This is a genomic window from Streptomyces beigongshangae, from assembly GCF_019710745.1.
Lineage (GTDB): Bacteria > Actinomycetota > Actinomycetes > Streptomycetales > Streptomycetaceae > Streptomyces > Streptomyces beigongshangae.
Map to the genome: position 1 here is coordinate 14006 of NZ_JAHKJW010000002.1, position 57671 is coordinate 71676.

45 protein-coding genes and 2 tRNA genes (1 of these 47 cut by a window edge) are annotated in these 57671 nt (G+C 72.1%); 31 read left to right on the top strand and 16 right to left on the bottom strand.

Features of this window, described 5'->3' with window-relative positions; translation table 11 throughout:
* The first annotated feature begins 98 nt into the window (after nt 1-98).
* The 5 genes from KM933_RS01425 to moeZ all read left to right on the top strand — a co-directional run bounded on the left by KM933_RS01425 (nt 99) and on the right by moeZ (nt 6600).
* The gene (locus tag KM933_RS01425) at nt 99-1985 is read left to right on the top strand and encodes a DUF3492 domain-containing protein (protein WP_221347909.1); all 1887 of its coding nucleotides are present in this window, start codon (nt 99-101) and stop codon (nt 1983-1985) included.
* A 284-nt stretch (nt 1986-2269) separates the two neighbouring features.
* Entirely contained in the window at nt 2270-3511 is a 1242-nt protein-coding gene (locus tag KM933_RS01430; RefSeq protein ID WP_430727266.1) for a hypothetical protein, read from the top strand.
* A gap of 150 nt (nt 3512-3661) precedes the next feature.
* The gene (locus KM933_RS01435; protein ID WP_221347910.1) at nt 3662-4621 is read left to right on the top strand and encodes an NAD-dependent epimerase/dehydratase family protein; all 960 of its coding nucleotides are present in this window, start codon (nt 3662-3664) and stop codon (nt 4619-4621) included.
* Nucleotides 4609-5358, top strand: coding sequence for a spherulation-specific family 4 protein (locus tag KM933_RS01440; RefSeq protein WP_221347911.1), 750 nt, complete (start codon nt 4609-4611; stop codon nt 5356-5358). The genes KM933_RS01435 and KM933_RS01440 overlap by 13 nt, the downstream gene beginning before the upstream one ends.
* 63 nt (nt 5359-5421) lie before the next feature.
* On the top strand, nt 5422-6600 hold the full coding sequence (gene moeZ, locus KM933_RS01445; protein WP_221347912.1) for an adenylyltransferase/sulfurtransferase MoeZ: 1179 nt from the start codon (nt 5422-5424) through the stop codon (nt 6598-6600).
* Between the two features lie 125 nt (nt 6601-6725).
* On the opposite strand, the gene KM933_RS01450 is transcribed toward moeZ, so the two are convergent.
* The 3 genes from KM933_RS01450 to KM933_RS01460 form a co-directional block, all read right to left on the bottom strand.
* Nucleotides 6726-8294 (bottom strand): alpha/beta hydrolase, encoded by a 1569-nt coding sequence (locus KM933_RS01450; RefSeq protein WP_221347913.1) that lies wholly within the window; start codon nt 8292-8294, stop codon nt 6726-6728.
* A 246-nt stretch (nt 8295-8540) separates the two neighbouring features.
* Nucleotides 8541-10103: an alpha/beta hydrolase gene (locus KM933_RS01455; RefSeq protein WP_221347914.1), complete on the bottom strand. Its 1563-nt coding sequence runs from the start codon at nt 10101-10103 to the stop codon at nt 8541-8543.
* Between the two features lie 77 nt (nt 10104-10180).
* The gene (locus KM933_RS01460; RefSeq protein WP_430727263.1) at nt 10181-13012 is read right to left on the bottom strand and encodes a lysylphosphatidylglycerol synthase transmembrane domain-containing protein; all 2832 of its coding nucleotides are present in this window, start codon (nt 13010-13012) and stop codon (nt 10181-10183) included.
* Between the two features lie 161 nt (nt 13013-13173).
* On the opposite strand from KM933_RS01460, the gene KM933_RS01465 reads away from it, so the two are divergent.
* From KM933_RS01465 to nudC, 5 genes are all read left to right on the top strand, one after another.
* The gene (locus tag KM933_RS01465) at nt 13174-13539 is read left to right on the top strand and encodes an MGMT family protein (RefSeq protein ID WP_308013207.1); all 366 of its coding nucleotides are present in this window, start codon (nt 13174-13176) and stop codon (nt 13537-13539) included.
* A gap of 428 nt (nt 13540-13967) precedes the next feature.
* Nucleotides 13968-17510, top strand: a complete 3543-nt coding sequence (locus tag KM933_RS01470) for an ATP-dependent helicase (RefSeq protein ID WP_221347917.1) — start codon at nt 13968-13970, stop codon at nt 17508-17510.
* A gap of 242 nt (nt 17511-17752) precedes the next feature.
* Nucleotides 17753-21421 carry an ATP-dependent helicase gene (locus KM933_RS01475; RefSeq protein WP_221347918.1) on the top strand — a complete coding sequence of 1223 codons (3669 nt, stop codon included), beginning with the start codon at nt 17753-17755 and terminating at the stop codon, nt 21419-21421.
* Nucleotides 21422-21431: 10 nt separating this feature from the next.
* Nucleotides 21432-22835 (top strand): dipeptidase, encoded by a 1404-nt coding sequence (locus KM933_RS01480; RefSeq protein WP_221347919.1) that lies wholly within the window; start codon nt 21432-21434, stop codon nt 22833-22835.
* Between the two features lie 114 nt (nt 22836-22949).
* Entirely contained in the window at nt 22950-23897 is a 948-nt protein-coding gene (gene nudC / locus KM933_RS01485; protein ID WP_221347920.1) for an NAD(+) diphosphatase, read from the top strand.
* A 64-nt stretch (nt 23898-23961) separates the two neighbouring features.
* Here the strand turns inward: nudC and KM933_RS01490 are convergent, their stop codons facing one another.
* Nucleotides 23962-24204, bottom strand: coding sequence for a mycoredoxin (locus tag KM933_RS01490; protein ID WP_221347921.1), 243 nt, complete (start codon nt 24202-24204; stop codon nt 23962-23964).
* A 181-nt stretch (nt 24205-24385) separates the two neighbouring features.
* Here KM933_RS01490 and KM933_RS01495 point away from each other — a divergent pair, with 181 nt between their 5' ends.
* The 4 genes from KM933_RS01495 (at nt 24386) to KM933_RS01510 (ending at nt 27957) form a co-directional block, all read left to right on the top strand.
* A complete protein-coding gene (locus tag KM933_RS01495) occupies nt 24386-26617 on the top strand; it encodes an ATP-dependent DNA helicase UvrD2 (RefSeq protein WP_221347922.1) in 2232 nt (743 codons plus the stop codon).
* A 162-nt stretch (nt 26618-26779) separates the two neighbouring features.
* Nucleotides 26780-27094 carry a hypothetical protein gene (locus KM933_RS01500; protein WP_221347923.1) on the top strand — a complete coding sequence of 105 codons (315 nt, stop codon included), beginning with the start codon at nt 26780-26782 and terminating at the stop codon, nt 27092-27094.
* Between the two features lie 174 nt (nt 27095-27268).
* Nucleotides 27269-27637 carry a WhiB family transcriptional regulator gene (locus tag KM933_RS01505; protein WP_221347924.1) on the top strand — a complete coding sequence of 123 codons (369 nt, stop codon included), beginning with the start codon at nt 27269-27271 and terminating at the stop codon, nt 27635-27637.
* Nucleotides 27634-27957 carry a hypothetical protein gene (locus tag KM933_RS01510; RefSeq protein ID WP_221347925.1) on the top strand — a complete coding sequence of 108 codons (324 nt, stop codon included), beginning with the start codon at nt 27634-27636 and terminating at the stop codon, nt 27955-27957. The genes KM933_RS01505 and KM933_RS01510 overlap by 4 nt, the downstream gene beginning before the upstream one ends.
* Before the next feature lie 322 nt (nt 27958-28279).
* Here KM933_RS01510 and KM933_RS01515 read toward each other — a convergent pair whose 3' ends face one another.
* Both KM933_RS01515 and KM933_RS01520 read right to left on the bottom strand, forming a co-directional pair.
* Entirely contained in the window at nt 28280-29755 is a 1476-nt protein-coding gene (locus KM933_RS01515; RefSeq protein WP_221347926.1) for an ABC1 kinase family protein, read from the bottom strand.
* A complete protein-coding gene (locus tag KM933_RS01520) occupies nt 29748-30941 on the bottom strand; it encodes a TOMM precursor leader peptide-binding protein (RefSeq protein ID WP_221347927.1) in 1194 nt (397 codons plus the stop codon). The genes KM933_RS01515 and KM933_RS01520 overlap by 8 nt, the downstream gene beginning before the upstream one ends.
* Before the next feature lie 210 nt (nt 30942-31151).
* On the opposite strand from KM933_RS01520, the gene KM933_RS01525 reads away from it, so the two are divergent.
* The 4 genes from KM933_RS01525 to KM933_RS01540 all read left to right on the top strand — a co-directional run bounded on the left by KM933_RS01525 (nt 31152) and on the right by KM933_RS01540 (nt 35095).
* Entirely contained in the window at nt 31152-31748 is a 597-nt protein-coding gene (locus tag KM933_RS01525; protein ID WP_221347928.1) for a M48 metallopeptidase family protein, read from the top strand.
* A 143-nt stretch (nt 31749-31891) separates the two neighbouring features.
* Nucleotides 31892-33628: a TerD family protein gene (locus KM933_RS01530; protein WP_221347929.1), complete on the top strand. Its 1737-nt coding sequence runs from the start codon at nt 31892-31894 to the stop codon at nt 33626-33628.
* Between the two features lie 13 nt (nt 33629-33641).
* Nucleotides 33642-34322 (top strand): AIM24 family protein, encoded by a 681-nt coding sequence (locus tag KM933_RS01535; RefSeq protein ID WP_221347930.1) that lies wholly within the window; start codon nt 33642-33644, stop codon nt 34320-34322.
* A gap of 17 nt (nt 34323-34339) precedes the next feature.
* Entirely contained in the window at nt 34340-35095 is a 756-nt protein-coding gene (locus KM933_RS01540) for an AIM24 family protein (RefSeq protein ID WP_221347931.1), read from the top strand.
* 106 nt (nt 35096-35201) lie between these two features.
* Here the strand turns inward: KM933_RS01540 and KM933_RS01545 are convergent, their stop codons facing one another.
* Nucleotides 35202-35723 (bottom strand): NUDIX hydrolase, encoded by a 522-nt coding sequence (locus KM933_RS01545; protein ID WP_221347932.1) that lies wholly within the window; start codon nt 35721-35723, stop codon nt 35202-35204.
* Nucleotides 35720-37129: a zinc-dependent metalloprotease gene (locus KM933_RS01550; protein WP_221347933.1), complete on the bottom strand. Its 1410-nt coding sequence runs from the start codon at nt 37127-37129 to the stop codon at nt 35720-35722. Before KM933_RS01550 ends, KM933_RS01545 begins: the two co-directional genes overlap by 4 nt.
* A 190-nt stretch (nt 37130-37319) precedes the next feature.
* Between KM933_RS01550 and KM933_RS01555 the strand changes: the two genes are divergently transcribed.
* The 4 genes from KM933_RS01555 (at nt 37320) to KM933_RS01570 (ending at nt 40591) form a co-directional block, all read left to right on the top strand.
* Nucleotides 37320-38483, top strand: coding sequence for an SDR family oxidoreductase (locus tag KM933_RS01555; RefSeq protein WP_221347934.1), 1164 nt, complete (start codon nt 37320-37322; stop codon nt 38481-38483).
* A gap of 207 nt (nt 38484-38690) precedes the next feature.
* Nucleotides 38691-39152 (top strand): molybdenum cofactor biosynthesis protein MoaE, encoded by a 462-nt coding sequence (locus tag KM933_RS01560; RefSeq protein WP_221347935.1) that lies wholly within the window; start codon nt 38691-38693, stop codon nt 39150-39152.
* Nucleotides 39153-39258: 106 nt separating this feature from the next.
* Nucleotides 39259-39423 carry a hypothetical protein gene (locus KM933_RS01565; protein WP_221347936.1) on the top strand — a complete coding sequence of 55 codons (165 nt, stop codon included), beginning with the start codon at nt 39259-39261 and terminating at the stop codon, nt 39421-39423.
* Between the two features lie 73 nt (nt 39424-39496).
* The gene (locus tag KM933_RS01570; RefSeq protein ID WP_221347937.1) at nt 39497-40591 is read left to right on the top strand and encodes a YlbL family protein; all 1095 of its coding nucleotides are present in this window, start codon (nt 39497-39499) and stop codon (nt 40589-40591) included.
* Between the two features lie 27 nt (nt 40592-40618).
* Here the strand turns inward: KM933_RS01570 and KM933_RS01575 are convergent, their stop codons facing one another.
* Nucleotides 40619-41176 (bottom strand): PPA1309 family protein, encoded by a 558-nt coding sequence (locus tag KM933_RS01575; protein ID WP_221347938.1) that lies wholly within the window; start codon nt 41174-41176, stop codon nt 40619-40621.
* 116 nt (nt 41177-41292) lie between these two features.
* On the opposite strand from KM933_RS01575, the gene KM933_RS01580 reads away from it, so the two are divergent.
* From KM933_RS01580 to KM933_RS01595, 4 genes are all read left to right on the top strand, one after another.
* Entirely contained in the window at nt 41293-44313 is a 3021-nt protein-coding gene (locus tag KM933_RS01580; protein ID WP_430727264.1) for a UPF0182 family membrane protein, read from the top strand.
* A 44-nt stretch (nt 44314-44357) separates the two neighbouring features.
* Nucleotides 44358-44431 (top strand) — tRNA-Met (locus KM933_RS01585).
* Between the two features lie 309 nt (nt 44432-44740).
* Nucleotides 44741-46540 (top strand): tetratricopeptide repeat protein, encoded by a 1800-nt coding sequence (locus tag KM933_RS01590; RefSeq protein WP_221347939.1) that lies wholly within the window; start codon nt 44741-44743, stop codon nt 46538-46540.
* A gap of 203 nt (nt 46541-46743) precedes the next feature.
* Nucleotides 46744-46817, top strand: a tRNA-Met gene (locus tag KM933_RS01595).
* 130 nt (nt 46818-46947) lie between these two features.
* On the opposite strand, the gene KM933_RS01600 is transcribed toward KM933_RS01595, so the two are convergent.
* Nucleotides 46948-47364 carry a Fur family transcriptional regulator gene (locus KM933_RS01600; protein ID WP_173894832.1) on the bottom strand — a complete coding sequence of 139 codons (417 nt, stop codon included), beginning with the start codon at nt 47362-47364 and terminating at the stop codon, nt 46948-46950.
* A gap of 125 nt (nt 47365-47489) precedes the next feature.
* Between KM933_RS01600 and KM933_RS01605 the strand changes: the two genes are divergently transcribed.
* The gene (locus tag KM933_RS01605; protein ID WP_221347940.1) at nt 47490-48959 is read left to right on the top strand and encodes a catalase; all 1470 of its coding nucleotides are present in this window, start codon (nt 47490-47492) and stop codon (nt 48957-48959) included.
* A 92-nt stretch (nt 48960-49051) separates the two neighbouring features.
* Here KM933_RS01605 and KM933_RS01610 read toward each other — a convergent pair whose 3' ends face one another.
* Nucleotides 49052-49444 (bottom strand): CBS domain-containing protein, encoded by a 393-nt coding sequence (locus KM933_RS01610; RefSeq protein WP_173894834.1) that lies wholly within the window; start codon nt 49442-49444, stop codon nt 49052-49054.
* 282 nt (nt 49445-49726) lie between these two features.
* Nucleotides 49727-50527 carry a histidinol-phosphatase gene (hisN, locus tag KM933_RS01615; RefSeq protein ID WP_221347941.1) on the bottom strand — a complete coding sequence of 267 codons (801 nt, stop codon included), beginning with the start codon at nt 50525-50527 and terminating at the stop codon, nt 49727-49729.
* A gap of 317 nt (nt 50528-50844) precedes the next feature.
* On the opposite strand from hisN, the gene KM933_RS01620 reads away from it, so the two are divergent.
* Nucleotides 50845-51456, top strand: coding sequence for a TetR/AcrR family transcriptional regulator (locus KM933_RS01620; protein WP_221347942.1), 612 nt, complete (start codon nt 50845-50847; stop codon nt 51454-51456).
* A 52-nt stretch (nt 51457-51508) separates the two neighbouring features.
* Here KM933_RS01620 and KM933_RS01625 read toward each other — a convergent pair whose 3' ends face one another.
* The 4 genes from KM933_RS01625 to KM933_RS01640 all read right to left on the bottom strand — a co-directional run bounded on the left by KM933_RS01625 (nt 51509) and on the right by KM933_RS01640 (nt 55320).
* Complete coding sequence (locus KM933_RS01625) at nt 51509-51832, bottom strand: DMT family transporter (RefSeq protein ID WP_221347943.1); 324 nt, start codon at nt 51830-51832, stop codon at nt 51509-51511.
* A 134-nt stretch (nt 51833-51966) separates the two neighbouring features.
* The gene (gene rsgA, locus KM933_RS01630; protein WP_221347944.1) at nt 51967-52977 is read right to left on the bottom strand and encodes a ribosome small subunit-dependent GTPase A; all 1011 of its coding nucleotides are present in this window, start codon (nt 52975-52977) and stop codon (nt 51967-51969) included.
* Nucleotides 52978-52993: 16 nt separating this feature from the next.
* Nucleotides 52994-54310, bottom strand: a complete 1317-nt coding sequence (aroA, locus tag KM933_RS01635; protein ID WP_221347945.1) for a 3-phosphoshikimate 1-carboxyvinyltransferase — start codon at nt 54308-54310, stop codon at nt 52994-52996.
* Nucleotides 54311-54597: 287 nt separating this feature from the next.
* Nucleotides 54598-55320, bottom strand: coding sequence for a M50 family metallopeptidase (locus KM933_RS01640; RefSeq protein WP_221347946.1), 723 nt, complete (start codon nt 55318-55320; stop codon nt 54598-54600).
* A 168-nt stretch (nt 55321-55488) separates the two neighbouring features.
* Between KM933_RS01640 and KM933_RS01645 the strand changes: the two genes are divergently transcribed.
* The 3 genes from KM933_RS01645 to sigR all read left to right on the top strand — a co-directional run.
* The gene (locus KM933_RS01645; protein WP_221347947.1) at nt 55489-56304 is read left to right on the top strand and encodes an SOS response-associated peptidase; all 816 of its coding nucleotides are present in this window, start codon (nt 55489-55491) and stop codon (nt 56302-56304) included.
* Nucleotides 56305-56308: 4 nt separating this feature from the next.
* Nucleotides 56309-56995 (top strand): alpha/beta hydrolase family protein, encoded by a 687-nt coding sequence (locus KM933_RS01650; protein WP_221348111.1) that lies wholly within the window; start codon nt 56309-56311, stop codon nt 56993-56995.
* Between the two features lie 278 nt (nt 56996-57273).
* Nucleotides 57274-57671: the 5' portion of an RNA polymerase sigma factor SigR gene (gene sigR / locus KM933_RS01655; protein ID WP_221347948.1), read on the top strand. Its footprint extends 283 nt past the window's final position; the window shows 398 of its 681 coding nt (coding positions 1-398); it begins with the start codon at nt 57274-57276; the stop codon falls past the right edge of the window.

Sequence of the window (57671 nt, forward strand, 5' to 3'; positions counted from 1 at the left end):
AACCGTCCGTCGCGCCACCGTCATGTCCGCATACGTTCTTCCCGCTGCGAGCCGCCGGGTCGACGGTGGCTCCCCGTGCGGAAGATCGAGGTGCGTTCGTGCGTATCGGACTGCTTACGGAGGGTGGCTATCCGTATGTGAGCGGTGAGGCCAGGCTCTGGTGCGACCGGCTCGTACGCGGACTCGGGCAGCACGAGTTCGACATCTACGCCCTGAGCCGCAGCGAGGAGCAGGAGGACCAGGGCTGGATCCAGCTCCCCTCCCAGGTCAGCCGGGTACGCACCGCCCCGCTCTGGACGGCGGACGACGACGGCGTCGGGTACGGACGACGGGCGCGGCGGCGGTTCGCCGAGCACTACGGAGAACTGGCGGCGGCCGTGTGCGCGGGTGACGCACTCGGCGGCGCCGCGGAGGACGCTCCCGGACGGAGTCCCGGCGGGCCCGCCGGCGGCGAACGACGGGACGAGGAGGCCCCGGCCGGTGCGGCGGACCGTTTCGGCAGCGCGCTGTACGGGCTCGCCGAACTTGCCCGCGAACAGGGCGGTCTGGTCGGCGCACTCCGCTCCGAGACAGCCGTACGCGCCCTCGAAAGCGCCTGTCGCGCGCCCGGCGCGCTGCGTGCCGCACGCACCGCCCGCGTCCCCGACCTGCTCGCCGCCGCCGCCGAGGTGGAACGCGCGCTGCGGCCGCTCTCCCTGGACTGGTACGAGGACGACGGGCTCGGCTCGGTCGACCTGTGCCATGCCGCGTCCGGTGGCACCGCGGCCCTGCCGGGACTGCTCGCACGCCATTTCGCCGGGGTGCCGCTGCTCGTCACGGAGTACGGGGTGCACCTCCGGACGCACTACCTGGGCCTGCGCGAGGACCCGCGGGGACGGGCGGTGCACGCTCCGGCGCGGGCCCTGCGCGCGGCGTTCCACGGCAGACTCGCCGCGGAGGCGTACCGGCAGGCCGTGGTCATCACGCCCGGCAACGCGCACGCCCGGCGGTGGCAGGAGCGCTGCGGTGCCGACCGGGAGAGAATCCGCACCGTCTACCCCGGCATGGAGGCGTCCCGCTTCTCGGAGGTGGGCGAGAGCGCGGAATGCGCCGACCCGGACACCCTGGTGTGGGTCGGGCGCATCGAGCCCGCCAAGGACCTGACCTCGCTGCTGCACGCCTTCGCGCGGGTTCGCGGGGAGGAGCCGAAGGCGCGGCTGCGGATCGTCGGCGCGCCCGCGGGCGGACCGGAGGGTGCCGGTTACCTGGCGCACTGCAAGGCGCTGGCCGCGCGCCTTTTCCCTGGTGGGGCCGGTGGGGCCATCGGGGTCGCCGGGGCCTGTGGGGCCGCCCGGACCGCCGGCATGCACACCGTCGGGGGCAGTCCCGTGTCCTTCGAGGAGATCGGCGGACCGGAGGTGCCGACCCTCCCGGAGGCGTACGCGGCGGGAACCCTCGTCGTCCTGTCCAGCGCCGTCGAGGGCTTCCCGATCAGCCTCGTCGAAGCGATGTTCTCCGGACGTGCCACGGTGTCCACCGACGTCGGCGCGGTCGTCGAGGTCGTCGGCGGTACGGGACTCGTGGTCCCGCCGGGCGACCCACGGGCGCTCGCCGAGGCGTGCGTCTCCCTGCTGCGCGACCCGGGACGCCGGTCGCGTCTGGGTGCCGCAGCCCGAGCCCGGGCACTCGAACTGTTCACCGTCGAGCAGAACATCACGGCATTTCACAGCATTTACCTCGACATCGTCGCACGTTGCCCGGTCCGGCGGGATGTGGCCGACGCCTCGGGCGGGCCCTTGCCGTTCGCCATACCCGCCGAGGCACATGTGCCTCGGCGGTGGCCAGGGTCCGGGACACGACCGGTGGCGGGGAGGCCGGGACCGGCCTGGGCGGTGGAAGCCCCGGTGCCCGGCACAGCCGCATCCACCACATCCGCCGCACGCGCTGCTTCTGGCGCTTGCGATGCCCCGGGTGAGCCGGTGCCCGCCGGGGAGGGGGCGTGGTGAGCCGACGACGGATCGAGGAGGCAGGGGCAGGGGAGTCGGCCGGCTTCGGGGACCCACGGGACACGGGCGCCGAGGTGGGCGAGACGAAAGTGGTGGACGTCCAGCCGGGAGAGACAAGAGTGGTCGACGTCCAGCTGGGCGAGTCGAGGATCGCGGACGCCCATCCGCACCGGCAGGACCGGCGCGACCGGCGCGACCGGCAGGACGGACCGGCCGAGGACGACGCCGCGCGGATACGGCCGGAGTCGTCGACGACGGCGGACGTCCGGCTCGGATGGGACGCCGTGACGGTCACGGAGGACGCCGAGGGTGCTGCCGGAGGAGTCGAGGGCGCCACCGGGGGAGCCGCGGAGGAAGCTTCCGCCTCGCCTCCCGGCCGGCAAGGCCGCGCCTCCGCGGGCGAAACCGCCACCCCCGACCACCCGCCCCAGGTCCCGCCCGGTGCCGCCGACCCGGTGAAGGCCCTGATGCACCGCCACCGGGAACTGTGCGAACAAGCGGTGGACCCGCTGGAGATCGCGGCGGGTCTGGAGGCGCACGGGGTGACCGACCGGACCGCCCCACGCTTCCGGCACCGGGACGTCTTCTCGCTGGCCGACGAGATGTACGCACGCGTGCCCCGCGTCGGCGACACGGCACCGCCGCCCGGGACGCCCGACGCCCCCGGAGCCCGCGCCGGCTGGGCCGTACTCGCGCTGCTGCCGGGCGCCCTGTGCGCGGCGGCCGTGACCGCCCTGCGGTACACCGAAGGGCGAGCACGCCTCGCCGTGACCGTCGTCGGTGTGCTCGCCGTGGTCCTCGGTCTGCGGGCGGCCTTCAGCCGGGGCCCGCTGCACGTCGGGCGGGCGTGGTCGCCGGCGCCCGCCACCCGCGCGTGGAGCTACTGGCTCGTCGCCTACGCCCTGCTCGGCGACGGCCTGCTCACCGCGAGTGTCGGGGGCGGCCCCGACGGACCGCCCACCGGCAGCCCCGGCAGCTCCTGGCCGATCGCCCTCGCCTCCGTCGTGACCGTCACCGCGGCCTGCGCACCCGCGGCCTGGTGCGCGCACCTCTTCGCCGTACGCGCCCAGCGCCGGCTGGCCACCAGCGACGCCCTGGAGGACTTCGCCGCCTCGGTGCGGCCCCTGCTCCTCGGCGTCCTCGGGCTCTACCTCTGCGCCCTCGCCGGCCTGCTCACCCTGAGCGGCGCGGTACTGCACGAGTCCGCCGCGTACGCCGGAACCGGCGCCCTCGGCGCACTCCTCCTGCTCGCCCGGCTTCTCGCCGCGCACGGATTCACGCACGCCCCCGCCGTCGTCCTCGCGACCGCGGGCGCGGCCGAGGCGGTCGCGCTCCTGAGCGTCTTCGCGGGCCGCCCGCCCGGCTGCGAGCCGCTGGCCGTGCCCGTCACGGCCGTGGTCGACGTCTGGGGGGCGGAGGCGGTCCCGGCTCTCGTGTGCGGAACCGCCGCGCTCGTCCTGCTGATCCACGCCACCAGGACCCTCACCCGGGCCTCGGCGCACGCCGTACGCGGCGACGCGCCGTGAACCCCCACCGACCCTCGGCCGCCGTGCCGAGCGCACCCCTTCCCGCGGGGCCGACACCGCGGGCCTTCCGTACGACCCACGGCACCATCCTGAAGGAGAACGCCAGATGATCACCCTCCGCATCGGAGAGTCCGCCCCGGGAGCCGCCCGATGAGGGTGCTGCTGATCGGAGCCAACGGATACCTGGGCCGGTTCGTCGCCGACCGACTCCTCGCCGACCCGGCCGTGCAGCTCACCGCACTCGGCCGGGGCGACGACGCGGACGTACGGTTCGACCTCGCCAGCGGCAGCCCGGGAGCGCTCACCCGCTTCCTGGACGCGGTGCACCCCGGGGTCGTCGTCAACTGCGCGGGCACCACCCGCGGCGGAGCCCGCGAGCTCACCCGGCACAACACCGTCGCCGTGGCCACCGTCTGCGAGGCCCTGCGGCGCAGCGGCTGCGGGGCACGCCTCGTACAGATCGGCTGCGGCGCGGAGTACGGCCCCAGCCAGCCCGGATCCTCCACGGCCGAGGACGCCGTACCCCGCCCCGGCGGCCCCTACGGTGTCAGCAAGCTCGCCGCCACCGAGCTGGTCCTCGGATCCGGGCTGGACGCCGTCGTCCTGCGGGTGTTCTCGCCCGTCGGCCCCGGCACCCCGGCGGGCTCCCCGCTCGGGCGCCTCGCCGAAGCCATGCGCAGGGCCATACAGTCCGGCGAGGCCGAGTTCAAACTCGCCGGCCTGGGCGTCCAGCGCGACTTCATCGACGTACGCGACGTCGCCCGTGCCGTCCACGCCGCCTCCCTCTCCGCCGCACAGGGCGTCATCAACATCGGATCCGGTCGTGCCGTACGCCTGCGCGACACCGCCTCCGTCCTCGCGCGCGTCGCCGGTTACGGCGGAGCCCTCCACGAACTCGACGCACCTCCCGGCCCCGCGAGGCCGTCCATCGGCCACCCCCGCTCCGAAACAGAGCACACGGCCCCGGCCGCGTACCCCTATCCGGACGGCTGCGGCAGCTGGCAGCAGGCCGACGTGCGCACCGCACGCGACCGGCTCGGCTGGCGGCCCCGGATCAACCTCGAGGAATCCCTCGCCGACATCTGGATGGAGGCCGCGTGCCGTATCTGACCAGCGCCGCGGCGGGCACCGCGAGCACGGACCTGAGAATCGGTTTCGGTGTCCCCGGCTATGCGCACCCCCTGGTCGCCCCGGTCGAATGGAGCGAGCTCACCCGCCCGGGAACCCCCTTGCACTGGGTCGTCCTGAACGTCTGCGACGGCCCCGGCGTCCGTCCCGACCCCCACTGCCTGGAGGCCGCCGGGCGGCTGCGCAACGCGGGCATCCGTGTCCTGGGCCACCTGGACGTGGCGTACGGCGCACGCTCCTTCGGCGAGCTCGTCTCCGACGCGCACCGCCATCTCGACTGGTACCAGGTCGACGGTTTCCTCATGGACCGCTGTCCCACGGAGCGGACAGCGCTTCCGGGGATCCGGCGCGCGACCGGCACGCTGCGGGCACTGCTCGGCGACGGCCACCTCGTCCTCGGCCACGGCACCCACCCGTACCCCGGGTACGCCGAGACCGCCGACCAGTTGGTGACCTTCTCCGGGCCGTGGAGCGATTACCGCTGGTCGCAGGTGGCGGAGTGGACGGCCGAGCACCCGCCCGAGCGCTTCTGCCACTTCGTGCACGGCGTGCCGCGGGGCCATCTCGACGAGGCGCTGCGCATCGCCCGCTGGCAGGGTGCCTCGACGATCTACTTCACCGACCGCACGGACCGCGGGGGTTCGGCCGGCCCCTGGGAGAGCCTGCCCGGTTACTGGGACGAAATCGTCTCGCGTATCGGAACGGGTGTCTCGGAATGAAAAAGGGCGTGGCAGTGTTACGGGAAGAACAACCGTAGTGATCGACCGACCAACGGAGTCCCCGTGTCGCTGCCACCCCTGGTCGAGCCAGCTGCTGAGCTCACCGTAGACGAGGTCCGCAGGTACTCCCGCCACCTGATCATCCCCGACGTGGGCATGGACGGGCAGAAGCGGCTGAAGAACGCCAAGGTGCTCTGTGTCGGCGCCGGCGGCCTGGGCTCGCCGGCGCTGATGTACCTGGCCGCCGCCGGCGTGGGCACGCTCGGCATCGTGGAGTTCGACGAGGTCGACGAGTCGAACCTGCAGCGTCAGATCATCCACAGCCAGGCGGACATCGGCCGTTCCAAGGCCGCGTCGGCCCGGGACAGTGTCCTCGGCATCAACCCGTACGTGAACGTGGTCCTGCACGAAGAGCGGCTCGAGGCCGACAACGTGATGGACATCTTCAGCCAGTACGACCTGATCGTCGACGGCACGGACAACTTCGCGACCCGCTACCTGGTCAACGACGCGTGCGTGCTGCTCAACAAGCCGTACGTGTGGGGATCGATCTACCGCTTCGACGGCCAGGCCTCCGTGTTCTGGTCCGAGCACGGCCCCTGCTACCGCTGCCTCTACCCGGAGCCCCCGCCGCCGGGCATGGTCCCCTCCTGCGCCGAGGGCGGCGTCCTCGGTGTGCTGTGTGCGTCCATCGGCTCCATCCAGGTCAACGAGGCCATCAAGCTCCTGGCCGGCATCGGCGAACCGCTCGTCGGCCGTCTGATGATCTACGACGCCCTGGAGATGCAGTACCGCCAGGTCAAGGTCCGCAAGGACCCGAACTGCGCGGTCTGCGGCGAGAACCCCACCGTCACCGAGCTCATCGACTACGAGGCATTCTGCGGCGTCGTGTCCGAGGAGGCCCAGGAGGCGGCCGCCGGCTCGACGATCACTCCCAAGCAGCTCAAGGAGTGGATCGACGACGGCGAGAACATCGACATCATCGACGTCCGCGAGATCAACGAGTACGAGATCGTCTCGATTCCCGGCGCCAGGCTGATCCCGAAGAACGAGTTCCTCATGGGCACTGCCCTGGAGAACCTCCCGCAGGACAAGAAGATCGTGCTGCACTGCAAGACGGGTGTCCGCAGTGCGGAGGTCCTCGCGGTCCTCAAGTCGGCCGGATTCTCGGACGCCGTGCACGTGGGCGGCGGCGTGATCGGCTGGGTCAACCAGATCGAACCGGCGAAGCCCGTGTACTAGGCGCAGGCCCGGTGGAGAAGGGCTCGGCACCGCGTGTGCCGGGCCCCTCCTGCGTTCCGTACGGTCCTCCCCGGGCGCCGGGGCCGCTGTCGTGACTGCCGTCGTCGTGATCGCCGTCGGGGCGGCTACGAACCGCAGACCTTGCCGTCCTTCGGCACCGATCCGTCCAGCAGGTAGTCGTCCACCGTGCTGTCGACGCAGTCGCTCCCGTTCCCGTACGCCCCGTGCCCCTCGCCCTTCCAGGTGAGCTGCACACCGACGCCCTTGCCCAGCTCGTCCGCCATCTTGCGCGCACCCTCGTACGGAGTCGCCGGGTCGCCGGTGTTGCCCACCACCAGGACGGGATCCGCGCCGGGCGCGCTCACCTCCGGCGTCTCGTGCTGTCCGGCCACCGGCCACTCGTGGCACCAGCCGGCCGTGTCCCAGCCCATCGAATCCCCGAACACGGGGGAGATCCTCCGGAACTCGGAGAGCCGCTTCTTCGCCTCCGCGGGAGTCGGCCGCTCCTTGTCGTCCAAGCACGATATGACTCGTTGGGAATGGGTGGTCGTGCCGTAGCGGCCGGAGGCGTCACGGTCGTTGTAGCTGTCGGCCTGGGCGAGCAGCTCCGTACCGTCACCCTCCTCGGCGGCTTCGAGCGCGCCGGTGAGGGCGGGCCACGACGACTTGCTGTAGAGCGGGTAGATGATGCCCGTGAGGGCCAGCTGCTGGGTGAGGTCGCGGCCGTCGGAGGTCGGCAGCGGCTCGGAGTCGATCCGCTTCAGCAGGGCCGCGATCTTCCGCGTGCCTTCCTCGGGGTCCTGCCCGGTGGATTCGAGGTAGTCCTCCAGGGCGCGCTGGAAGCCCCTGGCCTGGTTCTCCGCGTGGCCCACCGTGCCGGCGCTCGGGTCGACGACCGCGTCCAGGACCAGCCGTCCCACCTTCTGCGGGAACAGGTGGGCGTACACACCGCCCAGCTCCGTGCCGTACGAGATGCCGAAGTAGTGCATCTCGCGGTCACCGAGGACATGCCGCATCAGATCCATGTCCCGGGCCGTGTCGGTCGTCGAGACGTGTCCGAGGAGCTTGCCCGCCGACTTCTGGCAGCCCTTGCCGAAGTCCGCGGCGTCCGCCAGGAAGGAGGCTTCCTCGGCGGAGGTGTCCGGGGTGGTGTCGACCGACTCGGCCGCCTGGATCTCCTTGTCGCTGCGGCAGCGCACGCCCTCACTGGCGGCAACGCCCCGCGGGTCCCAGCTGACCAGGTCGTACCGCTCCTGGAGCTTGGCGAACGTCGGCCCGTACGGCGGCAGGTAGTCGACGCCCGAGCCGCCGGGGCCGCCGAAGTTGAACAGCAGCGAGCCGATGCGGTCCTTCGGCGATCCGCTCGACCCGCCGCGGATCAGGGCCAGACCTATGGTCTCGCCCTTCGGCTCCGCCCAGTCCAACGGCGCCTTGAGCGTGGCGCACCGCCACTCCCCGCCCGGTGCGGGACCGGTCTCCGTGGCCTTGCAGGTCTTCCAGTCGAGCTTCTGCGAGGTGAGGGAGGCGGGCAGCCCCGGCATGGCGCCGGAAGGAGGAGCCGAAGCCGACGGCCCGTTCCCGTCCCCGTCCCGGCCACCGTCCCCGCTTCCGCCGTCGTCCCCCGCCGAGCCGCTGCAGCCGGCCACCAGCAGAGCGGCGGCGACCAGTGCCGTCCATCGTGCGATACGCGCCATGAACTTCCCCCCTCGCGTCGTCGTCCGCCGGATGTCGCGGATGACAGTCAGGCCATGGTAGGCAGATCCCCGCGAGAGCCACCGAGCCCTGTGGATAACTTTCTGACCTGCAGTTTCGTAACGATCGCCCGGCATCCTCGGGCCCTTTCGGGGCCAGACCGCACCGGCCCGGGGCAGACCGTGTCGATCGGGAGCAGACCTGCCGGTAGGGAGCAGACCTGCCGGTCGGGACGCAGGTCGTGCCGGTCAGGAGCAGACCGTGCCGGCCGACGGGACCCTGCCGTCCAGCAGATAGCCGTTCACCGCGTCGCGCACGCACTCGTTCCCGCTGTCGTAGGCACCGTGCCCCTGTCCCTTGTACGTCAGCTCGACACCGACCCCCTTGCCCAGCGATTCCACCATCCTCCGCGCGCCCTCGTACGGGGTGGCCGGGTCGCCGGTGTTGCCGACCACGAGGATCGGCGCCGCGCCGGGCGCGCTCACATCGGGACGGTCGGCGGCGCCCGCCACGGCCCAGTCGGTGCAGCCGACCATGCTCCACGCCAGGTAGTCGCCGAAGACGGAAGATGCCTTGCGGAACTCCGGGAGCTTCGCCCGCACGTCGGCGACGGTGTAGCGCGCCTTGTCGTCGGCGCAGTTGACGGAGGCGTTGGCGGCGCTGATGTTGCTGTACTCGCCGTTCCGGTCGCGCCCGTTCATCGAGTCGGACAGCAGCATCAGCACCGTGCCGTCACCCTCGTACGCCTGCTGGAGTCCTTCGGTGAGGTACTCCCAGAACTCCTGGGAGTACAGGGCCTGCGCGATGCCGCCGATGGCGGCGGTCTGGGTGAGCTCGCGGGGGAAGACACCCGGGATCGGCTTCGCGTCGAGATTCCTGAGCAGTTCGGAGATCCGGTCCTTCACGCCCTGCGCGCCGTCGCCGAGCGGGCACTCCTCGGGCTTCGAGGCGCAGTCCTCGGCGAAGTTGTCGAGCGCGAGCTGGAAGCCCTTCGCCTGTGCGAGGGACCCCTGCACGGGACTCCGCGTCGGGTCCACGACCGCGTCGAAGACGGCCCTGCCCACCTTCCGGGGGAACAGGTGGGCGTACACGCCGCCCAGTTCGGTGCCGTACGAGATGCCGAAGTAGTGCAGCCGGTCGTCGCCGAGGACCTGGCGCATCAGGTCCATGTCGCGGGCGGCGTCGGTGGTGCGCACGTGGGGGAGGATCCTCCCGGAGTTCTTCCCGCACGCCTTGTTGAACTTCTTCAGGCCGGCCAGCAGGGTCCGCTGCTCGGCGCCGTCGTCCGGGGTGGCGTCCTGCTGGAAGTACTCGTCGAGCTGTTCGTCGTCCTCGCACTTCACACCGGCGCTGCGGCCGACGCCGCGTGGGTCGAAGCTGACCAGGTCGTAGCGGGTGCGCAGCTGCTCGTAGTCCTGGCCGAACGCGGGGAGCGCGGTCACCCCCGATCCGCCGGGGCCGCCGAAGTTGAAGAGCAGCGAGCCGATGCGCCGGTCCTCGGCGCCGCTCGCCCGCGCGCGGATCAGCGCGAGGCCGATGGTGTCCCCCGCGGGCTCGTCCCAGTCGAGGGGCGCCTTCAGGGTCGCGCATCTCCAGGTGCCGCCGTCCGGCAGCGGTGACGGGGCGTCCCCGCCGCCCTCGGACCCCGACGGCTGCGGACACGCCTTCCAGTCGAGCTGCTGCGCCGACAGATCCCCGTCTCCGTCCCCGCCCCTGTCCTCGGAGCCGCCGCCGCAGCCGGCGAGGGCCGCCAGCAGCATCAGGGCAGCGGCGGACAGAGCGGTGGCACGCAGCGGGGAAGGGTTCGGCATACCCCCATCCTGGGGCCGCCCGCCGGGGACCGCCCGGGGCGCGAGCCGTGCGGGTGAGGACCCGCGACGCACCGCTCCTAGAGCGCGCCCTTGCGGGTCAGGTGGTTGAAGAACAGCCATCCCGGCAGCACGGGCAGCCACAGGGTGAGCAGGCGGTAGAGGAGCACGGCGGGCGCCGCGACCTCCTTGGGGAGGCCGACCGCGATCAGACCGACCGTCAGGGTGGCCTCGACGGCGCCCACGCCGCCCGGGGTGGGCGCCGCGGAACCGAGCGCGTTTCCGGCGAGGAAGACCACGGCCACACTGGCGATGCTGATCGCGGGCATGTCGTCGTTGCCGAACGCCCGGATCGACGCGTCCAGGCACATCACGAAGCAGGCCGTCAGCAGGAGCATGCCACCGATGCCGGTGATCAGTTTCTGCGGCCGCTGGAGGACGTCCAGCATGCGCGGGACGACCCCCGCGAAGAGCGACCGCACGCGCGTGGCGACGAACTTGCGCAGGAACGGCACCGAGGTCACCACGAGGGCGAGGACCGCGACGGTCAGCAGCCCCGCGATGACCGTCCGGGACGGCGACAGGGAGGGCGTCTTCTCGGTACCGGTCAGATAGCCGAACGACAGCAGCATCAGGATGTGGCAGCCGAGCCCGAACAGCTGCGACGCGCCGACACTGGCCACCGCGAGCCCCGGCCGTACCCCCGCGCGCTGGAGGAACCGCGTGTTGAGGGCGACACCGCCCACCGCCGCGGGCGCCACGATCTTCACGAAGGACCCGGCGACCTGCGCCGCCACGGTCCGCATGAACGGCACCCGCTCCGGTACGAAGCCCAGCAGGCTCATGGCCGCGGCGAAGTAGCTCAGCATCGAGAAGAGCACGGCCGCGGCGACCCAGCCCCACTGGGCGTTGTCGAAGAGCGTGCCGAACTCGATGTGCGTGAGCTGCGACAGCAGGAAGTACGCGCCGAACGCGCCCGCGATGAAGCTGATCAGCGTGCGCGGGCGGATGCGTTCCAGACGGGCCGGCTCGACCGGCGCCTGCGGTCTGATCAGCAGCACCTGGTGGCGGATCTGGGTGAGCAGATCCTCCTCACGGGCCTCGTCCAGCGCCTCGTCGATCGCCCGCTTCTCGGCCCGCTGCTCGGCGCGTACGGACTTCTTGTCGGGTTTCCCGGAAGCGGGTCCGGTGCCCCAGGGGACGTTCCCGTGCTCCTCGGCGCGGGCCAGTTTGTCCTGCCGGGAGGCCTCCAGGACCGCCTCGCGCTCGCGTTCCGCACGCTCCCGGGCCAGTTTGCGCAGCGTCGCGCGGTGGGAGCGCGTGAGCGCGATGGGCTGCAGCATCGGCAGGCAGTCGGCGACGGCGTCCGGACCGAGCACACCGACGGCCGAGGCCACCGCGCGCTCCGCGCCGACCCGCAGGCCGAGCGTGGTCACCAGCTGCGCGACGTCCATGCGCAGCACCAGCTCGCCGGCCGCGATCTCGCCGTTGCGCAGGTCCGTGAGGATCACCGTGCCGGAACGATCCACCAGGATCGCGTCACCCGCCAGCCTGCGGTGCGCGATGCGCCGCGACTGCAGCGCCTGCACCTGGTGCCAGGTGTCGCGCAGCAGGTCGTCGGTGATCTCCTCGTCCGGCAGCGAGTCGAGGGTGCGCCCGCCGCTGTGCTCGTAGACCAGCATCACGGCGTCCGGACCGAGCTCGGAGGTCGCGATCAGCTTGGGCGCGTTGGCCCCGGCCGCGATGGCCGCGTACGCGAGCAGCGCCTCCTGTTCCAGGGCCTGGCGCAGTGACTGGAGGCTGCGGCGCGTGGTGATGCCGCGCAGCGTCATCCGGCGCCACACGCGGTAGAAGAAGCCCTGTGCCTGCTGTTCGCGGTCCACCACCGTGACGTCCAGCGGGGCGCCGTCCTGGAGGGTCACGAAGTACCGGCGGCCGCGGTCGCCGTCCGGGGCCTCGGTGGTCTCGTCCCGGGCCGCGCTCACCGGGTGGAAACCGACGTGCCGCAGGCCCGCCATCAGGGTCCGGCCGGTGGGCCGTACGTTCGGTGAGCCGACCGCGTACAGCGTCCCGTACGCCACGCTCCAGCCGATCAGCACCGTGAGGACGATCGAGAAGGGGGTCGTGTAGCCGGTGACCAGCATGGAGAAGGCGTCGAGCAGCAGCACGACCCACAGGACCGCACGCCAGCGAGGCCGCCGCGACATGCCGACGGCCGTCATGTAGGCGATGACCGGCGCGAGATAGCCGTGCACCGGGTCGGTCAGGGCGTGGATGTCGCCGGGCGAGGGCTGGGTGAGCGCCTTCTGGATCGAGTCGGGGGCGCCCTTGGCGACCCACAGGTCGGTGGCGAGCGTCACTCCGTGGGCGAGGACCGCGGCCAGCACCCCGTCGGCGATCCGCAGCCCGTCCCGCTTGATCAGCCGTTCGATGGCGAAGGCGACCGGCACCAGGAGGATCGCGATGCTCGACGCGAGCCCGGCGATCTTGATCAGCAGGTCGGGTGCCTCGTCGGTGCCCTTGTTGATGTCCTGCGCCAGCCCCGAGGTCGTGCCGTGCGCGAACGCGGCGATCGACAGCAGTACGGCGATCGCGAGGACGCCCACCAGCAGGCGCATCAGGTCGGAGGGGCGGTGCACGCGCGCGGGGAGCAGGGGTTCGTCGCCCTCGACCTCTTCGGCCGGGACGTCGTCGGCGACGACGCCGGTCTCCTCGGCTCCGCTTTCCTTGCGCATGTCCTTCTTCCGGGACGTGTCCGGGTTCCCGGACGCCACGGACGCCTCCGGTGTTCGCGGAAGACTCTCGTCCGTATCGTCGCCCGAGTCCGGCCGCGACGAAACCTCAGAGGTGCCCTCCGCGTCTTCGGGGTACACACCCTGCTGTCTCATCGTCTCTTCTTGGTCTCGTATCACCGGTAACCGCCCGCACGATGGTGGCATGCCCCGCGGACACAGGGGGGCATCAGGGTGCGGTGCGGGGGCGCACAGTCTGCCCGAAGCGGTGTCGTGGGGCGAGGGACATGCACGGGCGCCGCCGCGTCACGTTGTCGGAGGGGTGGGGCAGGATGGACCGGATGAGCGAGCAGAGCCCCCCGGCGGACGTCTTGCCGGAGTACGCGGAGCGGGTCCTCGACGTCGCCGACCGGATTCCGCCCGGGCGCGTCATGACGTACGGCGACGTCGCGGAGTGGCTGGAGGACGGCGGCCCGCGACAGGTCGGCCGGGTGATGGCCCTCTACGGGGGTGCCGTCCCGTGGTGGCGGGTCGTCCGCGCGGACGGGGCGCTGCTCCCCGGCCACGAACTGGGGGCGCTGGACCACTACCGGGCGGAAGGCACGCCGCTCAAGGAGGCCAGCAGGGCCGCCGAGGGGCATCTGCCGCGTATCGACATGAGACGGGCCCGGTGGGACGGCGACGACCGTACGGGGGGTCACACGTGACAGCTCCCGGCACGGGAATGCCGGCAACAGGGGCAGGAACAGGACGGGGAACAGGAGCAGGAAGGGGGCAGATGGCCCGTACGGGTGAATGCGGGCACTCCCGTGACATGCCGTACGTTCGTGATGCGGGGGACGCCCGTGCGGGGAGGGAACACGGTGCCGGGAAGAAGCACAGGTCCGGGAGGGAACACAGGTCCGGGAGGGAACCCTGTGCCGGGAGGGAACACGGGGAAGCGCTGCTTCCACGGCGTTCACCGGCGTAGCGTCGACAGGCGTCCCGTTCACCCCGCGGTCACCGCCAGCCCCGCGCTGCCGTCCTACCACCCGTAGTCCCGACCTACCCCGTAGTCCCGACGCGATCCCCCGGCGACGGCGTTCCGCGCCGCCGGAGACAAGCCCGAGCACACCCACCAGGACCGGCGAACCACGTGAGCACCTCTTCCTCCACCAAGCGCCTGTCGTACCCCAGGGGTCGACAGGGAACCAGTGGCGCTTACCGGCTGGTCCGTACCCCGCCGGCCCGGACGGCTCCCCCCCGGTTGGACGCGGCACAGCGCGCGGCGGTTGACCACGAGAGCGGTCCGCTGCTCGTTCTCGCTGGCCCCGGCACCGGTAAGACGACCACGCTCGTGGAGTCCGTGGCGGCCCGGATCGCGCGCGGCGCGGACCCCGAGCGGGTCCTGGTCCTGACGTTCAGCCGCAAGGCCGCCGTGGAACTGCGTGACCGCATGGCGCTGCGCATGGGAGCGGCACGTGCGCCCCAGGCGACCACTTTCCACTCCTTCTGCTACGCCCTGGTCCGGGCGCACCAGGACAGCGACCTGTTCGTGGAACCGGTGCGGCTGCTCTCCGGTCCCGAACAGGACGTGGCGGTACGGGAACTGCTCGCGGGTCAGCCCGGCCTGGAGCGGCTCGGCCTCGCCCATGTGCGCTGGCCGGACGAGCTGCGCGCGTGCCTGACGACGCGCGGCTTCGCCGACGAGGTCCGCGCGGTCCTCGCCCGCAGCCGTGAACTGGGCCTCGGTCCCGACGCCCTGCGGACCTTCGCGAGGCGCATCGGCCGCCCCGACTGGCTCGCCGCCTCCGCCTTCCTCGCCGAGTACCTCGACGTGCTCGACATGCAGGGGGTGCTCGACTACGCGGAACTGGTGCACCGCGCGGTGCTGCTGGCCCGCCGCCCGGACGTGGCCGGACGGCTCGCCGAGCGGTACGACGCGGTCCTCGTCGACGAGTACCAGGACACGGACCCTGCGCAACTGCGGCTCCTGGACGCGCTCGCGGGCGGCGGCCGCACACTGGTGGCCTTCGGCGACCCCGACCAGTCGATCTACGCGTTCCGCGGTGCCGACGTGAACGGCATCCTGGACTTCCCGGAAGCCTTCCCGCGCGCGGACGGCACACCGGCGCCGGTCGAGGCCCTGAGGACGTCACGCAGGTCGGGCGCGGACCTGCTGGCGGCCACCCGGCTGCTGACCCGGCGCATGCCCCTGACCCGCCTCCCGGCGGAAAAGGTGCGTGCCCACCGGGAGCCGGCTCCCGTACGGGAGGGCGGCCGTGTGGAGGTCTACACGTACCCGACCCCCGGTACGGAGCTGGACAACATCGCGGACATCCTGCGCCGGGCCCATCTGGAGGACGGCGTTCCGTGGAACGAGATGGCCGTCCTGGTGCGCGCCGGGGCCCGCACCGTCCCGATGGTCCGGCGCGCTCTCACCGCGGCCGGTGTTCCCCTCGACATCGACGGCGACGACCTGCCCCTGCGTCACGAACCCGCGGTGGCGCCCCTGCTGACCGCGCTCAGGGCGGTGGCCGCGGCGGAGCTGGGGGAGACGGCACCGGATCCGGTGCCGCCGGGCGGGGAGCCGGAAAATCCCGAGGAGCCGGAAAATCCCGAGGAACCGGCGGAGCCCGAGGAGCCCGGAGCGGCCGTGTCCGGACCTGAGGGCGCCGGACCGCCCGAGTCCGAAGCCGAAGACCCCGGCGCGCCGGTCCTCGAAGCGGCGCCGCCCACGGCGGAGCCGGCTGTGGCGGAGCCGGTCATGGAGGAACCGGTCGTGGAAGAGCCGGTCGTGGAAGAGCCGCCCGTCCGGGAGAGGCCGTGGCTCGACGTCGAGACCGCGCTCACCCTCCTCACGTCCCCGCTCGCCGGTATGGACGCCGCCGATCTGCGCCGCCTGGGCCGGGCCCTGCGCGAGGAGGAGCGGGCCGGTGGCAACCACCTGCCGCCGCCCTCCGACGAGTTGCTGGCACGGGCACTGGCCGAACCGGAGCGACTGGTCGCCCACGACCCGTCGTACGCGCGCGGGGCACAGCGTCTGGGCGCCCTCCTGCGCAAGGCACGGGAGCGCCTTGCCGGGGGCGGCACCGCCGAGGAGGCGCTCTGGGAGTTGTGGGACGGCACTCCCTGGCCGCAGCGCCTGGAGCGGGCCGCCCGGCGCGGCGGCGCGGCCGGGCGCAACGCGGACCGCGATCTCGACGCCGTGTGCGCGCTGTTCGCGACGGCCGCCCGCGCCGAGGAGCGCGTCGGCGGCCGGGGCGCCCTCAACTTCCTGGAGGAGATCGAGGCCCAGGACATCGCCGCCGACACGCTCACCGGAAGGACCGTGCGCCCCGACGCCGTACGGCTGATGACCGCGCACCGCTCCAAGGGCCTGGAGTGGACCCTCGTCGTCGTCGCGGGCGTCCAGGAGGGCCTGTGGCCCGACCTGCGCCGCCGGGGTTCGCTCCTGGAGGCCGACCGCATCGGACGGGACGGCCTCGCGGAGCCGCTCACCCCCGGGGCGCTCCTCTCCGAGGAACGCCGTCTGTTCTACGTGGCCGCCACGCGCGCGCGTGAACGCCTCGTCGTCACCGCCGTGAAGGCCCCCGCCGACGACGGCGACCAGCCTTCCCGCTTCCTCACCGAACTCGGCGTCGAACCGAAGGACATAACGAGCCGCCCCCGCCGCCCCCTGTCCGTCGCGGCGCTCGTCGCCGAACTCCGGGCCACGACGGTCGACCCCCGGGTCTCGGACGCCCTCAGGGAGGCCGCGGCCCGCCGCCTCGGCACGCTCGCCGCGCTCGGCGACGAGGACGGCCGCCCCCTGGTGCCGTCCGCGCACCCCTACCGCTGGTGGGGCATGTACGAACCGACCGAGAGCAAGGTGCCGCTGCGCGACCGCGACCACCCCGTCGTGCTCTCCGGCAGCGCTCTCGACCAGCTCGCCAACACCTGCGCCCTGCAGTGGTTCCTGGGCCGCGAGGTGAAGGCCGACGCCCCGGCCACCGCCGCCCAGGGCTTCGGCAACGTGGTGCACGTCCTGGCCGACGAGGTCGCCTCCGGCCGCACACCCGCCGACCTCGCCGTCCTCATGGAGCGCCTGGACTCCGTGTGGGAGGCGCTCGCCTTCGACGCGCCCTGGAAGTCCTCGCAGGAGAAGGAGCACGCGCGCGTGGCGCTCGAACGCTTCCTGAAGTGGCACGTCATGGACCGCGCCGAACGGACTCCGGTCGCCAGCGAGCACGACTTCGACGTCACCCTCGAAGCCGGCTCCTACGAAGTCCGCATCCGCGGCTCCATGGACCGCGTCGAACGGGACGCCGAAGGCCGCGCCTACGTGGTCGACTTCAAGACCGGCAAACAGGCACCGAGCGCCGCCGAGGTGGCCCACCACCCGCAACTCGCCGTCTACCAGCTCGCGGTCCGCGAGGGCGCCGTCGACGAGGTCTTCGGCGGTGACCGCCCCGACCCGGGCGGCGCCGAACTCGTCCAGCTGCGCCAGGGCGCCCCCAGGAGGGACGGCGGCGAGACCCTGCCCAAGGTGCAGGCCCAGGAGCCGCTGGAAGGGGAATGGGTCGGCGACCTGCTCGCCACCGCCGCGGGCAAGGTCCTCGACGAACGGTTCACGCCGTCGACGGGCCAGCACTGCGCGCACTGCGCGTTCCGGGCCTCGTGCAGCGCCCGCCCGGAAGGACGCCACGTCGTCGAGTGACGGGCCGCGGCGGCTTCGGCGGCCGCCCGGCCCCCCACCGTGGTATGACCTGGAAGTCCGCCACCGCATGACACCGGGGACCCCACCGCCGCATGACACCGGGGACTCCACCGCCGTATGACCCGGAAGTCCGCCGCCGTACGAGAAGTGACATATGGCACCACACGTGCTGACCTGCGTGTCCTCCGTCCCGGCCGCCGAATCGGCGCCGGCTGTCAGTGGACGCGGCTAGCCTCTCTGACGTGCCAGCTCGTATCACCGACCCCGAGCAGCTCAAAGAGCTCCTCGGCATCCCCTTCACCCCGGAGCAGACTGCCTGCATCACCGCCCCGCCCGCCCCGCAGGTGATCGTGGCCGGAGCGGGTTCCGGCAAGACCACCGTGATGGCCGCGCGCGTGGTGTGGCTGGTCGGCACCGGACAGGTCGCGCCCGAACAGGTCCTCGGCCTGACCTTCACCAACAAGGCGGCGGGCGAACTCGCCGAGCGCGTACGCAAGGCCCTGGTCAAGGCCGGGGTCACCGACCCGGACGTGATCGACCCGGACCACCCCCCGGGCGAGCCGGTGATCTCCACCTACCACGCCTTCGCGGGCCGGCTGCTGACCGAGCACGGGCTGCGCATCGGGCTCGAACCCACCGCGCGCCTCCTCGCCGACGCCACGCGCTACCAGCTCGCCGCACGCGTCCTGCGCGAGGCACCGGGCCCCTATCCGGCGCTCACCCGCTCCTTTCCCGACCTGGTCAGCGACCTCCTGACGCTCGACTCCGAGCTCGCCGAACACCTCGTACGCCCGGAGGACCTGCGCGCGTACGACGCCGGGCTGCTGCGCGACCTGGACGGCGCCAAGCTCACCAACGCAGACCTGCGCAAGGTCCCGGAGGCGGCCGCGGCCCGGCGTGAACTGGCCGAGCTGGTGAGCCGCTACAGGACGGCCAAGCGTGAGCGCGACCTCCTCGACTTCGGCGACCAGATCGCCCTCTCGGCGACCCTCGCCCGCTCCCGCCCCGAGGTCGGCGGCATCCTGCGCGACGAGTTCCGGGTGGTCCTCCTCGACGAGTACCAGGACACGTCCGTGGCCCAGCGCATCCTGCTTGCCGGCCTTTTCGGCGGCGGCACGGGCCACCCGGTGACCGCCGTCGGGGACCCCTGCCAGGCCATCTACGGCTGGCGCGGCGCCTCCGTGGCCAACCTCGACGACTTCCCCGAGCACTTCGCGCACGCCGACGGCCGCCCCGCGACCCGCCAGTCGCTCAGCGAGAACCGTCGCAGCGGAGGCCGTCTCCTCGACCTCGCCAACGATCTCGCGCAGCCCCTGCGCGCCATGCACGCGGGCGTGGAGGCCCTGCGCCCGGCACCCGGCGCCGAGCGCGACGGCATCGTGCGCTGCGCCCTGCTGCGTACCCACGCCGAGGAGATGGACTGGCTCGCCGACTCCGTCGCCCACCTCGTCCGCACCGGGAAGGCACCCGGTGAGATCGCCGTCCTGTGCCGCACCGCGGCCGACTTCGCCGCGATCCAGGGCGCCCTCGTCGCCCGGGACGTCCCCGTCGAGGTCGTGGGTCTCTCCGGACTGCTGCACCTGCCCGAGGTCGCCGACCTGGTCGCCGTCTGCGAGGTCCTCCAGGACCCCGGTGCCAACGCCTCGCTGGTCCGCCTGCTCACCGGACCGCGCTGGCGTATCGGCGCCCGCGACCTCGCCCTCCTGGGCCGGCGGGCCCGGCTGCTCGTGTCCCACGCGCACGCACGGGCCGACGACGATCCCGACCGGCGGCTCGCCGCGGCCGTCGAGGGGGTCGACCCGGCCGAGGTGATCTCCCTCGCGGACGCCCTCGACACGTTCCTGGAGACACCGCTCGGCGGCGACGGGGACGACGACGGGCTGCCGTTCTCGGCGGACGCCCGCGTCCGGTTCGCGCGGCTCGCCACCGAACTGCGCGACCTGCGCCGCTCGCTCGCCGACCCCCTCATGGACGTCCTGCACCGGGTCCTGGCCACCACCGGCCTGGAGGTGGAGCTGTCCGCTTCCCCGCACGCCCTGGCCGCCCGCCGCCGTGAGACCCTCTCCAACTTCCTGGACGTCGCCGCCTCCTTCGCCGCCAACGAGGGCGAGGCCAGTCTCCTCGCCTTCCTCGGCTTCCTGCGCACCGCCGCCCAGTACGAGAAGGGCCTCGACAACGCGCTGCCGGGCGGCGAGAACACCGTCAAGGTGCTGACCGCGCACAAGTCCAAGGGCCTGGAGTGGGACGTCGTCGTGGTCCCGGGGCTGGTCACCGGCACCTTCCCCAGCGGTCAGGGCCGCGAGAAGTGGACCACCCAGGGGAAGGTCCTCCCGCACGGACTGCGCGGGGACGCCGACACCCTGCCCGACGTGGACGCCTGGGACTCCCGCGGCATGAAGGCATTCCACGAGGCCATGAAGGACCACCAGCACACCGAGGAACTGCGCCTCGGCTACGTCACGTTCACCCGGCCCCGGTCCTTGCTGCTCGGCTCCGGCCACTGGTGGGGCCCCTCGCAGAAGAAGCCCCGCGGCCCCTCCGACTTCCTGCACGCCCTGTACGCGCACTGCGAGGCCGGGCACGGCGAGATCGAGGTCTGGGTGGACGAGCCCGAGGAGGGGGAGGAGAACCCCGCGCTGCAGCCGGCGGCCGGCGACCACGCCTGGCCGCTCCCGCTCGACGACCTGGCGACGGCCCGCCGCCGCGAGGCCGCGCGGACGGTGCTTGCCCATCTGGAGTCCGTCCACGCCCACGGCCGTCCCCACGGCCACTCCCACGAAGCGGCGCACCCTTCGGCTCCGGACGACTCCGGCCCGTACGACGACTCCGGCCCGTACGACGACTCCGGCCCGTACGACGACTCCGGCCCGTACGGCGAACCGAGTCCGTACGGCGATCCGGGACCCTACGGCGATCCGGGCCCGTACGAAGACCCGGAGTGGCCGCCTCCGCCGGAGGAGGACGAGCCTCCCCACGAAGAGACCGGTCTCAGGGACGGCGCCCCGATCGGCGCGGTCCCGGACGGCGCGGTCCCGGACGCCTGGGACCCGTGGGCCCCGGACCGCCCGAGGATCCCGCGCCCCGCCCCGGCCCCCGACACCCGCCCGCACCCGGCGGGGAGCTCGCGGCCCACCCCTGAGGAAGCACGCACCATCGCCTCCTGGGACCGTGACCTGGACGCCCTCACCGGGGAGCTCCTGCGTGCCCGCGAGAGCGTCACGGACGTCCCCCTGCCGACCACCCTGACCGCGTCCCAGCTGCTGCGCCTGGCCGCGGACCCGGACGGTTTCGCCCAGGAACTGGCACGCCCCATGCCGCGCCCGCCCCAGCCCGCCGCCCGCCGCGGCACCCGCTTCCACGCCTGGGTCGAGGCCCGCTTCGAAGAGCTGACGCTCCCGATGCTGGACCCGGAGGACCTGCCGGGCAGCGAGGCCGAGATCGCCGACGAACGCGACCTGGAAGTCCTCAAGGCCGCCTTCGAACGCACGCCCTACGCACACCGCACGCCCTACCGGGTGGAGGCCCCCTTCCAGCTCTCCATCGCCGGCCGCGTCGTACGGGGCCGTATCGACGCCGTCTACAAGGAAGAGACCGACGGGGGAGGCAAGGAAGGCGGAGAAGGCGAAGAAGGCCGAGAAGGCGGAACGACGACGTACGAGATCGTCGACTGGAAGACCAGCCGCACCCGAACCGCCGACCCGCTCCAGCTCGCGCTCTACCGGCTCGCCTGGGCCGAGCAGCACGGCGTCCCCCTGGAATCCGTACGGGCGGCCTTCCTCTACGTACGCAGCGGAGAGGTCGTACGCCCCGGGAACCTGCCGGACCGGGCCGCGCTGGAACGCCTCCTCCTGGCGGAACCCGACGGGGTCCCCGGTGAACCGCCGGACCTCCATGCGCGCGTGGACGGCTAGGCTCGTGACCATGAGCAAGACTCCGGACAGCGCCGTCCGCGCGTACATCGAGCAGCACCGCGCAGCCTTCCTCGACGACCTCGCCGAATGGCTGCGCATCCCGTCCGTCTCGGCCCAGCCCGAACACGACGCGGACGTACGGCGCAGCGCCGACTGGCTCGCCGCGAAACTGCGGGAGACGGGCTTTCCGACCTGCGAGGTCTGGGCCACCCCCGGCGCACCCGCGGTCTTCGCCGAATGGCCCTCGGACGACCCGCGGGCACCCACGGTCCTCGTCTACGGCCACCACGACGTGCAGCCCGCCGCCCGTGAGGACGGCTGGGACACCGACCCCTTCGAACCCGTCGTCCGCGGGAACCGCCTCCACGCGCGCGGGGCCGCCGACGACAAGGGCCAGGTGTTCTTCCACACACTCGGCGTCCGCGCCCACCTCGCCGCCACGGGCCGCACCGTCCCGGCCGTCCACCTGAAGCTGCTCGTCGAGGGCGAGGAGGAGTCCGGCTCCCCGCACTTCCGCGCCCTCGTGGAGGCGCACGGGGACCGGCTGGCGGCCGACGCCGTGATCGTCTCCGACACCGGTATGTGGTCCGAGGACACCCCCACGGTGTGCACCGGCATGCGCGGCCTCGCCGAATGCGAGATCCGGCTGTACGGCCCCGACCAGGACATCCACTCCGGCTCGTTCGGCGGCGCCGTGCCCAACCCGGCCACCGAGGCCGCCCGGCTCGTCGCCGCCCTGCACGACGAGCACGCGCGCGTGGCAGTGCCCGGCTTCTACGAAGGCGTCACCGAACTCACCGACCGCGAGCGCGAACTCTTCGCCGAACTGCCCTTCGACGAGGAGCAGTGGCTGCGCACCGCCCGGTCCACGGCGACCCACGGCGAGAGCGGCCACACCACCCTGGAACGGATCTGGGCCCGCCCGACCGCCGAGGTCAACGGGATCGGCGGCGGCTACCAGGGACCCGGCAGCAAGACGGTGGTCCCGGCCTCGGCCATGGTCAAGCTGTCCTTCCGGCTGGTCGCCGGACAGGACCCCGATCACATCGAGAAGGCCGTCCGCGCCTGGACCGCCGAGCGGCTGCCCGCGGGGATCCGCCATGAGATCACCTTCGGCGCCGCCACGCGCCCGTGCCTGACACCGCTCGACCACCCGGCCCTGCAGTCCGTCGTACGCGCCATGGGCCGCGCCTTCGAGCAGGAGATCCGCTTCACCCGCGAAGGCGGCTCGGGGCCCGCCGCGGACCTCCAGGACGTCCTCGGCGCCCCGGTGCTGTTCCTGGGCGTCTCGGTCCCGTCCGACGGCTGGCACGCCCCGAACGAGAAGGTCGAGCTGGACCTCCTCCTCAAAGGCGTCGAGACCACCGCCTACCTGTGGGGAGACCTGGCCCGGAGCTGGCGGGACGCACACTGAGGAAGCACCGCCGCGCAGTTCCCGCCGCACACGTCCCCACCGCACACGTCCTGCCGTACACCGGCTGAACAGCCCGCCGAAACAACCGTTTCACCGGGGGAGTTGGAAGCACCCGTGACCACCTGGACCGACCACACCGCCGACCGTCCCATCTCACTCACCGCCCCGAGCGGCATCGACCGGGCCGCCCACCACCGGCTCGACGAGGCATGGCTCGCCGCGGCATGGAGCCACCCCACCACCCGCGCCTTCGTGGTCTCCGGCGGTCAGGTCCTCATCGACGAGGCGCCCGACGGCACCACCGAACTCGTCATGACCCCGTCCTTCGAAGCGCCCCTCACCGAGGCGCACCGCTACTTCCTGGGCACCGACGACGACGGCGTCAGCTATTTCGCCCTCCAGAAGGACACCCTCCCCGGCCGCATGGACCAGTCCGCGCGCGCGGCCGGTCTGCGCGAGGCCGGCCTGCTGCTGTCGCCGCGCGACGCGGGTCTCATGGCGCACGCGGTCGCGCTGGAGAACTGGCAGCGCCTGCACCGCTTCTGCTCCCGCTGCGGCGAGCGCACGGTGATCGCCGCGGCCGGCCACATCCGCCGCTGCCCCGCCTGCGGCGCCGAGCACTACCCCCGCACCGACCCGGCCGTGATCATGGCCGTGACGGACAACGAGGACCGCATCCTGCTCGGCCGCCAGGTGCACTGGCCCGAAGGCCGCTTCTCCACCCTCGCGGGCTTCGTCGAGCCGGGCGAGTCCATCGAGCAGTCGGTCCGCCGCGAGGTCTTCGAGGAGGCCGGCATCACCGTCGGCGAGGTGGAGTACGTCGCCAGCCAGCCCTGGCCCTTCCCGTCCAGTCTCATGCTCGGCTTCATGGCCCGCGCCACGTCGGCGGAGATCAACGTCGACGGCGAGGAGATCCAGGAAGCGCGCTGGTTCTCCCGGGAAGACCTGCGGGCCGCCTTCGAGTCCGGGGAGGTCCTGCCTCCGTACGGCATCTCGATTGCGGCCCGTCTGATCGAGCTCTGGTACGGCAAGCCCCTGCCGACGCGCGGGGCGGCCGGCTGAGGCGGGCGGGTACCGGCTGCCCGGGCGCGTGCCCACCGCCCGGGGCACACACCCCCCGTGTCGGCTAGGCGCCGACCTTCTGCTTGACCTGCGCCAGGGAGGGGTTGGTCAGCGTCGAGCCGTCCGGGAAGAGAACGGTCGGAACCGTCTGGTTCCCGCCGTTCGCCTTCTCCACGAACGCCGCCGACTCCGGGTCCTGCTCGATGTTGACCTCCTCGTACGCGATGCCCTCACGGTCCATCTGGCTCTTCAGCCGACGGCAGTAGCCACACCACGTGGTGCTGTACATCGTCACGGTGCCCGGCATGTCTCTGCTCCTTCGCTGCGGGGAGGCGCGTGTTCGCTGTGGAGGGAACGTACGCGACAGGGTCGCCATTCCCGCAGTACCCGGGCGGGGACCCCTGACGCCTGTCGTATCAGTACGACTGCAGACGTCTCCCTGTGGACAACCGGCACAACCGCCTCGGCCGACCTGGCAGCATGGCAGGGTGACAGCAGCAACACACTCCACCCTTTTCCCGCAGGGCTCCGCCGGTTCGCAGTACCCGGCCGCGCAGGGCGGGGCCGACGCGGTGCTGGAAGGGCTCGACCCCGAGCAGCGCGAGGTCGCCACCGCCCTGCACGGGCCGGTGTGCGTGCTCGCGGGAGCCGGCACGGGCAAGACCCGGGCCATCACCCACCGCATCGCCTACGGGGTACGGGCGGGGATCCTGCAGCCCTCCAGCGTGCTCGCCGTCACCTTCACCAACCGCGCCGCGGGCGAGATGCGCGGCCGTCTGCGCCAGCTCGGCGCCTCCGGGGTCCAGGCCCGCACCTTCCACTCCGCCGCCCTGCGCCAGCTCCAGTACTTCTGGCCGAAGGCGGTCGGCGGCAGCCTGCCCCGCATCGTCGACCGCAAGATCCAGCTCGTCGCCGACGCCGCGGCCGCCTGCCGTGTCCGTCTGGACCGCGGTGAGCTGCGCGACGTCACCGCCGAGATCGAATGGTCCAAGGTCACCCAGACCGTCCCCGCCGACTACACCGCGGCGGCGCTCAAGGCCGGCCGCACGGCGCCCCGCGACCGCGCCGAGATCGCCCAGCTCTACTCGGCGTACGAGGACATCAAACGGGACCGCGGCGTCATCGACTTCGAGGACGTCCTGCTGCTGACCGTCGCCATCCTGCAGGACCAGCACGACATCGCCGAGGCGGTCCGCGCCCAGTACCAGCACTTCGTCGTCGACGAGTACCAGGACGTCAGCCCTCTCCAGCAGCGCCTCCTGGAACTGTGGCTCGGCGAGCGCGACAGCCTCTGCGTCGTCGGCGACGCCAGCCAGACCATCTACTCGTTCACCGGCGCGACCCCCGACCACCTTCTGGACTTCCGCGCCCGCCATCCCGGTGCCACCGTCGTCAAACTCGTCCGCGACTACCGCTCCACGCCCCAGGTGGTCCACCTCGCCAACGGTCTGCTCGCCCAGGCCCGCGGCCGGGCCGCCGACCACCGGCTGGAACTGATCTCCCAGCGCGCCGCGGGCCCCGAGCCCGGCTACGCCGAGTACACCGACGAGCCCGCCGAGGCCGAGGGCGCCGCCCGCCGCATCCGCGACCTCATCGCCTCCGGCACCCCCGCGAGCGAGATCGCGATCCTCTTCCGCACGAATTCGCAGTCCGAGATCTACGAGCAGGCCCTCGCCGACGCGGGGGTGCCCTACCAGTTGCGCGGAGCCGAGCGCTTCTTCGACCGCCCCGAGGTCAAGCGGGCCATCCACGCCCTGCGCGGCGCGGCCCGCTTCGGCGGCAACGACTCACTTCTCGACGACGCCCCCGACCTCCCCTCGCAGGTACGGGCCGTCCTGTCCGGCGACGGCTGGAGCCACCGGCCGCCGGCGGGCTCCGGCGCCGTCAGGGAACGCTGGGAGTCCCTCGCCGCCCTCGCGAACCTGGCGCAGGACTTCGCCGCCGCCAGGACCGGCGCCACCCTGGGCGACATGGTGGCCGAACTCGAGGAGCGCGCGGCCGCCCAGCACGCCCCGACCGTCCAGGGTGTCACCCTCGCCTCCCTGCACTCCGCCAAGGGGCTGGAGTGGGATGTCGTCTTCCTGGTCGGCGTCGCCGAGGGCATGATGCCCATCTCCTACGCCAGGACGGACGAACAGATAGAGGAGGAGCGCCGCCTCCTCTACGTCGGCGTCACCCGTGCCAGGGAGCACCTCTCCGTCTCCTGGTCGCAGTCCCGGTCGCCCGGTGGCCGCCCCAACCGGCGGCCCAGCCGCTTCCTCGACGGACTGCGTCCCGGCTCCGTCACCACCGCGGGTCGCAGAGGCGCGGCCGGTCCCGGCGGCTCGGGCGGTGTCGAGCGGGGAGTCCCGGACAGCGCTCCCGATGTGGCCCGGCGTGTCCACCGCACGCCCGCCCGCTGCCGGGTCTGCGGCCGCACGCTCAGCGACGCCGGCGAGATGAAGCTGATGCGCTGCGAGGACTGCCCCTCAGACATGGACGAAGGGCTCTACGAACGGCTGCGCGACTGGCGGGCGGTCCAGGCCGAGCGAAGCGGGCAGCCGGATTTCTGCGTCTTCACCGACAAGACGCTGATGGCCATCGCGGAAGCGGTACCGTCCACTCCGGTTGAGCTGGCCCGCATCCCGGGTGTCCGCGCCCGCAAGCTGAACCGCTACGGGACCGACGTACTGGCCATATGTGCAGGCCAGGAGCTTGGGACCGGTGAGGGCGAGCAGTGATTCAAACTCGTCGAGAAAATAGTTTGCGCGATCCCCAGCGATCCCCATAGGTTCTAAAGCACGGAAACGGCGGCCTTCTCCAAGGCCCTGGTTCCGTGCTGTACTTAATAACCGATGGACCGGCCCGCCCGGTCCCAGAGACGCCGAGAGGAGGCGAATCCAGTGATCAGCATCAAGACCAGCTCCGCCAGCACCGCCAAAATGACCGATCGCTCGGTCGTCTCCACGTGCCTGCTCGGCTTCTCGAACCTGGGCACCGGTCTGTCCGGCATCGCTGCCGTTCGGCCGGCGTCCTCCGTGTCTCTCGCGGTGCTCCCTGTCCGCGAGCGCAATGAGCGACCGATGAAGGCACTGGAAGCAGTAGAGGCACAGGCGCAGGCCTATGCCTTTGCGGCCGCCGGTGCCGGAGTCGCCAAGCAGACGCACCACACGATGTGGGCCTTCCGTGGGCCTGACCCCTGGAGTGATCCAGCCTGATCGGCGATCAGGCCGGCGCCTTCAGGGCCGCGGAACCCCACCCGGGATCCGCGGCCCTTCTGTTTGTCCCCGACCGGGGACGGCGGAGCGAAGGGGCCTCGGGACAACAGAAAACCCCGGTACCAGCCGCCAACCGGCCAACCGGCCGGCACGACCAGACGAGGAAGACGAACCGTGCAACTCGAAGCGCACGCCCCGTCCGTACCGCCTTCCGAAACGATCACCCCGCCCGGTTCCACGGAGGACCCCACCTTGATCCCGCTCACTGCGCTGACCGCGCTCGACGACGCCATCGAGAACCTCGGCGTGCCCGTCCCCTGCCGTTCCTACGACCCGGAGGTCTTCTTCGCCGAGTCGCCGGCCGATGTCGAGTACGCCAAGTCCCTCTGCCGTACCTGCCCGCTGGTCGAGGCGTGCCTCGCCGGTGCCAAGGAGCGGCGTGAGCCCTGGGGCGTCTGGGGCGGCGAGCTCTTCGTCCAGGGTGTCGTCGTCGCCCGGAAGCGGCCCCGTGGCCGCCCGCGCAAGAACCCGGTCTCGGCATGAACATCACCGGAACGATCGATCGCCCCCTGACGCACGACCCCAGGAAACAGGCCCCGATGAAGCCGTCCACAGGCGAGCCCGCCGGCTCCGTGATCCCAGACTTCACTTCCACCGACGCGAACGACTCGCGTCAGAACAGGACCCGAGAGATGCAACTCATCCCAGAAGCCCTCGCGCGTGCGCATATGCACGACCGCATCCATGAGGCCGAGCAGGAGCGCCGGGCCAGGCGCCTGGTGGTGGCCCGCCGTATGCAGCGCCGTGCCGAGCGCGCGTCGCTGCGCGCCCGCCGTGCTCTGGCCATGGCGGTCATGCAGTAGGGAACAGGACCCAGAAGCCGCAGCCGCAGCCGCAGCCGCAGCCGTAGGCGGAAGCAGGGACAGAGACAGCAGGAAGAGCTGCTGAACGCGGGGGCCGGTCCGGGGGGACCGGCCCCCGCCGTGCGTTCTGCCGAAAGGATGCGCTGCGGGCGCGGCCTCCGGTCCCGGTCCCCCCGCTTCCGGTCATGGTCCCCGGCCTCCTCGTCCGGTTCCCCAGCCTCCGGTCCCGGCCTTCGCCCCGGCCCCAGCCCCGGCCTCCGCCCCGGATCTCAGGACCTGGCTGCCCACTCCGGCCGCAGGCCCCGGATCCCGCCCGCGGCACTCAGGCCCCGGCTGCCGAGTCCTCCTCGTCCGGTTCCCCGCCCGGCTCCGTCTTCGCGCTTCCCTCCGTGCCCGTCCCCGCGTCCGGCAGGAAGCCTGGAAGCCAGTCCTCCAGTTCCTGCCGCAGCCGTACCGTCGCCCCCAGCTGGCACAGCACACCGATCGTGCTGAGGGTGACCCGGTGGATCAGCAGGTACGCCGGTGGCAGATTGAGCTGTCTGCCCAGCTGGTGCGCGGGGGAGCGGGGGTCGGCGATCCGGGCCGCCTGGCCGCGCATCCAGCCCCGGCTGAAGGTGAACTCGTCGGCCTGGGCCGGCTCGATGATCGGGAGCAGGTAGTCCAGGACGGCGTCCGGGTCCAGTTCCATGGAGTCCCTGATGAACCCTTCCCCGCGGAGCAGCTCGTGGACGGCTTCCGCATCCCCGTCCAGGGCCATGCGGAGGGAGTGGCCGATCGTCGGCGGCAGGCCGTCCGGGAGCCGGTCCACCGTGCCGAAGTCCAGAACGCCCAGCCGCCAGCCGCTCCTGTCACCGGAACGCCCGGAGCCGTCGAGGCCCTCCGAACCGGCAGGGTCCTCGGGGTCGGCAGGGTCCTCGGGGCCGTCCGGGACGAGGCGGAAGTTCCCCGGGTGCGGGTCGGCGTGGAGCAGGCCGGTGCGGGACGGGCCGGAGAAGAGGAAGCGGGCGAGGAGCTGACCCGCTCGGTCGCGCTCCTCCTGCGTGCCGTCGGTTATCACCTCGGACAAGGGTGTCCCGTCGATCCACTCCGTCACCAGCACCTGCTCGCACTGGTGGACCACGGCCGGCACCAGCACGTCCGGGTCGTCCGCGAACTCCTCCGCGTGGGCCCGCTGCGCCTGTGCCTCCAGACCGTAGTCGAGCTCCTCGGACACCCGGTCGCGCAGTTCCGAGATGAGCGGCTTGATGTCCATGCCCGGGATCAGCGGGCCCAGCAGCCGGGCGAAACGACTCAGCTGGGTCAGATCGGACAGCAGGGCCTCACCCGCCCCGGGGTACTGCACCTTGACCGCGACCTCCCGGCCGTCGTGCCAGACCGCCCGGTGCACCTGTCCGATGGAGGCCGCCGCGGCGGGCCTGTCCTGGAACTCCAGGAACAGGTCCTGCCAGTCCTCGCCGAGCCGCTCCTCCAGTACGGCGTGCACCGTGCCGGTCGGCATCGGGGGAGCAGCCTCCTGGAGTTTGGTGAGCGCCGCACGGTACGGGCCCGCGACCTCCTCGGGCAGGGCCGACTCGAAGACGGACATGGCCTGCCCGAACTTCATCGCGCCGCCCTTGAGCTCACCGAGCACCTTGAACAACTGCTCCGCCGTGCGCTGCTGCAGTTCGCGGCCCACGAGGTCCGCGGACTTGCCGCCGATCCGTTTGCCCAGCCCCCAGGTCGCGCGCCCGGCGAAGCCGAGCGGCAGCGCGGCGAGCTTGGCGGTCCGTGTGACCGCCTTCCGGGGAAGATCAGACATGCGCCCTCCAAGTACCGGACAGCCGGGCCGCGTGCGGCTGTTGCCCGTCCATTGTCTCGTGCGGCCCTTCGCCGTCCGAGGTCCGCTCCCCCTCGCCCTTCTCCCCGGGCCCGCAGGGGCACGCGGGATGCTGTCGCACCGGGCGGGCGCGCCAGTCGAAGCCGGGTGGTGAAACCTCCCAGCGGGCCCCCGCACTCGACGGTAGTCCCCCGTCGAGGAAGGCGAGCGCGTGCCCCGCGGCCAGCCCGGCGACCGTGACCGCCAGTGCCAGATCGCAGGCCGGCACCCGGCGGGACCGCCCGGAGCGCCACTGGGCGAGCAGGCGCGGCCAGGCCGGATCCCGGTCGGTGCGCTCCAGGTCCAGGCAGCCGGCGCAAGCGGTGTCCCCGGGCAGGACCAGCGGGCCGACGATCCCCGTGCCCTCCACGACGCCGGCGAAGAGATGCGGCGTACCGGACGCGAGCAGCGGCTCCAGGTCTGCCGGGTCGGGCGCGTGGACGGCTAGTGGGTCCCGGGGCGCGAGGATCACCAGGGAGAGACCGGGACCGTCCTGACCGGCAGGGGCCCGGGCGCCGCCCCGGCGAGGCGGGCGGGAGGGTGCCGCCGCGCGCACCGCGCGCCGTGCGGCCTCGTCCCTGCGCTCGCCGACGGACTCCACGGGCAGCCCGCCCGGCGCCACGTCCCACGGCTCGACGCGACCGGCGTCCTGTACGTCGACCCGGCCCACCCCCGCAGCCGCCAGGGCCGAGGCCAGGACGGCTCCGACCCGGCCCGCGCCCCGTACCCGCACGTGCAGTGCGCGGCGGGCCGCCAGCCGGCGCATGGCCCCGCCCGGTTCGCGGTCGACGAGGGAGAGCGAGGCGGCGTCCGGCCGGAGCCTGTCCAGCACCGCCGGATCCCCGCGCAGGGCGTCGGCGGCCGGGCCGCCGCCCGTCGCGTCGTCCAGCAGTCCGGCCCGGGAGAGCCGCTCCACGAGACCGTCGACATGGCCTTCGGGCAGCCCCATCCTGCGTCCTTCGTTGCGCAGGAGAGGCAGCCCGCGGGTGCCGTCGAACAGCGTCAGCAGACCGCCGGTCGCCGGGTCCACCGGGCCGAGCACCATCGCGTGCGCGGGCGCCATCCCGAACTGCACCGTGTGCAGATCCCGCCAGCCGCGCCGCAGCGCGGGTTTCACCGTCGGATGCATGAAACGACCCCCGTACGTCCCCGTGGTGCCGGCGGACTTCGTCCCGCTCCGCCGGTCGAATGCCAGGATGCCCGCATTGCCCGGCGCGTGCCGAAAGTTATCCACAGGGGGTGGATGTTCGTCGTACGAATCGGGTCCGAGGGGTGCGGTTCGGCATCGATGCGTACCGGAGACGGGACTTCCCCCCTGGGCAACGGGTAACGTCGGGGCGTGCCCGCCGACCCCCTGCACCGCGCCGGAAACCCACAGCGCAGCACGACGAGCCAGCCGCCGGGCGGCTCGGGGGCGAGTGCGATCGAGGTCCGCAGGAGCGCGCGACGGCGCAGAACGGTCTCCGCGTACCGTGAGGGCGATCGCACCGTCGTGCTCATTCCCGCTCGGATGTCCGAGGCGGAGGAGCAGCGCTGGGTCACCGTCATGCTCGACAAACTGGCGGCCCAGGAGAGCAAGCGGGTCCTCGGCGACACGGAACTGTCCGAGCGCGCCGCCCGGCTCTCCGAGCTGTACTTCGGCGGACGGGCCCGGCCCGCCTCGGTGCGCTGGGTCACCAACCAGAACACGCGCTGGGGCTCGTGCACCCCGGCCGAGGGCAGCATCCGCCTCTCGCACCGCTTGCAGGGCATGCCCGAGTACGTCGTCGACTACGTCCTGGTCCATGAGCTGGCACATCTGCTCGTGCCCGGCCACGGGGCCGACTTCTGGCGACTCCTGGAGGCGTACCCGCGGACCGAGCGGGCCCGTGGCTACCTCGAAGGGGTGGTCGCCGCCGACCGGCTGCCCCACCTGCCTGCGGCGCGCGGCGAATGAGACCGGTCTGACGCGGGGTCCCCGCCCGGACGGCCGACGGCCGGGTTTGTGTACCGGGTGTGTACCGGCCTCGTCCGCGGCCGGATTTTGCCGTTAGCCTGACGCGACGCACTTGCATTCGGGATGGGGGACGGTCGTTACGCATGGCCAGGGAATTCCAACGCGGCCACAAGGCCAGGATCAGTGACCTCACCGCGGGCACCGATCTGTACGTGGGTGTGCAGATCACCGGTCCCGGGCTGACCTTCGACATCAGCTGCTTCGGTCTGGACGCCGACGAGCGGCTGTCGGACGACCGGTACTTCGTCTTCTTCAACCAGCCGAAGACCCCCGAGGAGGCCGTCCAGCTCCTCGGCCCGCAGGCGGGCGACACCGAGTCCTTCCGCGTCACCCTCGACCGGATCCCTCCGCAGATCCGGAGGCTGTCGTTCACGGCGACCGTCGACGGTGCCGGACAGATGTCACAGGCCGCTCCCGGGTACATCCGGATCGTGGCGGGCGGCGAGGAGGTGGCCCGGTACTCCTTCACCGGCGCCGAGTTCTCCACGGAGCGCGCCGTGATGCTGGGCGACTTCTACCTGAAGGACGTATGGCGGTTCGCCGCGGTCGGGCAGGGTTTCGACGGCGGGCTCGACGCGCTGCTGAAGAACTTCGGCGGCGAGGTCGCCGAGGAGGAGCCGGCCGCCGCGCCCGGTCCGCAGGCGGACGGCGTCCCGTCGTTCGCACCGCCTGCCCAGGCCGCCGTGCCGCCCGCGTTCGGGGTTCCGGCAGGTCCCGCCACGCCGCCGCCCGCGCCCGCTCCGCCGCAGCCCGCGCAGGGTTTCGCCCCGCCCCCGGCACCCACGCCGCCCCCGGCGCCCGGACCTCCGGTGCACACCGCACCGACCGTCGTCGCGCCCATGACTCCGCCGGGCGGCGCCCCCGTACCGCCCCCGCCACCCGCTCCCGCGCCCTACGGGCAGCCGGGTCAGCCGCCGCAGCCTCCGTACGGCCAGGCCCCCGGGCAGACCGCGCCCCTGCCGCCCGGCTACGGATATCCCCAGGCGCCCCCGGCACCCCGAGCACCGCAGCCGCCCCAGGCACCCACCCCGCCTCCGGGCTACGGACAGCAGCCGCCGTTCGGACAGGCGCCGGGTCAGCCGGGTCAGCCGGGTCAGCCCGGCGTGCCGGGCGCGCCCGCCGCGTACGGAGTACCGCAGGGCCTTCCCCAGGGCGGCGCCGGTGTCACCGCCGCGCTGCAGGCGTACAAGGAGACGCCCACCGGGCAGCGCTGGACCCAGCAGAACAAGAAGATGGTCCGCGTCGACCTCGGCGCGGGCGGCGACCAGGCCGTACTGGCCCGCCAGGGCAGCATGGTGCTCTACCAGGGCAAGGTCGACTTCAGCTACAAGGGCGCCGGGTTCTCCGGCCGGGTCGTGGGCAACGCGACCGGCCAGGAGATGCAGCTCATGCGCTGTTCGGGCCGCGGTCAGGTGTTCCTCGCGGAGAACGGCGCCATGCTGCACCCCGTCGAGCTGCAGGGGGACGCCGTCTGCGTCTCCGCGGAGAACGTCCTCGCCTTCGACGAGACGCTGCAGTACGAGGTGCGCCGCATCGAAGGGCACGGCATCCCCGGGGGAGCCCTGTTCACGATGCAGTTCCAGGGAACCGGCACGATCGTCGTCAAGACCCGTGGCGTGCCCGTGGTCCTGCCTGTGACGCCCACGACGTTCGCCGACTGCAACGCCGTCGTCGCGTGGTCCGCCGCCTCCCAGGTGATCGTCTCCAGCCAGGTGCGCATGCGCCGCAACGCCTATCCGGGGGACACCGGGGAGAGCGTGAACCTCCAGTTCCGCGGCGCGCCCGGCAATTTCATCGTCGTCCAGCCGTACGAGGTCTGAGGGAGCCCGTCCAATGAACCAGCAGCTCGCGGGCTTCGCCCCGGCACCTGTCGCCGCGCGCATGGAGAACCACGGCAACCACATGCTCAAGGTCGCCATGCAGACCGGGAACGACCTCCTCGCGCGCGTGGGGTCGATGGTCGCCTACGAGGGCTTCGTCCAGTACGAGCCCAATCCGCCGGCCGTGCGCCAGATCGCCAAGGACTGGATGACCGGCGAGGGCGCACCCCTGATGAAGTGCTCCGGAGACGGTCTGCTCTACCTCTCCGACTACGGGGCGAACGTCGTCGTCATCAACCTCGACGGCGACGGCATCTCCGTCAACGCCACCAACCTGCTCGCCTTCGACGCCCACCTCACGTGGGGTGTCGAGCGGGTCAAGGGACTGGCGAAGTTCGCCGGCCAGGGCCTGTGGAACACGAGGATCTCCGGGCAGGGCTGGGTGGCGCTGACCTCCCGGGGCAAGCCCATCGTCGTCGACTGCGGCGGCGGCGAGGACGAGACGTACGTCGACCCGGACGCGCTGGTCGCCTGGTCACCGAACCTCAAGGTGAAGGGCAAGCGCAGCTTCAAGGCGCAGTCGCTGATCGGACGGGGCAGCGGCGAGGCCTTCCAGCTGGCCTTCTCCGGACAGGGCATCGTCGTAGTCCAGCCCAGTGAGGACAGCACCGACCGTCTCCGGGTCCGGGGCTGAGGGGGAGCACACACATCATGCAGAGCCCGCTTTTCGCGTACAACGACCAGCAGTCCCAGGAGCGCTACAGCCTGCAGAACAAGCAGATGCTGCGCGTCCTCCTGGACGGCCACGACGACGTGCTCGCCCGCAAGGGCACCATGGTCGCCTACCAGGGCCTCGTGGAGTTCGACGCCGAGTTCCAGAACTCCGGGCAGCAGCGTTCGCGCGCCCACACCGGGGAGGGCCTCGACCTGATGCGCTGCCACGGGCAGGGCACCGTCTACCTGGCCAACCTCGCCCAGCACATCCACGTGGTGGACGTGGACCAGGACGGCCTCACCGTGGACAGCGCCTACGTCCTGGCGATGGACTCCTCGCTGCACCACGACGTGATCGCCGTGGACAGCCAGTACGGCATCTCCGGCTCCGGCAAGTACCAGCTCAACATCTCCGGGCGCGGCAAGGTCGCCCTGATGACGTCGGGCAGTCCGCTGATGCTGCAGATCACGCCGGACAGGTACGTCAACTGCGACGCCGACGCGATCGTCGCCTGGTCGACGGGCCTGCGCGTGCAGATGCAGGCCCAGACCCACTCCTCCGGGGTGTTCCGGCGCCGGGGCAGCACGGGTGAGGGCTGGGAGCTCAGCTTCATGGGGCAGGGGTACGCGCTGGTGCAGCCCAGCGAGTTGCTGCCGCCGCAGAACGCGGTGCTCGGGGGCGGGGTCGCCGCGCAGTACGGGATGGGGCAGCAGGGGGTTCGGCAGCAGAACCAAGGGAACGCCTGGAGCTGAGTACTTCGGGGCCGGTGGACGGGTGCCGGTCCGTCGTGGCTGAGCGCGCAGTTCCCCGCGCCCCTGACGGGCTGCCCCTGCCGGGGCGCCCGGCAGGGGCAGCCCGTCAGAGCCTCGCCAGTGTCCCTTCCAGGAGGCGGACCACCGAGTCGTCGGCCACCCGGGACACCTCTTCGTAGGGGAACCAGCGCAGGTCCAGGGACTCGTCGCTGATCGTCTGGACGGAGCCCGGCTCGGCCACGACCGCGTACTGCACGTCGAAGTGCCAGTGGCACGGCGCCGGGATGGGATGCCGGTCGAGCCGTACGGGGCCGCCCGGGAGCAGCGTCAGACCCGCGATGCCCGACTCCTCCGTGGCCTCCCGCAGGGCGGCCGCCTCCAGGGTGGCGTCCCCGGGTTCGCAGTGTCCGCCCATCTGGAGCCACATCCGCAGTTTCCGGTGGAGCGTCAGCAGGACCCTGCCCCGGCCGGGATCGACGACCAGGGCGCTCGCCGTGACGTGCCCTGCCGTACACGCCTTCCACATGCCGTCCGGATGGGCCTCCAGATGGGCGAGGTAGGCATGGCGCAGCTCGTCCTGTCCCCCGACGCCCTTGAGGACCAGGACGGCTTCGTCGTACAGGGTCACTTGTCGTCGTCGCCCTTGTCCTCGACGCCGCCCCGGGACCCGTCCGCCGCCTCGCCGAGCAGCTTGTCGAGTTCGGAGAAGTCCGGCTGCTCGTGGTGCACGAAGCCGTCCGGGTCGTCCAGGTCGGAGGCGGTCGGCAGCATGTCCGGGTGCTCCCAGAGACCGTCCCGGCCGTCGACCCCGCGCGCGTCCGTCAGCGAGGCCCACAGGCGCGAGGCGTCCCGCAGCCGGCGCGGCCGCAGCTCCAGGCCGATCAGCGTGGCGAAGGTCTGCTCGGCGGGGCCGCCCGTGGCACGACGGCGGCGCAGCGTCTCGCGCAGCGCGTCCGCGGACGACAGGCGGGGCTTCGCGGCCGAGTGCACCACCGCGTCCACCCAGCCCTCGACGAGCGCGAGCGCCGTCTCCAGGCGGGCCAGCGCGGCCTTCTGCTCGGGGGTGTCCTCCGGCTGGAACATGCCCTGCTGAAGCGCCTGCTGCAGCTCCTCGGGGTTCTGCGGGTCGAACTGGCCGACCACGTCCTCCAGCTTCGCCGTGTCGACCTTGATCCCGCGCGCGTACCCCTCGACGGCGCCGAACAGGTGCGAGCGCAGCCACGGCACGTGGGCGAAGAGCCGCTGGTGGGCGGCCTCGCGCAGAGCGAGGTAGAGACGCACCTCGTCCTGGGCGATCCCCAGGTCCTTGCCGAACGCCTCGATGTTCAGCGGGAGCAGCGCGGCCTTGCCGGCCGGGCCGAGGGGGAGGCCCACATCGGTCGAGCCGACGACCTCGCCCGCGAGCACACCGACGGCCTGCCCGATCTGCGTACCGAACATGGCTCCGCCCATGGAGCGCATCATGCCGAGCAGCGGGCCCGCCATGGCCTGCATCTCCTCGGGCAGGACGTCGCCCATGGCCGCGCCGACGCGCTCGGCGACCGGGTCGACGAGCTCCTTCCACACCGGCAGGGTGGCCTCGACCCACTCCGCGCGGCTCCAGGCCACCGCGGAGGCGGCACCGGAGGGCAGCGACGTCGCGTCGTCCAGCCACAGGTCGGCCAGTCGCACGGCGTCCTGGACCGCGGTGCGCTCGGCGGGGCCGACGCTGGAGTCCTTCGTGCCGTCGGAGGTGCCCTGGGAGACCGTCTGGCGGGCGATCTGCTTGGCCATGTCCCAGTTCACCGGCCCGCCCTCGTAGGAGAGCATCTGGCCCAGCTGCTGGAACGCGGCGCCCAGGTCGTTGGGGTTCAGCGAACCGAACATGGCTGCGAGCGGATTGTCGCCTCCCGGTCCGCCGGGTCCGCCGGGCCCGAAACCGAACGGGTTGGCAGGTCCCTGACCACCACCGCTCTGCTGGTCCTTCTTCTTGCCCTCGTCGCCGTTCTCCGGCTCCTCCGGCGGAAGGCCGAATCCGAATGGGGTGTCACTCACGGGATTCCTCGGCTGTTAAGGCCGCCGGTTCGCTCCGACGGCGGCTGCCCTGCATCACCACCCAGCGTAGACACCACAACCGGTTCGGGCCTCGGTGCGTCGCCGACTCGGCGGCTGCGGCAGGATGGATGCCACCTGGTACGTACGCGTCACTCGCGTTCTTACCGAAGACAACCGCTGGAGACGCCCGGTGAGTTCCCCAGATCCACAGGTTCGCGCAGCGCGAAACCCGTCGGCCCGACCGAAACCCGAACACCGCCCCGCGACGTCCGCGGCGAGAGCGGAGAGACCGTCCGCCGGCCGCGGCCCCGTCGTCGCGGTCACCGGCGCCGCGGCCGGCATCGGCGCGATGCTGACCGAGCGGCTCGCCGCCGGCGGCGAGGTCAAGCAGGTCGTCGCCATCGACGAACGGCGCGGCGAGTGCGACAGCGCGCAGTGGCACATCCTGGACGTCCGGGACCCGGCCATCGCCGAGAAGCTGCGCGGGGCGGACGTCGTGGTGCACCTCGCGCTCGACCTCGACCTGGAGACGGACGCCGCGGCGCGTACGGCGTACAACGTGCGGGGAACCCAGACCGTGCTCACGGCCGCCGCGGCCGCCGGGGTCCACCGTGTCGTGCTGTGCACGTCGGCCATGGTCTACGGCGCGCTGCCCGACAACGAGCTGCCCCTCTCCGAGGACGCCGAACTGCGCGCCACCGCGGAGGCCACCGGCGTCGGGGACCTGCTGGAGGTCGAGCGGCTCGCCCGTCGGGCGCCCCGCGCGCATCCCGGGCTCAATGTCACCGTCGTGCGCCCGGCCGTACTCGTCGGAGGCACCGACACGGCGTTGACCAGGTACTTCGAGTCGCCGCGGCTCCTGGTCGTGGCCGGCTCCCGGCCCGCCTGGCAGTTCTGCCACATCGACGACCTGTGCACGGCTCTGGAGTACGCGGCCCTGGAGAAGGTCGAGGGGGAGCTGGCCGTCGGCTGCGACGGATGGCTGGAGCAGGAGGAGGTCGAGGAGCTCAGCGGGATCCGGCGGATGGAGCTGCCGTCCGCGGTCGCCCTGGGCGCCGCGGCCCGGCTCCACCGGATCGGGCTCACCCCGTCGCCGGCCGGGGACCTCGCGTACACGATGTATCCCTGGGTGGTCAGCGGGAACCGGCTGCACGATGCCGGGTGGCGGCCCCGGTGGACCAATGAGGAGGTCCTCGCCGAACTCCTCGGGGAGGTCGCCGGCCGGCACACCGTCGCCGGACGGCGGCTCGGGCGCAAGGACGCCACCGCCGCGGGCGCCGCGGGGGCGACGGTCGCCCTGCTCGGCACGGCCGCGCTGGTGCGGCGGGCGCGCAAGGTCCGCCGCCGGATCTGAGACGGGCCCGCGTCCGACGGCGGAAGGCGCTCCAGCGCGTCCTGCCGTCCTGCGCGTCCTGTCGTCCTGCGCGTCCTGCAGGGCCGTGGCGCTTCCGCACGGAGGCTCCGGCGCGGCTCACGCGCGCGTACGGATCAGGAACGCCCCACGCGCGCGTGCGGCGGAAAGCTGTTCCACGGGGCCGGCCGGGTGGGGCACGATGGGAGCATGGCACCCATGAACGAGCACCCCGGCGAGCAGGCCGCGCAGAACCCCGTCAAGCTGCTCGCGATCCGGGAGACCGAGCTCTCCCTGGACGAGGTCTTCCGGGCCGTCGGCGACGACGCCTCCGGAGGGACCGCGCTCTTCGTGGGGACCGTGCGCAACCACGACGGGGGCGCGGACGTCGACGCCCTCGGCTACTCCTGCCACCCCACGGCCGAGGCCGAGATGCGGCGCGTCGCGGAGAAGGTCGTCGCGGAGTACCCGGTGCGGGCGCTCGCCGCCGTGCACCGGACCGGCGATCTCCGGGTGGGGGATCTCGCGGTGGTCGTCGCCGTCTCCTGCCCGCACCGCGGGGAGGCGTTCGAAGCCTGCCGGAAGCTGATCGACGACCTGAAGCACGAGGTCCCGATCTGGAAGCACCAGCGGTTCTCCGACGGCACGGAGGAGTGGGTCGGCGCCTGCTGACCGCTCCGGTTGCGTAACCCGACCCCTGCCGTGAGCGTTGAACAAGCGGATGGTTAATCTGCTGATCAGTCAGTTGCGGTGGCTCATGTGGGGTTGGGAGGTCGGCATGGCGGCGCTCGCCTGGTTGCTGATTCCGCTTTTGGCCGCGATCGGTGCCGGGGCCTGGGGGAGTTGGGCAGGACGGAATCGCAAGACGATCGGTGACGGCCACGAGCTCGCGGGCTACACACGCTTCCGCGAAGCCATGGAGCGGACGCACTCGGACGTCTGACCGGCCGCCGTCGGGGCCCTCGGACGGGCGGCCCCGACGGTGCGTTGACAGTGGGTTCCCGTACTGTCGTTCCATGCCACGCCGCACCGCGACGATGCTCGCCTCCACCCTGATGCTGATCGCGCTCCTGTGCGCGGGAGTCTTCATCAAAGTGCCGTACTCGGAGATGTCGCCGGGTCCGACGGTGAACACGCTCGGCGAGCACGGCGGCGAGCCGGTGCTCCGGATCTCCGGCCGCAAGACCTACGCGACGAGCGGCCATCTGAACATGACCACCGTCCGGGTCACCAGCGCCGACTACAACATGAACCTCGTCGAAGCCGTGTACGGCTGGCTGGCGCACGACAACAAGGTGGTCCCGCACGACACGCTCTACCCGAACGGCAAGACGGAGGAGCAGTCGACCCAGGAGAACGCCGAGGAGTTCAGCCAGTCCCAGGAGAGCGCCAAGGTCGCGGCCCTCAGGGAGCTGGACATCCCGGTGAAGTCCTGGGTGATCGTCTCCACCGTCGGCAAGGACACCCCCGCCGAGGGCAGACTGCACGCCGGTGACGTGATCAAGGCCGTCGACGGCACGCCGGTGAAGGCGTACGACGACGTCGCGAAGCTGGTCACCAAGCACGAGCCGGGCGAGAAGGTCGTCTTCACGGTCGTGCCCGCCAAGGAGCAGGCCGCCGCCGAGAAGGCGGACAGGGAGGCGACCCGCACCGAGGACGTCACGATCACCACGACCAAGTCCGACGACAGCGGGGAGGAGCGCGCGATCGTCGGCATCTCGGCCGGGACCGACCACACCCTCCCGTTCACCATCGACATCGAGCTCGCCGATGTCGGCGGCCCCAGCGCCGGTCTGATGTTCGCCCTCGGCATCGTCGACAAGCTCACCCCGGGAAGCCTGACCGGCGGCAGGTTCGTCGCCGGTACCGGCACCATCGACGACGCCGGGAAAGTGGGCCCGATCGGCGGCATCGAGATGAAGACGGTCGGCGCCCGGGCCAAGGGCGCCCAGTACTTCCTCACGCCGAAGGACAACTGCGCGACCGCCGCCCGTGACGTCCCCGACGGGCTCACGCTCGTCGAGGTCGACACCATCGACGACGCGGTGAGCGCCCTCGACGACATCCGCGCGGGCGACACGGACGGCCTGCCGAAATGCGCCAGGAGCTGACGCACCGGCAGGCCGCGGCCGGCCGGACTACTCCGCGAAGGTCGCCGTGAGCGCCTCCGCCAGGCCCGGTACGAGGTCGGAGCCGGTGAGCACGTCGGTCGCGGAGTCCTTCTCGCGCAGCCGCAGGGCCGAATCGCGCTTCCCGTCGCGCAGCACCGCCACGGTCATCCGGACCTCCTGGCGCTCCGGGTGCTCGGCCACCCACTTCGCCAGCCGTGCCTCGTCGAGACCGTCCGGTACGGACGCCTCCGCGGACGGCGGCAGCATCAGCCGCTCCACGGACAGCGCGCAGCCGACCACGGCGTCCGGCCACGCGATGGTGCCGAGGAACTCGTCCAGCGGACTGCCCGCCGGGAGCTCGTCCTGTTCGATGGGGGTGAGGGTGCCCTCGGGCACGTCTTCGGTCAGACCCAGCCGCTCGGCGAGTCCCGGTTCCCGGGAGCGCAGCCGGGCGGTGTCGACCAGGGCGAAGAGCCGGGCGGGCTGGTCCCAGCCGAGCCCCGAGACGTACTCGTCGATTTCGAGGACGGCACGGGTCAGGGGCCCGGCCGCCATGGGGGTGCCTGAGGAGGCGGTGTTGGACATGGTCACAATCCTGCCTCGTTCGGCCCCCGAAGCGGGAACCAGGTAAAGCATCAGTAAGTTGCATAGATGTGGCCCGGCGTCTGCGGGGCCCCCGAACACCAACAGCGAACTTCGAGGTGCGCACCTTGGCTTTCCAGATGCCGGACCGCGGCGGAGGCCCGACAGGGCCGCGGATGAGAGTGGGCCGACCGTCCCGGCGCGTCCGGACCCTGCTCATGACACTGGGCGTACTGGCCGTTCTGGCCATGGCCTTCGTCATGTTCGCGGGGTTCTGGACGGACTGGCTCTGGTACCGGTCGGTGAGGTACTCCTCCGTCTTCACGACCACCCTGTGGACGAAGATCGGCCTGTTCTTCGTCTTCGGACTGCTGATGGCCGTGGCCATCGGAGTGAACATCTGGCTGGCCCACCGGCTGCGGCCGCCGCTCAGCGCCATGTCGATGGAGCAGCAGAGCCTGGACCGCTACCGGATGGGCGTGGCCCCCTACAAGAAGTGGATCCTGCTCGGGATCACCTCCCTGGTCGGACTGATCGCGGGCGCCTCCGCGGCGGGCCAGTGGCGTACCTGGCTCATGTGGGTGAACGGGGTGCCCTTCGGCCAGAAGGACCCCCAGTTCCACCTCGACGTGTCCTTCTACGCCTTCGACCTGCCCTGGTACCGCTTCATGCTGGGCTTCGGCTTCGCGGCCGCGATCCTCTCCCTGATCGCCGCGGCGATGACGCACTACCTCTACGGCGGACTGCGCGTCACCAGCCCCGGAGCGCGCGCCACGGCCGCGGCCACCGGCCACCTCTCGGTGCTCCTGGGGATCTTCGTCGCGCTGAAGGCGGTCGCGTACTGGCTCGACCGGTACGGGCTCGCGGTGAAGTCCAGCGACTTCAAGGCGACCGGCAACTGGACGGGCCTGAGGTACGTCGACGCCAACGCCTACCTGCCGGCCAAGACGATCCTCTTCTGCATCGCGGTCATCTGCGCCGTGCTGTTCTTCGCCACGCTGTGGCGGCGCACCTGGCAGCTGCCCGTCATCGGCTTCGGACTGATGGTGCTCTCGGCGATCCTGATCGGCGGTCTGTACCCGGCGATCGTCCAGAAGTTCCAGGTCCAGCCGAACGAGCAGGCCAAGGAGGCGCCGTACGTCGAGAAGAACCTCAAGGCGACCCGTGACGCGTACGGGATCACCGGCACGGAGGTCACCGAGTACGCGGGCACGAGCACGACCGAGGACAAGACGACGCTGCGCGACGACGCCGACGGCGCCGCGAGCATCAGGCTCCTGGACCCGAACGTCGTCTCGCCCACGTTCCAGCAGCTCCAGCAGGTGCGCAACTACTACGCGTTCCCGTCGAACCTGGACGTCGACCGCTACAGCAAGGACGGCAAGGACCAGGACACCGTCATCGGTCTGCGCGAGCTGAACCTCCAGGGCATCCCGAAGAACAACTGGATCAACGACCACTTCCGCTACACGCACGGCTTCGGAGCGGTCGCCGCCAAGGGCACCAACGCCGACGCCGAGGGCCGCCCGGAGTTCACCGAGTACGACCTGCCCTCCAAGGGCGACCTCGGGGAGTACCAGCAGCGGATCTACTACGGCGAGAAGACCAGCCAGTACTCGATCGTCGGCGGTCCCCAGAAGGAGATCGACTACTCCGACGACACCGGTGAGAAGACGACCAGCTACAGGGGCAGGAGCGGCGTCAACCTGGAGAACCCGGTCAACCGGGCGGCGTACGCGGTGGCGTTCAGCGAGCCGCAGATCCTCTACTCCGGCGCGATCGGCGAGGGGTCGCGGATCCTCTACAACCGCACGCCCAAGGAGCGCGTCGAGGCGGTGGCCCCCTGGCTGACCATCGACGGCGACGCCTACCCGGCGATCGTCGGCAACAAGATCGAGTGGATCGTCGACGCGTACACGACGACCAACGGCTACCCGTACGCCTCGCGCACCACTCTCGGCGACACGACGGCCGACTCGCTCACCGCCGCCAACAACCAGCGGGCGGTGGTGGCCCAGCAGAACCAGGTCAACTACATCCGCAACTCAGTGAAGGCGACCGTCGACGCGTACACCGGCGAGGTCACCCTGTACGAGTGGGACACCAAGGACCCGGTCCTGAAGACCTGGAAGAAGGCGTTCCCTGGCACGGTGAAGTCGAAGACCGACATCCCGCAGGCCCTCATGGACCACCTGCGGTACCCGCAGGACCTGTTCAAGGTCCAGCGCGAGCTGCTGACCCGCTACCACGTGAAGGACGCGGAGACGTTCCTCAGCGGCAGCGAGGTGTGGCAGGTCCCGGACGACCCGACCAACAAGTCGGGCAACGCCGTACCGCCGTACTACCTCAGCATGAAGATGCCGGGCGAGGACTCCCAGGCGTTCTCCCTGACGACGACGCTCACCCCGAACGGCCGCGACAACCTGAGCGCCTTCATGTCGGTCAACGCCGAAGCGGGCACGGGGGACTACGGCAAGATCAGCATCCTCAAACTGCCCACCGGCAGAACGGTCGACGGACCGAAACGGGTGCAGAGCCAGTTCAACTCCGAGCCCTCCATCGCCGAGTCCATCAGACTTCTGCGGGGCGGTGACTCGGAGGTCGAGTACGGCAACCTCCTGACGGTGCCGCTCGACGGGGGCCTGCTCTACGTGGAACCCGTCTACGTGCGCGGCGGCGGCCTGAAGTACCCGCTGCTACGGAAGGTGCTGGTGACCTACGGAGGTTCGACGGCCTTCGAGGACACCCTGGAAGAGGCGCTCGACAAGGTCTTCGGAGCGGACGGTTCGGCCACCGAACCACCGGACGAGGGCGAGGGCGACGGCGAGGACGACGGCGGGACGAAGCCGCCGCCGACGTCCGACGACCCGACCGTCCAGGAAGCGCTCGACGACGCCCAGAAGGCCTTCGACCAGGGCCAGGAAGCCCTCAAGAAGGGCGACTGGGAGGCGTACGGAACGGCGCAGAAGGACCTGGAGGACGCGCTGAAGCGGGCCGAGGACGCGCAAGCGGCGGCCGGCGAGGGCACGGGCGGCAGCGACAAGCCCGGCGGCTCCGGTGACAAGGCCGGGGAGGGCGGCAAGCCGAGCGGCAGCCCGAGCAGCAGTCCCGACAGCACCGGGAGTCCGGACAGCAGCTGAGTCAGGAGCCCTCCCCGCGCCGTGGTACGGTTGGGACACAACGGCGCGGGGTGGAGCAGCTCGGTAGCTCGCTGGGCTCATAACCCAGAGGTCGCAGGTTCAAATCCTGTCCCCGCTACTGAAGTCGAAGGACCCGGATCCTCAAGGATCCGGGTCCTTCCGCGTGTGCGGGTCCTTCCGAGTGTGTGAGTCGTGCCGCGTGTGTGGGTCGTGTGCTGACTCGTGCGGGCCGTTGACGAAGACCGTCAGCGGACCGTGCGCGTGTGCTCCTCGCTCACCAGTGCTGCCGCGGTGAAGGGCGCGCGGCGCGGAGGGAGTTGCACGAATTGTGTTTCACTTGTCTCTCTGTGGGCATGTCGACAAAACGCTGAAGTGACCTCACTGACTGCGGTATACCAGGTGTACCCAGGCTGTAGGTGGTGCGACGATGGACGTTATGGGGGACAAGGCAACTCTGTTGGATACAGGGCGTTTTGTGCAGCCTTCCGATCGGGACGAAACCGGCGAGGCTGCCGAGGAGGCTCGTCGACGGCTCGCCGCGGAACAGGGCGATGTCGAGGCGATGAGTGTCCTCGGAGCCATGCTGCTCCGCCGCGGCGATCTCGACGGGGCCGAGCCCCAGCTGCGCGCTGCCACCGCGGCCGGTGACCGGGCCGCCGCCAACAACCTCGGGGTCCTCCTGCACCAGCGCGGATACGCGGAGGAGGCCGCCGGATGGTGGCGGATCGCCGCCGTCGCGGGCTCCGCGGCCGCCGCCCACGCCCTCGGCCGGCACCACCGCGAGCGCGGTGACGAGCCCGCCGCCGAGTACTGGCTGCGGCAGTCCGCCGAGCAGGGCCACGCCCTGGGCGCGTACGCGCTCGCCGACCTGCTGGAGCACCGCGGCGACGCCCGTGCCGAGGACTGGATGCGTGCGGCCGCCGAGCGCGGGCACCGCGAGGCGGCCTACCGGCTCGCGCGCGCACTGGACCGTACGGCCGCGCGGACGGACGCGACCGGCGCCGGTCGTGCGGAGACCGCCGGCGAGGCCGCCGAGCAGTGGTACCGGCAGGCCGCCGCACGAGGCCACCGCCGGGCCGCCCTGCACCTCGGGACGATCCTGGAGAAGCGCGGGGACCTCAAGGAGGCGGGGCGCTGGTACCTGACCTCCGCCAAGGACGGCGAGGCGCGGGCCGCCTGCGCCCTGGGGTTCCTGCTGCGCGACGCGGGCGACACCGAGAGCGCGGCCGTGTGGTGGCTGCGCGCGGCACAGGACGGCGACGGGAACGCCGCCAACGCGCTGGGCGCGCTGCACGCCGAGCGGGGTGAGACGCAGACCGCCGAGCGCTGGTACCGGGCCGCGATGGACGCGGGCGACGTGAACGGCGCGTACAACCTCGGACTGCTCTGCGCCGAGCAGGAGCGGACCGCCCAGGCCGAGCAGTGGTACCGGCGGGCGGCGTACGCGGGGCACCGCGAGGCGGCGAACGCCCTGGCCATCCTGCTGCTCCAGGTCGGCGACGCGGCCGGCGCCGAGCCGTGGTTCTCCAAGGCGGCGGAGGCCGGCAGCGTCGACGCCGCGTTCAACCTGGGGATCCTGCACGCGGGGCGCGGCGAGGACGCGGCGGCCCTGAGGTGGTACGAGCGGGCCGCTGCCGCCGGGCACGCCGAAGCCGCGCTGCAGGTCGGGATCGCCCGGCTCCGGGACGGCGACGAGGCGGCCGCCGAGCGGCATCTGCGGTGCGCCGCGGGAGGCGGCAGCGCAGAGGGCGCCTACCGGCTGGCGACCCTGCTCGACGCCCGGCGCCCGCCCGCGCCCGCGCACGAGCTGGGGGAGCCGGCCCACGAGAAGAGCGAGTGCGAGGAGTGGTACGAGCGGGCCGCCTCACAGGGGCACCGGCGGGCCCAGGTGCGGGTGGGCATGCTGGCGTCCGCCCGCGGGGACGTCGTGGAGGCGGCCCGGTGGTACCGGGAGGCCGCGGAGGCGGGATCCCGCAACGGCGCGTTCAACCTGGGGCTGCTGCTGGCCCGGGAGGGCAGCGACCCGGAGGCCGCCCTGTGGTGGGCCCGTGCCGCCAACGCGGGACACGGGCGGGCGGCGTTGCGGCTCGCCCTGGTCTACGCGCGTCGTGGTGAGCTGGCGGAGGGCCAGCGGTGGGCCGACCGGGCCGTGTCGCTCGGGCCGGAAGGGGTGTCCAAGCGGGCGGCGCGGCTGCGGGACGCGCTGCGGCAGGAGCTGTCCGCGTGACGGGCGAGGCGCGCGGGGCCGCGCGCCGCTGCCGGGAGCGTGCCGGACCCGGCTCTCCTTCTCGAACACCGGGAGGACCGGGAGAACCGGTGGGGGACCGCCAGGAGGACCGGCGACGGCCGGTAAGTGATCTGCGCTGGTCGGTGGGGTGACGTAAGTGATTTGCGCTGGTCGGTGGGGTGACGTACTGTTCAGTTCATCGCCGCGGGGTGGAGCAGCTCGGTAGCTCGCTGGGCTCATAACCCAGAGGTCGCAGGTTCAAATCCTGTCCCCGCTACTGAAGGCCGAAGGCCCGGAACCAGATCAATGGTTCCGGGCCTTCGGTGTATGTGCGTGTTCACCCGCTCCGGCCTGTGTGCGCCGAGAAGCCCCGGCCGCAGGGCCGGGGCTGCGGGGAGGTCGGTGCGTCAGGCCGCCGCGCAGGTCGGGCACACTCCGCGGTACGTCACCTCTACGTCCGAGACCGTGAAGCCGAAGCGCTCGGAGTCGGGGAGGTCCGCCAGCGGGTTGCCGCCCGGGTGCACGTCCTTGATCGCGCCGCATCGGGCGCAGACCAGGTGGTGGTGCGGCCGGTGCGCGTTCGGGTCGTACCGCTTCGCGCGTTTGTCGGTGGCGACCTCCAGCACCTCGCCGAGCGACACCAGCTCGCCCAGGGTGTTGTAGACGGTCGCCCGGGAGATCTCCGGGAGCCTCACGACGGCGCGTGCGTGCACCTCGTCGGCCGTCAGGTGCACGTGGTCGCCCTCCAGGACCTCAGCCACGACACGCCGCTGCGCGGTCATGCGCCAGCCGCGTCCGCGCAGTCGTTCCAACAGGTCGCTCATGAGCACAGCCTAACAGCTACCCGGCCCAGATCACGAACAGGTGTGACTTTGGAGCGTGAATTGACTTAGACAATGTCTATTGTAGGATCGAGCTCGGCTCAGGCCACGGGACAGGATCAGCAGGAATGACGCAGGAGGCGCACGTGACGCAGGGACCGCTTACGACGGAGGCCGGCGCGCCGGTGGCCGACAACCAGAACAGCGAGACCGCGGGCGTCGGCGGCCCCGTCCTCGTCCAGGACCAGCTCCTGCTGGAGAAGCTCGCCCACTTCAACCGCGAGCGCATCCCGGAGCGGGTCGTGCACGCCCGCGGAGCCGGCGCGTACGGCACCTTCACGCTCACCCGTGACGTCTCGCAGTGGACGCGTGCCGCCTTCCTCTCCGAGGTGGGCAAGCAGACCGAGACCTTCCTGCGCTTCTCGACGGTCGCCGGCAGCCTCGGCTCCGCCGACGCCGTCCGGGACCCGCGCGGCTGGGCGCTGAAGTTCTACACCGAGGAGGGCAACTACGACCTCGTCGGCAACAACACCCCGGTGTTCTTCATCAAGGACGCCATCAAATTCCCCGACTTCATCCACACCCAGAAGCGCGACCCGTACACCGGCTCGCAGGAGGCGGACAACGTCTGGGACTTCTGGGGACTGTCGCCCGAATCCACCCACCAGGTGACGTGGCTGTTCGGCGACCGCGGCATCCCCGCCTCGTACCGCCACATGGACGGCTTCGGCTCGCACACCTACCAGTGGAACAACGAGGCCGGCGAGGTCTTCTGGGTCAAGTACCACTTCAAGACCGACCAGGGCATCAAGAACCTCACGACCGAGGAGGCCGTGAACGTCTCCGGCCTCGACCCCGACTCGCACCAGCGCGACCTGCGCGAGGCGATCGAGCGCGGCGACTTCCCGTCCTGGACGGTGCAGGTGCAGATCATGCCGGCGGCCGAGGCGGCGACCTACCGCTTCAACCCCTTCGACCTCACCAAGGTGTGGCCGCACGCGGACTACCCGCCGGTCGAGATCGGCAGGCTGGAGCTCAACCGCAACCCGGAGAACGTCTTCGCCGAGGTCGAGCAGAGCATCTTCAGCCCCGCGCACTTCGTTCCGGGCATCGGCCCCTCGCCCGACAAGATGCTCCAGGGCCGTCTCTTCGCGTACGGCGACGCCCACCGCTACCGCGTCGGCATCAACGCCGACCACCTGCCGGTGAACCGTCCGCACGCCACCGAGGCGCGTACGCACTCCCGTGACGGCTTCCTGTACGACGGCCGCCACGGGGCCGCGAAGAACTACGAGCCGAACAGCTTCGGCGGCCCGTTCCAGACGGACCGCCCGCTGTGGGGGTCAACCTCCGTCACCGGGGTCACCGGCAACACCGAGGCGCCGGTCCACTCCGAGGACAACGACTTCGTGCAGGCGGGCAACCTGTACCGGCTGATGTCCGAGGACGAGAAGGAGCGGCTGGTCGGCAACCTGGCGGGCTTCATCTCCAAGGTCTCGCGCGACGACATCGCCGAGCGCGCGATCAGCAACTTCCGTCAGGCCGACGCGGACTTCGGCAAGCGGCTGGAGGTCGCGGTCCAGGCACTGCGCGGCTGACACCGGCACTGGAACGCTTGCCGTGGAGGGCGGGCCGGACCTCCCCCGTACCAGGGGGGTCCGGCCCGCCCGTTTTACCCGTTTACCCGTCCTCAGGCCGGGGCGGGCTGACGGAGCGGTGCCCAGCAGCGGATGATGTCGCGGACCGAGACGATGCCGGCCGGCTCGCCGCGGTCGAGGACGATGAGATGGCGGAAGCCGCCGTGCGCCATGGCCCGGGCGGCCTCCTCCAGTGTCCAGGTCGGGGTGGCGAACACCACGGCGGTGGTCGTGTGGGCGTGTGCCCGCTCCGTGTCCGGGCTCTGGCCCAGGCCGACGGAATTGAGGATGTCGCGCTCGGTCAGTATGCCGATCCCGCTGCCGTCGGGGTCGAGGACCACGGCCGCACCGATGCGGCGCGCGGACATCAGGGCGGCGGCCTTGCGGAGGGTGTGGGCGGGGCCGATGGTGAGGACCACCGTGCTCATGGCGTCACGGACGAGCATGGACGGAGCCACCTCCTAGGAATCCGTTCGTTAACGGATTCACAAGTTCACAAGTGGGGGGACTCTCAGAGTCGCAGCCGAAGGGAGGGTCAACAAGAGGGCGGGCGTGGGCGGTTCGGGGCGTGCGCGGACGGTCCGGGGCGTGCCCGGTGGCCCAGGGCGTGAGCATCGGGCCCCTGCACCCCGGCGACTCCACACGTCCCGTCGGCGCCGGTCGATCCACACGTCCCGGTGGCGCCGGTCGATCCGTGCGTCCCGTCGGCGCCGGCCGATCCGTGCGTCTCAGTAGCGCTGGTTGAGGTATCCCAGCAGCTCGTCGTGCAGGATGCCGTTCGACGCCGCCGCGTTGCCGCTGTGCGGGCCCGGGCGGCCGTCGAGGCCGGTGAAGGAACCACCCGCCTCGGTCACCACGATCGCGGTGGCCGCCATGTCCCACAGCGACAGCTCGGGCTCCGCGCAGATGTCGACCGAGCCCTCGGCCACCATCATGTACGGCCAGAAGTCGCCGTACGCGCGCGTGCGCCACACCTCGCGGCTCAGGTCCAGGAAGCCGTCCAGCAGGCTGCGCTCCTCCCAGCCGCTCAGCGAGGAGTACGCGAACGAGGCGTCCCGTATGTGCGACACCCCGGAGACCTTCAGCCGGGACGCGGACGACAGACTGCGGCCGGTGAACGCGCCGTGGCCCTTCGCCGCCCACCAGCGACGGGCCAGCGCGGGGGCGGAGACCACGCCGACGACGGGCTGGAAACCGCCCTCGCCCGCCTCCATCAGCGCGATGAGCGTGGCCCAGACGGGCACACCGCGTACGTAGTTCTTGGTGCCGTCGATCGGGTCGATCACCCAGCGGCGGGGGCCCGTGCCCTCGACCCCGAACTCCTCGCCGAGGATCGCGTCGCGCGGCCGTGCCCGCTGGAGGTGGCCGCGGATCAGTTCCTCGGCGGTCTTGTCGGCCTCGCTCACCGGGGTCATGTCCGGCTTGGTCTCGACCTTGAGGTCGAGTGCCTTGAACCGGTCCATCGTCGCGGCGTCGGCGGCGTCCGCCAGGACATGGGCGAGGCGCAGGTCATCGCGGTAGTCGGGCATGCGTGAACGGTACCGGTCCGCGGGTCGCGGGAAGAAGGGCGGGGCTGTGGGGAGGGCGCCGTGCCGGTGCGCGGCCGCGCACCGGCACGGCCGGCCGCGCACCGGGGAGACGCGTACGACGGAGCCCGCAGGGGTGTCCGCACGAGTGCCCGCAGGAGTGTCCACGGGCCGTCCACGGGGGCGTCCGTGTGGGGGCGCTCCTCAGGCGTCGCGCCCTCTGAGAGCGCCGTGAGCCCACGGCACGGCGCGAAGTCTTGACAGTGCCTCCGCACGCGTCAACTCTGATGCGCAGAGCCGATCGTCCCCGGGAGGCGACGATGCCTGCAGCGCGGGAATCCCTACTGGACGCCGCCTACACGGCGCTCGGACGCCGTCCGTGGTCCGCCGTGCGGATGGTCGACGTCGCCGCCGTCGCCGGAGTGTCCCGGCAGACCCTCTACAACGAGTTCGGCAGCAAGGAGGGCCTGGCCCGGGCGCTCGTACGGCGGGAGGCGGACGCCTATCTCGCCGGGGTGGAGCGGGCCCTGGTGAGCCGGCCCGAGCCCCGGGAGCGGCTGGCCGCCGCGGCGGAGTGGACGGCGTCCGCGGCGCGGGGCAACGCGCTGGTGCGGGCGATGCTCACGGGGTGCTGGGGGGAGCGGCTGCCCTCGCCGACCCTGTCCGCCGTGCCGTCGTCCTCGGCCGTGCCGGCCCAGCGGCGGGCCGACGGGCCACTGCCCTCGCCCGGCGACTTCGTGGCGCTGGTACGGGACCGGGCGGTCGCCTCGCTGGTCGCGCCCGGCGGGTCGAAGTCCGAGGCGGCGGAGCTGGCCCGCGTCTGTGAGCTCGCCGTGCGGCTGGGGGTGTCGTGCGTGCTGGCGCCGGTGGGGGAGGGGGGTACGGCGGGGCTGGTCCGGGACGCGCTGGCCACGGTGCGGTCCGTGGTCTGACGGCGTCCGCGGCGCGGAGCGGCAGGGAGACGGAGCAGGCCGGGGGACCGGGTCAGTGGGACGAGCCCGACAACTGCAGGCCGATGACCCCGATGATCACGAACGAGATCGAGACGATCTTCAGCGTGGACACCAGGTCGTCGAGGAAGACCATGCCGTAGATGGCGGTGCCCGCCGCGCCGATACCCGTCCACACCGCATAGGCGGGGCCCACGTCGAGCTTCTTCAGGGACAGGGTGAGCAGGCCGAAGCTGCCCAGTGCGAAGACGCAGAAGGCGACCGTCGGCCAGAGTCTCGTGAAGCCGTGGGAGAGCTTGAGACAGACGGCGAACCCCGTCTCCAGGAATCCCGCCACGACCACCAGCAGCCACGCCATGTGATGCCCTCCCACGCTCCGTGACCGCCTGGATCGGATTGGTGCGATTATGCCTTTACCGTCGCGGCGGGAAAGCAAACAACACCCAGGTCAAAACAGCATCCGGGGTGGAGCGACACCCAGGTCACACGGGATCAGTCACCCTCGTGCCGCTCCCGCGTCGAGAGCAGCCGGCGCAGCGAGTAGAGCCGGGCCGGGTCCGCGTGCCCCTCGGCGACCCACCCGTCCAGCGCGCAGTCCGGCTCGTCGTGGCTGCACGCCCGCGGACAGCCCTCCGTGCCGGGCTCCAGGTCGGGGAACGCCTTGATCACCCTCGACGGGTTTACGTGGTGCAGCCCGAAGGACCGTACGCCCGGTGTGTCGACCACCCATCCCCCGTCGTCCGGCAGCGGGATCGCGCGCGCCGAGGTCGTGGTGTGCCTGCCACGGCCGGTCACCGCGTTGACCACGCCCGTGGACCGCCGCCGCTCGTGTGCCACCAGCGCGTTGACCAGCGTCGTCTTTCCGACCCCCGAGTGCCCGACGAACGCCGTGATCTTGCCGTCCAGCTGCTTGCGCACGCGGTCCACGGCCTCGCCGCTCTCCAGCTCCGCGCGGCTCGTCACGACGTACGGGACCCCCAGGGCCCCGTACAGCTCCAGGATCTCGTCGGGGGGCGCGAGGTCCGACTTGGTGAGGACGAGGACCGGGTCGAGGCCGCCGTCGTACGCCGCCACGAGGCAGCGGTCGATCAGGCGCGGGCGCGGCTCCGGATCGGCGAGGGCCGTGACGATGGCCAGCTGGTCGGCGTTGGCGACGACCACCCGCTCGTACGGATCGTCGTCGTCGGCCGTGCGGCGCAGGACCGAGGTGCGCGGCTCGATGCGGACGATGCGGGCCAGGGTGTCCTTCTTGCCGGTCAGATCGCCGACGATGGCCACCCGGTCGCCGACGACCGCGGCCTTGCGGCCCAGTTCGCGCGCCTTCATGGCGAAGACCACGCGGTCCTCGACGAGGCAGGTCAGCCGGCCCCGGTCGACGGTGAGGACCAGGCCCTCCGCCGCGTCCTCGTGCTTGGGACGGATGTTCGTCCGCGGCCGGTTGCCCTTGCGGTTCGGGCGCTCGCGGATGTCGTCCTCGTCGGTGTGCTTGCCGTAACGGCGCATGATCCCGGTCCGCCCGTCAGTTCCCGAGCATTCCGGTCCACAGGGCGGGGAAGTCCGGCAGGGTCTTCGCCGTCGTCGCCACGTTCTCGATCTGTACGCCGTCGACCGCGAGGCCGATGATCGCGCCCGCGGTGGCCATGCGGTGGTCGTCGTAGGTGTGGAAGATCCCGCCGTGCAGCCGGCGCGGGCGGATGCGGAGGCCGTCGGAGGTCTCGGTGACGTCGCCGCCGAGCTCGTTGATCTCCTTGGTGAGCGCTGCGAGGCGGTCCGTCTCGTGCAGCCGCAGATGGGACACACCGCGCAGGGTCGACGGGGAGTCGGCGAGCGCCGCGACCGCCGCGATGCCCGGGGTCAGCTCGCCGACCTCGCCCAGGTCCACGTCGATGCCGCGGACCGAGCCCGATCCGGTGAACCTGAGCCCCAGGTCGGTCAGCTCGCAGGAGCCGCCCATCTCGGTGAAGATCTCGCGCAGTCTGTCGCCCGGCTGGGTGGTGCGGGCGGGCCAGTCGGGGATGACGACCGTACCCCCGGTGACCAGGGCGGCCGCCAGGAACGGCTGTGCGTTCGACAGGTCAGGTTCGACCGTCAGGTCCCGGCCGAGGAGCGCGCCCGGTGTGACCCGCCAGACGTTCGGCTCGCCGCCCGACTCCGGGGTGTCCACCTGGGCGCCGATCGAGCGCAGCATGTCGACCGTCATCCGGATGTGCGGCACGGACGGCAGGGTCGAACCGGTGTGCCGTACCTCCACGCCCTGGTTGAAGCGCGGACCGGACAGCAGCAGCGCCGACACGAACTGCGAGGACGAGGACGCGTCGATCTCCACCGGGCCGCCCTCCAGCGCCCCGCCGCCGTGCACGGTCAGCGGGAGCGCGCCCCGGCCGTCGTCGTCGATCCGGGCGCCCAGGGCGCGCAGGCTCTCGATCACACCGGTCAGCGGGCGCTCGTACGAGCGGGGGTCGCCGTCGAAGCGGATGGGGCCGTCGGCCAGCGCGGCGACCGGGGGCAGGAAGCGCATCACCGTGCCGGCGTTGCCCACGTCGACGGTGGCCGGGCCCTGCAGGCCCGAGGGGATGACGCGCCATGCCTCGCCGGAGCCGTCGGGGCCCACGCCCTCCTCGATACCGACGCCCATGGCCCGCAGGGCACCGGCCATCAGGAGGGTGTCGCGGGAGCGGAGCGGACGGCGGAGCCAGCCGGGCTCGGCCGCGAGGGCGGCGAGGACGAGCGCGCGGTTGGTGACCGACTTGGACCCGGGCACGTGGACCGTCGCGTCGACGGCGCCGCTCGCGTGCGGGGCGGGCCAGAGGGCGGTGTGGGCGGGGTTAACGGGCATGCCCTCACTTTAGTGGGGGTTCGCCCCGCTGGGTTTGGCCGGGAAACGGCTGCCGCCGGACCGGGGCGTGCCGGGTGCGGGCGGACGGGGCCGATATGGGCCGGACGGGGGCGATACGGGCCAGGCGGGCGGCGATACAGGCCGGACAGGGGGCGATACGGGCCGGACGGGGTTGGCCGTGCAATTCCCCGCGCCCGTCGAAGGGCTTTGCCACCGGGGGCCGCACGGGTCCCCACGGTTCCCCCGCCTCCGCCGGGAGGGCTTCGCCGCCGAGGGGCTGTGTCCCGTCACAGGCCCAGCAGCCACCTTCCGCCGCCCAGGAGGGAGCAGACGGAGACCGCATGGAAGAGGAACAGCCACAGGCCCGCCGGTACGTGGGTCAGGCGGGAGAGCTGGTCCGCGTCCGAGTCGCCCGCTCCGCCGCGCATGCGTTTGGCCTGGAGCTCGAAGGCCGGACGGACCCCGCCGAGCAGCAGGAACCAGACGACGGCGTACGCGAACGCGGCCTGTACCTGAGGACCGGCCAGCCAGGACACCACCACGAAGGTGGCGCCGGTGACGAGGACCGTCAGCGCGCCGTACGCGTTGCGGATCATCACCAGCATGGCCACGAGCAGCAGCGTGGCCAGCCAGAGCAGGGCCGTGATGTGACCGGCGGCCAGCAGCGCGGCACCGCCGAGGCCGAGCAGCGGGGGAGCCGTGTAGCCCGCCGCCGCCGTGAGGATCATGCCGAGACCGGTCGGCTTGCCGCGGCTGACGGTCAGGCCGCTGGTGTCGGAGTGCAGCCGGATGCCGTCGAGGCTGCGGCCCGTGAGAAGCGCGACCAGACCGTGGCCGCCCTCGTGGGCGATGGTGATGGCGTTGCGCGACAGCCGCCACACCGGGTGCGGGACGATCACGGCGAGCGCGGCGGCCATCGTGGCCACGACGACCCAGGTGTCGGGGTCGGGCTGGCTTCCGAAGACCTCGTCCCAGAGGGTGGCCAGCGAGGTGGCGGCGGTGCTGTCCATGAGCGGTTTCGGCTCCCTTGGCGCGAAGTCGATGAGGGTGGGCGCGTGGCATGTGGCGCGTGACACGTGGCGTGCGGCGTGTGACACGTGGAGTACGGCGTGCGGCACACGGCGCGGTCGTCGGGATGAGGTGGTCGGGCGGCGGGCGGGCCTGGCAGTCTGGCATGTATGTGCGGACGGTATGCATCGAGTCGTGGGCCCGAGGATCTCGCAGGAATCTTTGAGATCGGGAAGTGGGATCCGGAGGAAGCCCTGGAGCCCGACTTCAACGTGGCGCCGACCAAGGAGGTCTACGCGGTCCTGGACCGTCCTGTGAAGGACGCCGAGGACCCGCGGCCGGTTCGGCAGTTGCGCCGGCTCAAGTGGGGGCTCATCCCCTCCTGGTCGAAGACGCCCGAGGGCGGCGCCCGGATGATCAACGCCCGCGCCGAGACCGTCCACGAGAAACCCTCGTACCGGCGGGCGTTCGCCTCCCGGCGCTGCATCGTCCCCGCCGACGGCTACTACGAGTGGGTGACCGGCAGCGCCGAGCGCGACCTGGAGGTCGAGGGGAAGAAGAAGCGGCCCCGCAAGCAGCCGTACTTCGTGCTCCCCGCCGACGGCTCCGTCTTCGCGATGGCCGGGCTGTACGAGTTCTGGCGCGACAAGACGCTGCCCGACGACCACCCGCGGGCCTGGTGGGTGACGTGCTCCGTCATCACCACGGAGGCGGAGACCTCCCCGCTCGCGGTCGCGCCGAAGGAGGGCCCGCGCTCCCTCGCCGACATCCATCCCCGTATGCCGCTCATGCTCACCCCGGACCGCTGGGACGCCTGGCTCGACCCCTCCCGCACGGACGTCGAGGAGGTGCGCTCCCTGCTCGCGCCGCCGCCGGAGGGGCTGATGCGGGCGTACCCCGTCTCCACGGCGGTGAGCAGCGTCCGCAACAACGGTCCGGAGCTGGTCCACGAGCTGGAGGCGCCGGAGGAGGGCACACTCTTCTGACGTGATGCATGTGACGGAGAACAGCGAGACGGCCGGGACGGTCCAGACGGTCGGGACCGGTGTGGGCACGGCCCGGATCACCTGGTACCGGGGCGGGGAGAAGGCACGGCTGGTGCTGGCCGTCGGCCACGGCGCGGGCGGCGGGATCGAGGCGTGCGACCTGCGGGCACTGGCCGCGGAACTGCCCGCGCACGGCGTCACCGTGGCCCTCGTCGAGCAGCCCTGGCGGGTGGCGGGCAAGAAGCTGGCACCCGCACCGAAGACGCTGGACGCGGGGTGGCGGGGCCTGTGGCCGGCGCTGACGGCACCGGGACTCCCCGTCGTCGCGGGCGGCCGCAGCGCCGGAGCCCGGGTCGCCTGCCGCACGGCCGCCGAACTGGGCGCCCACGCCGTCCTCGCGCTCGGCTTCCCGCTCCACCCGCCGGGCCGACCGGAGAAGTCGCGCGCCGGTGAACTCCTGGGCGCCGGGGTGCCCACGCTCGTCGTGCAGGGCGGCAACGACCCGTTCGGGCGTCCTGAGGAGTTCCCGCCGGAGTTCCGGCACGGGACCACGAGGGGTCCGTACCGACTCGTCGAGGTGCCGTACGGCGATCACGGGTTCGCGGTCCCCAAGCGCGCCCCGATCGACCGGGAGGGGGCTCTGGCGATCCTCACCGACGGCGTCCTGGAGTGGGTTCCGTCACTCGGGTGACCCCGGGAATGATGTGTACCGGACCACTGTTGTGCGGATCAGACGCCACGGAACGCGTGGTGCGAGACGTCGTACGAGAGGAAGTCCGCCGCATGGGTTCGACCATCTGCCCGAGCCGTGGCAGCCGTGCTGACCTGGAGTGGTCGGTGCTGCACGCGGCGAAGACCGTCCCTGTGCGGGCGGTGGGCGGACCGGATCGGCAAGCCGCCGAGACCACCGGTCGTCTATTCTCCGATTCAGGTGGGACCGCTTTCGGGCCCGCCCAGACTCTGGAGGAGGTGGGTCCGGTCACAGGGACCGACGCAGGGACCGAAAACGGCCAGGCGGAGCAGCCCGGGAACACGGGCAGCAGTGAGTCGACCGCCGAGCGCAGCGCGCGCTTCGAGCGGGACGCGCTGGAGTTCCTCGACCAGATGTACTCGGCCGCGCTGCGCATGACGCGGAACCCGGCCGACGCCGAGGACCTGGTTCAGGAGACGTACGCGAAGGCGTACGCGTCCTTCCACCAGTTCCGTGAGGGCACCAATCTCAAGGCGTGGCTGTACAGGATCCTCACCAACACGTTCATCAACTCGTACCGCAAGAAGCAGCGCGAGCCCCAGCGGTCCGCCGCCGAGGAGATCGAGGACTGGCAGCTGGCGCGCGCCGAGTCGCACATGTCGACCGGTCTGCGCTC

Excerpts from the sequence above, each read along its gene's own strand:
- KM933_RS01435 (WP_221347910.1), top strand. The coding sequence starts at position 3,662 with ATGAGGGTGCTGCTGATCGGAGCCAACGGATACCTGGGCCGGTTCGTC.
- KM933_RS01530 (WP_221347929.1), top strand. The coding sequence starts at position 31,892 with ATGGCCAGGGAATTCCAACGCGGCCACAAGGCCAGGATCAGTGACCTC.
- KM933_RS01645 (WP_221347947.1), top strand. The coding sequence starts at position 55,489 with ATGTGCGGACGGTATGCATCGAGTCGTGGGCCCGAGGATCTCGCAGGA.
- KM933_RS01480 (WP_221347919.1), top strand. The coding sequence starts at position 21,432 with ATGAGCAAGACTCCGGACAGCGCCGTCCGCGCGTACATCGAGCAGCAC.
- aroA (WP_221347945.1), bottom strand. The coding sequence starts at position 54,310 with ATGCCCGTTAACCCCGCCCACACCGCCCTCTGGCCCGCCCCGCACGCG.
- KM933_RS01515 (WP_221347926.1), bottom strand. The coding sequence starts at position 29,755 with ATGTCTGATCTTCCCCGGAAGGCGGTCACACGGACCGCCAAGCTCGCC.
- hisN (WP_221347941.1), bottom strand. The coding sequence starts at position 50,527 with ATGCCCGACTACCGCGATGACCTGCGCCTCGCCCATGTCCTGGCGGAC.
- KM933_RS01600 (WP_173894832.1), bottom strand. The coding sequence starts at position 47,364 with ATGAGCGACCTGTTGGAACGACTGCGCGGACGCGGCTGGCGCATGACC.
- KM933_RS01565 (WP_221347936.1), top strand. The coding sequence starts at position 39,259 with ATGGCGGCGCTCGCCTGGTTGCTGATTCCGCTTTTGGCCGCGATCGGT.
- KM933_RS01620 (WP_221347942.1), top strand. The coding sequence starts at position 50,845 with ATGCCTGCAGCGCGGGAATCCCTACTGGACGCCGCCTACACGGCGCTC.
- KM933_RS01610 (WP_173894834.1), bottom strand. The coding sequence starts at position 49,444 with ATGCTCGTCCGTGACGCCATGAGCACGGTGGTCCTCACCATCGGCCCC.
- KM933_RS01455 (WP_221347914.1), bottom strand. The coding sequence starts at position 10,103 with ATGCCGAACCCTTCCCCGCTGCGTGCCACCGCTCTGTCCGCCGCTGCC.
- KM933_RS01590 (WP_221347939.1), top strand. The coding sequence starts at position 44,741 with ATGGACGTTATGGGGGACAAGGCAACTCTGTTGGATACAGGGCGTTTT.
- KM933_RS01465 (WP_308013207.1), top strand. The coding sequence starts at position 13,174 with ATGAGCGAGCAGAGCCCCCCGGCGGACGTCTTGCCGGAGTACGCGGAG.
- KM933_RS01535 (WP_221347930.1), top strand. The coding sequence starts at position 33,642 with ATGAACCAGCAGCTCGCGGGCTTCGCCCCGGCACCTGTCGCCGCGCGC.
- KM933_RS01560 (WP_221347935.1), top strand. The coding sequence starts at position 38,691 with ATGGCACCCATGAACGAGCACCCCGGCGAGCAGGCCGCGCAGAACCCC.
- KM933_RS01605 (WP_221347940.1), top strand. The coding sequence starts at position 47,490 with ATGACGCAGGAGGCGCACGTGACGCAGGGACCGCTTACGACGGAGGCC.
- KM933_RS01490 (WP_221347921.1), bottom strand. The coding sequence starts at position 24,204 with ATGCCGGGCACCGTGACGATGTACAGCACCACGTGGTGTGGCTACTGC.
- KM933_RS01650 (WP_221348111.1), top strand. The coding sequence starts at position 56,309 with ATGCATGTGACGGAGAACAGCGAGACGGCCGGGACGGTCCAGACGGTC.
- rsgA (WP_221347944.1), bottom strand. The coding sequence starts at position 52,977 with ATGCGCCGTTACGGCAAGCACACCGACGAGGACGACATCCGCGAGCGC.
- KM933_RS01540 (WP_221347931.1), top strand. The coding sequence starts at position 34,340 with ATGCAGAGCCCGCTTTTCGCGTACAACGACCAGCAGTCCCAGGAGCGC.
- KM933_RS01570 (WP_221347937.1), top strand. The coding sequence starts at position 39,497 with ATGCCACGCCGCACCGCGACGATGCTCGCCTCCACCCTGATGCTGATC.
- KM933_RS01450 (WP_221347913.1), bottom strand. The coding sequence starts at position 8,294 with ATGGCGCGTATCGCACGATGGACGGCACTGGTCGCCGCCGCTCTGCTG.
- KM933_RS01510 (WP_221347925.1), top strand. The coding sequence starts at position 27,634 with ATGAACATCACCGGAACGATCGATCGCCCCCTGACGCACGACCCCAGG.
- KM933_RS01520 (WP_221347927.1), bottom strand. The coding sequence starts at position 30,941 with ATGCATCCGACGGTGAAACCCGCGCTGCGGCGCGGCTGGCGGGATCTG.
- KM933_RS01575 (WP_221347938.1), bottom strand. The coding sequence starts at position 41,176 with ATGTCCAACACCGCCTCCTCAGGCACCCCCATGGCGGCCGGGCCCCTG.
- KM933_RS01640 (WP_221347946.1), bottom strand. The coding sequence starts at position 55,320 with ATGGACAGCACCGCCGCCACCTCGCTGGCCACCCTCTGGGACGAGGTC.
- KM933_RS01625 (WP_221347943.1), bottom strand. The coding sequence starts at position 51,832 with ATGGCGTGGCTGCTGGTGGTCGTGGCGGGATTCCTGGAGACGGGGTTC.